The organism is Methylophaga sp. SB9B, assembly GCF_004832235.1.
Classification (GTDB): domain Bacteria; phylum Pseudomonadota; class Gammaproteobacteria; order Nitrosococcales; family Methylophagaceae; genus Methylophaga; species Methylophaga muralis.
In genome coordinates, this window is sequence record NZ_SSXS01000003.1 from 64,426 (window position 1) to 122,096 (window position 57,671).

50 protein-coding genes, 2 tRNA genes and 7 pseudogenes (1 of these 59 running past the window's edge) are annotated in these 57,671 nt (G+C 44.5%); 32 read left to right on the top strand and 27 right to left on the bottom strand.

The annotated features are described in order from the left end of the window. Positions 1 to 145 precede the first annotated feature (145 nt). Complete coding sequence (locus tag E8Q33_RS04265; RefSeq protein WP_136553081.1) at positions 146 to 961, bottom strand: class I SAM-dependent methyltransferase; 816 nt, start codon at positions 959 to 961, stop codon at positions 146 to 148. 224 nt (positions 962 to 1,185) lie between these two features. Here E8Q33_RS04265 and E8Q33_RS04270 point away from each other — a divergent pair. The 4 genes and pseudogenes from E8Q33_RS04270 (at position 1,186) to E8Q33_RS04285 (ending at position 7,094) form a co-directional block, all read left to right on the top strand. Further along, positions 1,186 to 3,346: pseudogene (locus E8Q33_RS04270) on the top strand (HAD-IIB family hydrolase). Continuing rightward, entirely contained in the window at positions 3,347 to 4,204 is an 858-nt protein-coding gene (locus E8Q33_RS04275) for an HAD-IIB family hydrolase (protein WP_136553083.1), read from the top strand. It begins immediately after the preceding pseudogene. Beyond that, positions 4,201 to 5,072, top strand: a pseudogene (locus E8Q33_RS16655) (carbohydrate kinase). The gene E8Q33_RS04275 and the pseudogene E8Q33_RS16655 overlap by 4 nt, the downstream one beginning before the upstream one ends. 67 nt (positions 5,073 to 5,139) lie before the next feature. Then, positions 5,140 to 7,094 (top strand): annotated as a pseudogene (locus E8Q33_RS04285) (amylosucrase). A 6-nt stretch (positions 7,095 to 7,100) separates the two neighbouring features. Here the strand turns inward: E8Q33_RS04285 and E8Q33_RS04290 are convergent. Next, complete coding sequence (locus E8Q33_RS04290; RefSeq protein ID WP_069295306.1) at positions 7,101 to 7,484, bottom strand: thiol-disulfide oxidoreductase DCC family protein; 384 nt, start codon at positions 7,482 to 7,484, stop codon at positions 7,101 to 7,103. A 136-nt stretch (positions 7,485 to 7,620) separates the two neighbouring features. On the opposite strand from E8Q33_RS04290, the gene E8Q33_RS04295 reads away from it, so the two are divergent. The 6 genes and pseudogenes from E8Q33_RS04295 to E8Q33_RS04315 all read left to right on the top strand — a co-directional run bounded on the left by E8Q33_RS04295 (position 7,621) and on the right by E8Q33_RS04315 (position 13,410). After that, positions 7,621 to 8,934, top strand: coding sequence for a DASH family cryptochrome (locus E8Q33_RS04295; protein WP_136553085.1), 1,314 nt, complete (start codon positions 7,621 to 7,623; stop codon positions 8,932 to 8,934). Next, positions 8,934 to 9,863: a deoxyribodipyrimidine photo-lyase gene (locus E8Q33_RS15565; protein ID WP_211116091.1), complete on the top strand. Its 930-nt coding sequence runs from the start codon at positions 8,934 to 8,936 to the stop codon at positions 9,861 to 9,863. Before E8Q33_RS04295 ends, E8Q33_RS15565 begins: the two co-directional genes overlap by 1 nt. Before the next feature lie 12 nt (positions 9,864 to 9,875). After that, positions 9,876 to 10,400, top strand: a pseudogene (locus E8Q33_RS15570) (FAD-binding domain-containing protein); the annotation flags it as partial. Positions 10,401 to 10,479: 79 nt separating this feature from the next. After that, on the top strand, positions 10,480 to 11,448 hold the full coding sequence (locus tag E8Q33_RS04305) for a calcium/sodium antiporter (protein ID WP_069295303.1): 969 nt from the start codon (positions 10,480 to 10,482) through the stop codon (positions 11,446 to 11,448). A 14-nt stretch (positions 11,449 to 11,462) separates the two neighbouring features. Then, a complete protein-coding gene (locus E8Q33_RS04310; protein WP_069295302.1) occupies positions 11,463 to 12,347 on the top strand; it encodes a mechanosensitive ion channel family protein in 885 nt (294 codons plus the stop codon). A 76-nt stretch (positions 12,348 to 12,423) separates the two neighbouring features. Then, entirely contained in the window at positions 12,424 to 13,410 is a 987-nt protein-coding gene (locus E8Q33_RS04315) for a sensor domain-containing diguanylate cyclase (RefSeq protein ID WP_069295301.1), read from the top strand. Here E8Q33_RS04315 and rimO read toward each other — a convergent pair. Further along, the gene (gene rimO, locus E8Q33_RS04320) at positions 13,407 to 14,717 is read right to left on the bottom strand and encodes a 30S ribosomal protein S12 methylthiotransferase RimO (protein ID WP_069295300.1); all 1,311 of its coding nucleotides are present in this window, start codon (positions 14,715 to 14,717) and stop codon (positions 13,407 to 13,409) included. The genes E8Q33_RS04315 and rimO overlap by 4 nt on opposite strands. Before the next feature lie 223 nt (positions 14,718 to 14,940). Between rimO and E8Q33_RS04325 the strand changes: the two genes are divergently transcribed. Continuing rightward, positions 14,941 to 15,723: a TIGR01458 family HAD-type hydrolase gene (locus tag E8Q33_RS04325; RefSeq protein ID WP_247869920.1), complete on the top strand. Its 783-nt coding sequence runs from the start codon at positions 14,941 to 14,943 to the stop codon at positions 15,721 to 15,723. Here E8Q33_RS04325 and amrB read toward each other — a convergent pair. The 3 genes from amrB to E8Q33_RS04340 all read right to left on the bottom strand — a co-directional run bounded on the left by amrB (position 15,708) and on the right by E8Q33_RS04340 (position 18,342). Beyond that, positions 15,708 to 16,496, bottom strand: a complete 789-nt coding sequence (amrB, locus tag E8Q33_RS04330; RefSeq protein WP_069295298.1) for an AmmeMemoRadiSam system protein B — start codon at positions 16,494 to 16,496, stop codon at positions 15,708 to 15,710. The genes E8Q33_RS04325 and amrB overlap by 16 nt on opposite strands. A gap of 204 nt (positions 16,497 to 16,700) precedes the next feature. Beyond that, on the bottom strand, positions 16,701 to 17,357 hold the full coding sequence (locus tag E8Q33_RS04335) for a pyridoxamine 5'-phosphate oxidase family protein (protein WP_136553087.1): 657 nt from the start codon (positions 17,355 to 17,357) through the stop codon (positions 16,701 to 16,703). A gap of 79 nt (positions 17,358 to 17,436) precedes the next feature. Then, complete coding sequence (locus E8Q33_RS04340; RefSeq protein WP_136553089.1) at positions 17,437 to 18,342, bottom strand: LysR family transcriptional regulator; 906 nt, start codon at positions 18,340 to 18,342, stop codon at positions 17,437 to 17,439. Between the two features lie 114 nt (positions 18,343 to 18,456). Here E8Q33_RS04340 and E8Q33_RS04345 point away from each other — a divergent pair, with 114 nt between their 5' ends. From E8Q33_RS04345 to E8Q33_RS04360, 4 genes are all read left to right on the top strand, one after another. Further along, positions 18,457 to 18,846, top strand: coding sequence for a DoxX family protein (locus tag E8Q33_RS04345; RefSeq protein ID WP_168800146.1), 390 nt, complete (start codon positions 18,457 to 18,459; stop codon positions 18,844 to 18,846). A gap of 8 nt (positions 18,847 to 18,854) precedes the next feature. After that, positions 18,855 to 19,439, top strand: coding sequence for an FMN-dependent NADH-azoreductase (locus tag E8Q33_RS04350; RefSeq protein ID WP_247869922.1), 585 nt, complete (start codon positions 18,855 to 18,857; stop codon positions 19,437 to 19,439). A gap of 10 nt (positions 19,440 to 19,449) precedes the next feature. Then, a complete protein-coding gene (locus tag E8Q33_RS04355; protein ID WP_136553093.1) occupies positions 19,450 to 20,295 on the top strand; it encodes a pirin family protein in 846 nt (281 codons plus the stop codon). Positions 20,296 to 20,426: 131 nt separating this feature from the next. Then, positions 20,427 to 20,921, top strand: coding sequence for an SgcJ/EcaC family oxidoreductase (locus tag E8Q33_RS04360; protein ID WP_247869923.1), 495 nt, complete (start codon positions 20,427 to 20,429; stop codon positions 20,919 to 20,921). A 40-nt stretch (positions 20,922 to 20,961) separates the two neighbouring features. Here the strand turns inward: E8Q33_RS04360 and E8Q33_RS04365 are convergent, their stop codons facing one another. Further along, positions 20,962 to 21,636: a response regulator transcription factor gene (locus E8Q33_RS04365; protein ID WP_136553095.1), complete on the bottom strand. Its 675-nt coding sequence runs from the start codon at positions 21,634 to 21,636 to the stop codon at positions 20,962 to 20,964. Between the two features lie 6 nt (positions 21,637 to 21,642). Further along, positions 21,643 to 23,223, bottom strand: a complete 1,581-nt coding sequence (locus tag E8Q33_RS04370) for a cell wall metabolism sensor histidine kinase WalK (RefSeq protein WP_136553097.1) — start codon at positions 23,221 to 23,223, stop codon at positions 21,643 to 21,645. 237 nt (positions 23,224 to 23,460) lie between these two features. On the opposite strand from E8Q33_RS04370, the gene E8Q33_RS04375 reads away from it, so the two are divergent. Then, complete coding sequence (locus E8Q33_RS04375; RefSeq protein ID WP_136553098.1) at positions 23,461 to 24,105, top strand: MarC family protein; 645 nt, start codon at positions 23,461 to 23,463, stop codon at positions 24,103 to 24,105. Here E8Q33_RS04375 and E8Q33_RS04380 read toward each other — a convergent pair whose 3' ends face one another. From E8Q33_RS04380 to E8Q33_RS04390, 3 genes are all read right to left on the bottom strand, one after another. Further along, positions 24,106 to 25,812 carry a potassium/proton antiporter gene (locus tag E8Q33_RS04380; protein ID WP_136553100.1) on the bottom strand — a complete coding sequence of 569 codons (1,707 nt, stop codon included), beginning with the start codon at positions 25,810 to 25,812 and terminating at the stop codon, positions 24,106 to 24,108. Positions 25,813 to 25,954: 142 nt separating this feature from the next. Then, on the bottom strand, positions 25,955 to 27,052 hold the full coding sequence (locus E8Q33_RS04385) for an alkene reductase (RefSeq protein WP_136553102.1): 1,098 nt from the start codon (positions 27,050 to 27,052) through the stop codon (positions 25,955 to 25,957). Between the two features lie 185 nt (positions 27,053 to 27,237). Next, positions 27,238 to 27,648 carry a hypothetical protein gene (locus tag E8Q33_RS04390; RefSeq protein WP_069295287.1) on the bottom strand — a complete coding sequence of 137 codons (411 nt, stop codon included), beginning with the start codon at positions 27,646 to 27,648 and terminating at the stop codon, positions 27,238 to 27,240. A gap of 140 nt (positions 27,649 to 27,788) precedes the next feature. Between E8Q33_RS04390 and E8Q33_RS04395 the strand changes: the two genes are divergently transcribed. Both E8Q33_RS04395 and alkB read left to right on the top strand, forming a co-directional pair. After that, positions 27,789 to 28,352 (top strand): methylated-DNA--[protein]-cysteine S-methyltransferase, encoded by a 564-nt coding sequence (locus E8Q33_RS04395; protein ID WP_247869924.1) that lies wholly within the window; start codon positions 27,789 to 27,791, stop codon positions 28,350 to 28,352. Further along, positions 28,349 to 28,999, top strand: coding sequence for a DNA oxidative demethylase AlkB (gene alkB, locus E8Q33_RS04400; protein WP_136553104.1), 651 nt, complete (start codon positions 28,349 to 28,351; stop codon positions 28,997 to 28,999). The genes E8Q33_RS04395 and alkB overlap by 4 nt, the downstream gene beginning before the upstream one ends. 1 nt (position 29,000) lies before the next feature. Here the strand turns inward: alkB and E8Q33_RS04405 are convergent, their stop codons facing one another. The 5 genes and pseudogenes from E8Q33_RS04405 to E8Q33_RS04425 form a co-directional block, all read right to left on the bottom strand. Further along, positions 29,001 to 30,002 (bottom strand): ArsJ-associated glyceraldehyde-3-phosphate dehydrogenase, encoded by a 1,002-nt coding sequence (locus E8Q33_RS04405; RefSeq protein ID WP_136553106.1) that lies wholly within the window; start codon positions 30,000 to 30,002, stop codon positions 29,001 to 29,003. Further along, positions 29,999 to 31,032 (bottom strand): annotated as a pseudogene (gene arsB / locus E8Q33_RS04410) (ACR3 family arsenite efflux transporter). Before arsB ends, E8Q33_RS04405 begins: the two are co-directional and overlap by 4 nt. Continuing rightward, a complete protein-coding gene (locus E8Q33_RS04415) occupies positions 31,032 to 31,517 on the bottom strand; it encodes an arsenate reductase ArsC (protein ID WP_136553108.1) in 486 nt (161 codons plus the stop codon). Before E8Q33_RS04415 ends, arsB begins: the two are co-directional and overlap by 1 nt. Before the next feature lie 36 nt (positions 31,518 to 31,553). Beyond that, positions 31,554 to 31,876, bottom strand: a pseudogene (locus E8Q33_RS04420) (metalloregulator ArsR/SmtB family transcription factor). A gap of 60 nt (positions 31,877 to 31,936) precedes the next feature. Then, positions 31,937 to 32,158, bottom strand: coding sequence for an RNA-binding S4 domain-containing protein (locus E8Q33_RS04425; RefSeq protein ID WP_069295281.1), 222 nt, complete (start codon positions 32,156 to 32,158; stop codon positions 31,937 to 31,939). Positions 32,159 to 32,267: 109 nt separating this feature from the next. Here E8Q33_RS04425 and E8Q33_RS04430 point away from each other — a divergent pair, with 109 nt between their 5' ends. Beyond that, entirely contained in the window at positions 32,268 to 32,597 is a 330-nt protein-coding gene (locus tag E8Q33_RS04430; RefSeq protein ID WP_136553109.1) for a hypothetical protein, read from the top strand. A 27-nt stretch (positions 32,598 to 32,624) separates the two neighbouring features. Here the strand turns inward: E8Q33_RS04430 and E8Q33_RS04435 are convergent, their stop codons facing one another. From E8Q33_RS04435 to E8Q33_RS04445, 3 genes are read right to left on the bottom strand one after another with little or no spacing between them, the layout of a single operon-like run. Further along, entirely contained in the window at positions 32,625 to 33,758 is a 1,134-nt protein-coding gene (locus E8Q33_RS04435) for a sodium ion-translocating decarboxylase subunit beta (RefSeq protein ID WP_069295279.1), read from the bottom strand. A gap of 11 nt (positions 33,759 to 33,769) precedes the next feature. Further along, on the bottom strand, positions 33,770 to 35,566 hold the full coding sequence (oadA, locus tag E8Q33_RS04440; protein WP_136553111.1) for a sodium-extruding oxaloacetate decarboxylase subunit alpha: 1,797 nt from the start codon (positions 35,564 to 35,566) through the stop codon (positions 33,770 to 33,772). A 43-nt stretch (positions 35,567 to 35,609) separates the two neighbouring features. Continuing rightward, positions 35,610 to 35,903, bottom strand: a complete 294-nt coding sequence (locus E8Q33_RS04445) for an OadG family protein (RefSeq protein ID WP_069295277.1) — start codon at positions 35,901 to 35,903, stop codon at positions 35,610 to 35,612. A gap of 267 nt (positions 35,904 to 36,170) precedes the next feature. Between E8Q33_RS04445 and ybaL the strand changes: the two genes are divergently transcribed. Then, positions 36,171 to 37,874, top strand: coding sequence for a YbaL family putative K(+) efflux transporter (ybaL, locus tag E8Q33_RS04450; RefSeq protein WP_136553112.1), 1,704 nt, complete (start codon positions 36,171 to 36,173; stop codon positions 37,872 to 37,874). A gap of 33 nt (positions 37,875 to 37,907) precedes the next feature. Further along, positions 37,908 to 39,284: a ribonuclease J gene (locus tag E8Q33_RS04455; RefSeq protein ID WP_136553114.1), complete on the top strand. Its 1,377-nt coding sequence runs from the start codon at positions 37,908 to 37,910 to the stop codon at positions 39,282 to 39,284. Between the two features lie 2 nt (positions 39,285 to 39,286). Here E8Q33_RS04455 and E8Q33_RS04460 read toward each other — a convergent pair whose 3' ends face one another. Next, positions 39,287 to 39,499 (bottom strand): hypothetical protein, encoded by a 213-nt coding sequence (locus E8Q33_RS04460; protein ID WP_136553116.1) that lies wholly within the window; start codon positions 39,497 to 39,499, stop codon positions 39,287 to 39,289. Between the two features lie 112 nt (positions 39,500 to 39,611). Between E8Q33_RS04460 and E8Q33_RS04465 the strand changes: the two genes are divergently transcribed. From E8Q33_RS04465 to E8Q33_RS04515, 11 genes are all read left to right on the top strand, one after another. Continuing rightward, the gene (locus tag E8Q33_RS04465) at positions 39,612 to 40,538 is read left to right on the top strand and encodes a patatin-like phospholipase family protein (protein WP_136553118.1); all 927 of its coding nucleotides are present in this window, start codon (positions 39,612 to 39,614) and stop codon (positions 40,536 to 40,538) included. A 173-nt stretch (positions 40,539 to 40,711) separates the two neighbouring features. Continuing rightward, positions 40,712 to 42,592: a peptide-binding protein gene (locus tag E8Q33_RS04470; protein ID WP_211116093.1), complete on the top strand. Its 1,881-nt coding sequence runs from the start codon at positions 40,712 to 40,714 to the stop codon at positions 42,590 to 42,592. A gap of 6 nt (positions 42,593 to 42,598) precedes the next feature. After that, a complete protein-coding gene (locus E8Q33_RS04475) occupies positions 42,599 to 43,981 on the top strand; it encodes an ABC transporter permease (protein ID WP_136553120.1) in 1,383 nt (460 codons plus the stop codon). Beyond that, on the top strand, positions 43,974 to 45,170 hold the full coding sequence (locus tag E8Q33_RS04480; protein WP_136553121.1) for an ABC transporter permease: 1,197 nt from the start codon (positions 43,974 to 43,976) through the stop codon (positions 45,168 to 45,170). The genes E8Q33_RS04475 and E8Q33_RS04480 overlap by 8 nt, the downstream gene beginning before the upstream one ends. Next, the gene (locus E8Q33_RS04485) at positions 45,167 to 46,819 is read left to right on the top strand and encodes an ABC transporter ATP-binding protein (RefSeq protein ID WP_136553123.1); all 1,653 of its coding nucleotides are present in this window, start codon (positions 45,167 to 45,169) and stop codon (positions 46,817 to 46,819) included. Before E8Q33_RS04480 ends, E8Q33_RS04485 begins: the two co-directional genes overlap by 4 nt. Positions 46,820 to 46,939: 120 nt before the next feature. Further along, positions 46,940 to 47,476: a glutathione peroxidase gene (locus tag E8Q33_RS04490; RefSeq protein ID WP_136553125.1), complete on the top strand. Its 537-nt coding sequence runs from the start codon at positions 46,940 to 46,942 to the stop codon at positions 47,474 to 47,476. Positions 47,477 to 47,629: 153 nt separating this feature from the next. After that, entirely contained in the window at positions 47,630 to 49,105 is a 1,476-nt protein-coding gene (locus E8Q33_RS04495; RefSeq protein ID WP_136553127.1) for a radical SAM protein, read from the top strand. A gap of 196 nt (positions 49,106 to 49,301) precedes the next feature. Further along, on the top strand, positions 49,302 to 50,135 hold the full coding sequence (locus E8Q33_RS04500; protein WP_136553129.1) for a cache domain-containing protein: 834 nt from the start codon (positions 49,302 to 49,304) through the stop codon (positions 50,133 to 50,135). A 20-nt stretch (positions 50,136 to 50,155) separates the two neighbouring features. Next, positions 50,156 to 51,091: a sensor domain-containing diguanylate cyclase gene (locus E8Q33_RS04505; RefSeq protein WP_168800147.1), complete on the top strand. Its 936-nt coding sequence runs from the start codon at positions 50,156 to 50,158 to the stop codon at positions 51,089 to 51,091. Positions 51,092 to 51,264: 173 nt separating this feature from the next. Beyond that, positions 51,265 to 51,468 (top strand): hypothetical protein, encoded by a 204-nt coding sequence (locus tag E8Q33_RS04510; protein WP_136553132.1) that lies wholly within the window; start codon positions 51,265 to 51,267, stop codon positions 51,466 to 51,468. Between the two features lie 8 nt (positions 51,469 to 51,476). Next, positions 51,477 to 51,668, top strand: coding sequence for a hypothetical protein (locus E8Q33_RS04515; RefSeq protein ID WP_136553133.1), 192 nt, complete (start codon positions 51,477 to 51,479; stop codon positions 51,666 to 51,668). 96 nt (positions 51,669 to 51,764) lie between these two features. Here E8Q33_RS04515 and E8Q33_RS04520 read toward each other — a convergent pair. From E8Q33_RS04520 to recA, 7 genes and pseudogenes are all read right to left on the bottom strand, one after another. Beyond that, positions 51,765 to 51,841 (bottom strand) — tRNA-Arg (locus E8Q33_RS04520). A gap of 60 nt (positions 51,842 to 51,901) precedes the next feature. After that, positions 51,902 to 51,990: transfer RNA gene (locus E8Q33_RS04525), tRNA-Ser, on the bottom strand. A gap of 54 nt (positions 51,991 to 52,044) precedes the next feature. Continuing rightward, complete coding sequence (gene csrA / locus E8Q33_RS04530; protein WP_014706856.1) at positions 52,045 to 52,230, bottom strand: carbon storage regulator CsrA; 186 nt, start codon at positions 52,228 to 52,230, stop codon at positions 52,045 to 52,047. Positions 52,231 to 52,455: 225 nt separating this feature from the next. Then, the gene (locus E8Q33_RS04535; RefSeq protein WP_069295266.1) at positions 52,456 to 53,676 is read right to left on the bottom strand and encodes an aspartate kinase; all 1,221 of its coding nucleotides are present in this window, start codon (positions 53,674 to 53,676) and stop codon (positions 52,456 to 52,458) included. A 3-nt stretch (positions 53,677 to 53,679) separates the two neighbouring features. After that, positions 53,680 to 56,282 (bottom strand): annotated as a pseudogene (alaS, locus tag E8Q33_RS04540) (alanine--tRNA ligase). Beyond that, entirely contained in the window at positions 56,282 to 56,725 is a 444-nt protein-coding gene (gene recX, locus E8Q33_RS04545) for a recombination regulator RecX (protein WP_136553135.1), read from the bottom strand. The pseudogene alaS and the gene recX overlap by 1 nt, the downstream one beginning before the upstream one ends. Continuing rightward, on the bottom strand, positions 56,722 to 57,671 hold the 3' portion of the coding sequence (recA, locus tag E8Q33_RS04550; RefSeq protein ID WP_136553137.1) for a recombinase RecA. Its footprint extends 91 nt past the window's final position; the window shows 950 of its 1,041 coding nt (coding positions 92–1,041); its start codon lies beyond the right edge, outside the window — the gene reads right to left on this strand; it ends in the stop codon at positions 56,722 to 56,724. Before recA ends, recX begins: the two co-directional genes overlap by 4 nt.

Below are 57,671 nucleotides of genomic sequence, written 5' to 3' on the forward strand. Positions count from 1 at the left end.
CCGCGGTAGATGATGAGGTTATGGATAAAGTTAAACAGGAAATAGAACGACGTTTGCAGCAGCCGGTTGTATTGGAAATTGCTGTCAGGGTGATTCGATAAACAACAGCTCAGACCCAGAGAAACAGGGTCTGAGCGGTCAATTATTAAGGCTTGCGAAAACGTAAGGTCATCCGGTCACTTTCACCAATTGCCTGATATTTAGCTCTATCAGATTCATTTTCAACTCGTAGATTAGGCGGTAGTGTCCATACACCATTTGGATGATCAGCTGTGTCAGCAGGGTTGGCATTGATTTCAGATTTTTCTTCCAAAACAAAACCTGCTTTTTCTGCCAGCGAAATCACATATTCTTCGGTGAGATAGCCGCTTTTTTTCATTATGGCAATTGATGTGTCTGGTTTAGCCCGATGGTCGGTTACACCGAGAATACCACCGGATTTCAGTACGTCGAATATGGCTGAAAAAGCTTGATCAGCAAATTCTCCCTGTACCCAGTTATGTACATTTCTGAAAGTCAGCACGGCATCTACGCTGGCAGGTTCGGCAAACTGCCAGTTGGTTTCAGGACCAAACTCAGTAATCACTACTTCATCGTAAAGTTCAGGAGAAGCCTCAAGCCAGGCGTTATATTCCTGGCGAATGGTTTGCCGGTAGGCTGAGCTTGTGTCAGCCGCAAATCCCGCAGCAATTAACTCGCCATCACCTTGTTTTAACCAAGGCGCAAGGATTTCGGTGTACCAGCCGCGTCCGGGCCAGATTTCGACGATTCGCATATTTTCTGTCACACCGAAAAAATTCAACGTCTCAGCAGGATGACGATATGCATCACGCTGTTTATTGCTTTCGGCACGATGAGGACTTTCAATCGTAGTCTGTAACAAATCATTTGCAAATGATGAATGGCTAAGTGGAAGCAGTGAAAAAAGCAAAATCTGGGAATAAATACGTGGTAAGGCCATAAAATTTTTCCTATTTAAACCAATGTTAATTCTGTATTAACTGACTGCATGATACGCTCAAGGTTGCCGGAAACTTTCAACACCTTTGGTCGTAAATTTGTCTTCTGAGTACTTAGCGGGTAGTTTTAAAGGCTATACCCCAATGTAGCAGACTGAGATTCTATATCTGCCTGTCGCAAGTGTGCCCAGAAAAAAACTCATTGTGATGAAGATATTAAACAGATATGACAGATAACAGCGAAAAACTCAAAATTGCCTTGTTAAATATTCATGGACTGATTCGAGGACATGATCTTGAGCTCGGGCGAGACGCAGATACAGGTGGACAGACACTTTATGTACTTGAATTAGCTCAGGCTTTATCTGAGCAGGAAAGGGTTGGTGAAGTCTTACTGATTACCCGTCGAGTAGTGGATGAAGAAATATCCCCGGATTATTCGCGTCCGATTGAGCAACTCAACGATAAGTTACGAATTATCAGGATTGAGGCGGGTCCTGAACAATATCTGGCAAAAGAACAGATTTGGGAACACCTTGATACCTTTGCCGATAATCTGGTGGATTTTTTCCGTGAACAGGAGTTTTTACCGGATATTCTGCACAGTCACTATGCCGATGCCGGTCTGGTGGCATCACATATAGCTAATCAACTGGGTATTCCCCTTATTCATACCGGTCACTCGTTAGGACGCGTCAAACGCCGAAGGTTGCTGGCCAGTGGCGTCGATATCGAGCAACTGGAACAGCAGTACAAGATGAATCAGCGCATTGAGGCTGAAGAAATTACCTTGGCGACAGCAGAGCGGGTAATAACCAGTACTCATCAGGAAATTCAAGAGCAGTACGAGTTATATGATCATTATCAACCCGCACAAATGCGTATTGTGCCGCCAGGCACCAATGTGCAGCAATTTACTCCGCCAAAAGGCGACGAGCTGCAAAGCGAATTATTCAACCGTATTACTCAGCATCTGGATGAACCTGAAAAGCCGATGATTCTGGCGTTGTCACGCCCTCCCTGATAAACGTAAAAATATTGTCAGCCTGATTGAAGCCTATGGTCAATCCGAAATATTGCAGCAACATGCCAATGTATTGATTATCGCCGGTAACCGGGATGATATTGATGATTTGGAACGTGGTGCGCAGGAAGTGTTCCATGAACTTCTGGTCGCGATTGATCGTTATGATCTTTATGGCAAAGTCACCATTCCCAAACATCATCGTCGTGATGAAGTGCCACTGATTTACCGTATTGCTGCTGCTACCAGGGGTGTCTTTGTGAATCCTGCCCTGACTGAGCCTTTCGGTCTTACGCTGATTGAGGCGGCTGCCAGCGGCTTACCGATTGTTGCCACTGAAGACGGTGGACCCAGAGATATTATGGCCAATTGTTTAAATGGTGAGTTGATTGATCCTCTTGAAGTTTCCAGCATCAGTTCAGCGATTGAAAAGTTGATTCTAGATGAGGTTTATTGGCAACAGTGTCAGCAAAATGGATTAAAGGGCGTGACGCAACATTATTCCTGGCATGCCCATGCCAAACGTTATCTGGAAATCATTGAACCGATAGCCGCCCGTACTGAAAAACTGTTACGCCTTCCGGTTGAGCGTCGTGAATCCGGACGCGATGAGAGGGCACTGGTCACCGATCTGGATTTGAATCTGGTCGGGGATGATGAATCTTTGCAGGCATTGGTAAATTTGCTTCGTGAACATCGTAAAAGTACCAAGTTTGTGATTGCCACCGGACGACGTTTGGATCAGGCCTTAAAACTGATGAAAAAACATCGTATTCCCGAACCGGATATTCTGATCACCAGTAGCGGCAGTGAAATCTATTACGCCCCCAAACTGACACCGGATACCGCCTGGACGAAACATATTGATCATTTATGGTTGCCTCACCGGGTCAGTAAACTGCTGGATGAGATTCCGGGACTGGAGCGACAGCCAAAGTCGGAACAGAGTCAGTTCAAGCTCAGCTATTACATTGATCGGGATCAGGTTGATATCGAAGACATTAAATCGTTATTACATCGCGAGGAATTATCGGTTCATGTGCAGCTGGCATTTGGTCAGTATCTGGATATTCTGCCGCTCAGAGCGTCAAAAGGTATGGCATTAAGATTTGTCGCTAATCGCTGGCAGATGCCGCTAGAACGTATTTGTGTTGCCGGTGGCAGCGGTGCAGATGAAGATATGATGCGCGGTAATACATTGGCAGTGGTGGTGGCAAACAGACACCACGAGGAACTGTCACAGCTGGAAGATTTCTCACATATTTATTTTGCCCATAAACCCTTTGCCGCAGGGATTATGGAAGCTATTGAATATTATGATTTTTTTGAAATCACTTCTGAACAAGCAACAGGTTCACGTTAAATGAGTGCAAAACTTTTACTCTGTACCGATATGGATCGCACAGTGATACCCAATGGAATGCAAGCCGAACATCCTGATGCACGGCGACGATTCCGCAAGTTCTGCCAAGCAGATAATGTCTGTCTGGTTTATGTGACAGGGCGACATCGGCAATTGGTAGAAAAAGCGATACGAACCTATAGTTTGCCGACACCGGATTACATCATCAGTGATGTTGGCACCAAGATTTTTCAGTTCAAGGATCAGCATTGGCAAGAAGTGCAGAGTTGGTGTGATGAGATTGATCAGGATTGGAATGGAAATTCTCATAGCGATCTTAAAGCCTTATTGAGCGATATTAAGGATCTGCAATTGCAGGAGTTCAGCAAACAAAACACTCACAAACTGAGTTTTTATCTGCCCTTATATCTGGATAAAGATGCTGTAATTGACGCCGTTCAGCAGCGTTTGGCTGCCAAACAGATTCAGGCCTCAGTCATGTGGAGTATTGATGAACTAACTAATGTTGGTTTATTGGATGTGTTGCCAAAACATGCAACCAAATTACATGCCATTGAATTTCTACAAAATCGACTGGGTTACGATGACAGTGAAGTAATTTTCGCTGGTGACAGTGGTAACGATATGCCTGTATTGGCCAGCCCGATACTATCCGTAGTGGTGAACAATGCTTCAGCTGAAATTAAAGCCATGGCGCAGCAACTTGTAACAGAAAATGGCCATCCACAATCACTCTATATCGCAGGCGATCCTGGAGCATTAGGCATGAATGGAAATTACAGTGCAGGTGTTTTACAAGGCGTCTGGCATTATGCCGAAGCGTTTAGAAACCAACTTGAAACGGGAGACAATCCATGAGTCCGCAGTCAGCCTTAGCCATTTTCGGCGAAGTTTTATTTGATTGTTTTCCGGATGGTGAGAAGAAACTAGGCGGTGCTCCGTTCAATGTAGCCTGGCATCTGCAGGCTTTTGGTGATAACCCTTTATTTATCTCCAGTGTCGGAGAGGATGAGTCGGGAGAGCAAATTCGCCATGCGATGCAACAATGGCAACTCTCAGCAGAAGGTTTACAAACCGATAAAAGTCATCAAACAGGTGAGGTTAAAGTCAGTTTGCAGGGAGGGGAACCCTCTTATGACATCATGATTGAACGGGCTTATGACTTTATTCAAACGTCCCATTTGCCCAACCTGAGAAATGATGCGGTGGTGTATCACGGCTCATTAGCACTTAGAAATGCGGTTTCTCAAAGTGCGCTCGAGTTTCTGACCAGACCTAAATCTGTTTCTGTGTTTATGGATGTTAATTTACGCAGCCCTGGTGGACGAAGGAAGGCATATATACGTGTCTGGAACGGGCAAAATGGTGCAAGCTCAATCAACATGAATTAGCTGAATTGGGTTTTAATTCTGCTGATTTGCAACAGGATATGACGCGCATGCAAAGTCATTTTCAGTTAGAGCAACTGATTGTGACACGAGGAGAAGAGGGCGCTATCGTGCGTTGCAATGATGGCGCATTTTATGAACAAAAATGTGTGGCTGCTGACAAATTAGTGGATTCGGTCGGGGCTGGTGATGCCTTCACTGCTATGTATATTCACGGTCTGTTGGCGGGATGGCCGGTACAGAAAATTTTATTGAAAGCTCAGCAGTTTGCCAGCAAGGTGATAGGATTACGCGGAGCGGTCAGCGAAGATCCTGCTTTTTATTCTGAATTCAGCTAGGGACTTAAAGATCAACAGACCCTAAAGTCATCACAGAAATATCTGCCTCTATTAATCAGGAAATTACATGTACGAACAGCAATCGCATTCGCTTTTGAATGCCATCCTGAATCAGATTGAGCCCGAATTTGCCAAACATGATCTGCGTTATTTCTACACGCGTCTGGGGGCTAACTTTTATGCGATTCATTCCTTGTTCGAGCGCCTATATGGCAAACGCCCGGATTTTGCTGAACAGGCACAACGTCTGGTAGAGACCCTCGCTCGGCAATATATCGATCGGTCCGACGTACTACGGGCCAAAGATATGGAACGGGAGCAGGATTACAACTGGTTTCTCAGTCAGAAATGGGTTGGCATGGCATTGTATTGCAACGGGTTTGCCAAGAATCTGCAAGGCATGCGTGAGCATCTGCATTATTTCCAGGATTTAGGGATTAATCTGGTTCATGTGATGCCAATTATGAAATGCCCGGAAGGTAAAAGTGATGGCGGCTATGCGGTCAGCAATTTCCGTGAAATTGATCCGCGGGCCGGTGATTTAAACGATTTGCGAGCATTGGCAGATGATTTACGCCAACGCGATATGCTGTTGGTAATGGACGTGGTGTTAAACCACACCTCCGATCAACATGAATGGGCGCAAAAAGCCCGTGATGGTTATTCACCATACCGTGACTACTATTACACCTTCGAAAACCGTCATGTGCCGGATATGTTTGAACAAAGCATGCCCGAAGTGTTCCGGAAACGGCTCCAGGTAATTTCACCTGGAACGAAGAAATGCAGCGCTGGGTAATGACGGTATTTAATGAATATCAATGGGATTTGAACTATAGCAATCCCACCGTCTTTATTGAAATGCTGGATATTATTTTGTTCTGGGCCAATCAAGGTGCCGACATAGTTCGTCTTGATGCCGTGGCTTTTTTATGGAAAAAAATCGGCAGTACCTGCCAGAACGAACGTGAAGCCCATTTGATTTTGCAGTTAATGAAAGACTGCTGTCAGGTAACGGCTCCAGGCGTATTGTTTATTGCTGAAGCCATTGTCGCGCCGGTAGAAGTCACCAAGTATTTTGGTGAGGATGCGGTGATCGCCAAAGAATGCGAAATCGCCTATAACGCCACATTTATGGCTTTGTTATGGGATGCCGTGGCCACAAAAAATGCCCGGCTATTAAACCAAGGTATTAAAAGCCTGCCGGTAAAACTCGAACGCGCCACCTGGCTGAACTATATCCGCTGCCATGATGATATCGGTTTAGGTTTTGATGACAAAGATATTGAACTTGCCGGTTATGAGCCGCGTGATCATCGACGGTTTTTGATCGACTATTTCACAGGTAAGTTTGCCGATTCCCATGCCCGAGGTGTGCCTTTCGGTCAGAACGATAAAACCGGTGATGCACGTATTTCCGGCTCTTTGGCCTCATTGGTGGGTCTGCAACATGCAATTGATATCGGCGATGAAAAGGCGATAGATGATGCCGTGCGTATTATTGTGTTGCTACATAGTTTGATTCTGTCATTTGGCGGGTTGCCACTGTTGTATTACGGTGATGAAATCGGCACTACCAATGATGAAAGCTATCGCAATGATCCGGTCAAAATGGATGATTCACGCTGGGTACATCGACCTTTCATCGATTGGCAGAAAGCAGAAAAACGTAATGTGCCTGGCACGATTGAATATCTGATATTTAATCAGTTGAAAACGCTGATTGCTGTGCATAAAGAATTGGATGCGTTTGCTGATTTTAATAACCGCGATCTGGTCGATGTAGATAATCCGCATCTGTTTGTTTTTGAGCGATATCACCTGCAAAAACCGGCAGACAGAGTCTTGGTCGTCGCAAATTTTGATCGAAAATCACAACGATTGGATTTGGATCAATTACCTAGATGGTCGCAATCTCATCATGGTTATCTGGTCGATGCAATAACCGGACAAAGCCCTGAAAAATTCGGTAATACGGTGGTGGTCCCGCGTTTCGGTTGTTACTGGTTAACCGAAAAGTAATCGTTTTCAGAATTTACATTGATCATCACACGTTTTCCCACCAACTAAACGGGCAATGGGATGACGAAAACGGGCAAAAACCAGATAGGCTAAATCTGCAAACCAGCGAATCACCGGCCAACGCAGGATTTGTAGCCATTTATGATGGCCTACAAGACCCCATGCTTTGGCTGTAACATCTAACCCTGTAATGATTTGGCCATTCGCCAATTGACCATGCAATCGTTTATCAGCGCTAACCACATCAATGTAGGGATAACGATAAACAAAATCGATGGCATGAATATCTTCAAAATGCAGCTTTTTCCGGGTATCTAATTGCTTAAGCAAAGCAATTTCTTTTGTACACAAAGGGCAGTGCCCATCAAAAAATACTGTCAACTGATGCATGGTTTTTGCTCTACTGTAAAGTGTGCCAATCAGACGTTATTTTTCTGACTTAGTTCTACTTTGAACCGAACCTATATCCCTCAAGACAGTCTGTGAACTGACTGCATTTAACACCATCACCGGAGTGTCAAAACCTATGACCACAGGATTATTCTGGTTTACCAACGATCTGCGACTGCATGACCAACCCGCATTATGGAAAATGCAGTCGGTCGATAAACTGATCTGTGTATTTTGTATTGATCCACAATGGTTCAGACCTAATGGTTTAAATGCCAAAGCGATGGGAGAAAGACGCTTACAGTTTTTATATGAATCTCTGGCAGATCTTCAGCAGCAATTACAACAATTTGGGCAACAGTTGATCATCAAACAACAAACACCGCATAAAGCTCTGACAGAATTAATTGAGTTTTATAACGTTGATATTATCGTTCGCAGTCAGCATGCAGGTGTTTACGAAAACAGGCATTGGCATTTGCTGCAGCAACAATTTCCACAGCGAAAATTTATTACCGAAGTGAGTCATAACCTTTTTGCTGCAGAGGATTTGCCGTTTGCTATCGGTGACTTACCAGACAGTTTTACCCAGTTTCGCAAACTGGTAGAGGACTTAGCATTGCCCAGGCCCATGTCTGCACCACAGCAGTTACCACCGCCACCAGGGCCGATTGCGATAGACAAGCTATCAACACCAATACACAAACCGTCTCCATTTCATGGTGGCGAAACCGCGGCGCTAGAACATATTAGTGAGTATTTTTCTGCGGATCTGCCAGCAAATTACAAACAAGTCAGAAATGAACTGGATGGCTGGCAACATTCGACCAAATTTTCCCCCTGGTTGGCTCTGGGCTGCCTGTCTGTTCGCCATCTGGTGAGTAAACTTAGAACCTATGAACAGAATAAAACCAGCAATGATTCAACTTACTGGATTTATTTTGAATTGCTGTGGCGAGAGTATTTTCAATGGTATGCCATGCGGCATGGCGCCAAATTATTTCGTTTTGACGGCATAAAAAACACCAAAAGCCGGCGTTGTTATTATCCTGAGCGTTATCAAAAATGGTGCAATGGCAATACGCCATATCCGCTAGTCAATGCCTGTATGAAACAGCTCAATGCAACGGGTTATATGTCAAACCGTGGCAGACAAATTGTTGCCAGTTGCTTTGTTTATGATTTGAATCTGGACTGGCGTTTCGGCGCAGCGTATTTCGAACAACAGTTGATTGATTATGATGTCGCCGCCAATTGGGGTAACTGGCAGTATATTGCCGGGGTAGGGGCTGATCCACGCGGTGGACGACATTTCAATATAGAAAAGCAGACCCAGCAGTATGATCCAAATGGTGAGTTTATCCGTCGTTGGGAAGGAGGGATTGATATTGTCCCACTGGATTCAGTCGATGCCGCAGACTGGCCTATTATGCCGCCACCCAAACAATAATGACCCGTCAACACATCAATATCGTCTGGTTCAAACGTGATTTAAGGCTTGCCGATAACGCAGCTTTTCACGCAGCCTGTGAACAGGATTTACCCATTTTATTATTGTATGTAGTTGAACCTTCACTGCTGGCAGATCCGCATTACAGCCTGCGGCATTGGCGATTTGTCTGGCAATCATTGCAACAACTTAATCAACAATTAGCTGCTGATAAAACCAAGGTCGTGGTTATTGAAGACGAAGCATTAGGGGTGTTTCAAGAGCTCCAACAATATTTTCAAATAAACACGGTTTTCAGTCATCAGGAAATTGGTCTCAATATCACTTTTGACCGGGATAAAACCCTGAAACAGTATTTCAGCCAGCAGCAGATAAGCTGGCATGAGTTTGCTCAAGGCGCTGTAATTCGTGCAGCCTCGACGCGAGATGATTGGGATAAACATTGGCAACAGGTAATGCGGACACCATTGCTGGAAGCTCGGTGGCAGCGGGCGCAATTTATTATTGATTTACCACTAGTCGAATTCAGTTCTCCAGCAGAGTGGCAACAAGCTGATGTCTCATTTCAATATGGAGGTGAATTAACCGCGTTGAGTGTGCTCGCCGATTTTTTTGCTGAACGTGGTAGACACTATCACAAGCATATTTCCAGCCCGGATCTAAGTCGTCAAACCTGCTCCAGAATGTCGCCGTATCTTGCCTGGGGCAATATCAGCCTTCGGCAGGTTTATCAACAATTACTGCAGCACTGGAATGATCCTGGCTGGCGCAGACCCTTGACTGCATTTGCCTCAAGGCTGCACTGGCATTGTCATTTTATGCAGAAATTTGAGAGCGAAACGGCGATGGAATATCGCCCGGTAAATCGTGGTTATCAAAACTATCCCTGGCGAGAAGATAAACAGTCGGAAGTCGAATTATTAGCCTAGCAACGCGGTAAAACCGGTTTTCCATTGGTGGATGCCAGCATGCGCTGTTTGATAGCTACTGGGTATATCAATTTTCGAATGCGCGCGATGTTAGTGAGTTTTTTATGTCATCAACTGCATATCGATTGGCAACGCGGGAGTTATCATTTAGCTCAGATCTTTCTGGATTTTGAACCAGGTATTCACTATCCACAGCTACAAATGCAGGCAGGCGTGACTGGCACCAACACGATTCGAATTTACAATCCAACCAAGCAAGCCGAAGAGCAGGATCCCGAAGGCAAGTTTATTCGTGAATGGTTACCCGAGCTGAGCGAATTGCCCAATGAGATTATTCATCGACCATGGGAAGTCACGCCAATGGAGTCGATGATGTTAAATTTTGAGTTAGGGCGAGATTACCCATTTCCCATTGTTGATATTAAAGCTACCTCAAAACAAAGCCGGGATAGTTTATGGGCCTGGCGTAAACGAGAAGATGTTCAGCAGGAAAATCAGCGCATATTACGTCGTCATGTGCGCTTAAGCTCTCGTTAACCACTACGAATTGCCATTCAGTTAGTCAAGCACTGATAATATGGCTTGAACACCCTTAATTTTATTTTCCGGAGAATATATGACACTAGCCTTTGCTGCGGTGGTGGTTGGTCTAGCCTTGTTAGTTTGGAGTGCAGATCGATTTATTGATGGTGCCGCCGTGTCCGCTCGATATTTTGGTATGCCACCTTTGTTAATCGGCATGGTAATTGTGGGGTTTGGTACTTCGGCTCCGGAAATGGTGGTATCAGCAATAGCGGCAACGCAAGGAAATCCGGGATTGGCGCTGGGCAATGCATATGGTTCAAACATCACTAATATCGCATTGATCTTGGGTTTGACAGCGGTATTAAGTCCTATTGCTGTGCATTCTCAGGTTTTACGCAAAGAATTACCAATTCTGATTGGCGTTACAGCATTAGCCGCATGGCAATTAGCCGATGGAACGTTATCCAGATTTGATGCTGGTATTTTGATATTGGTATTTTTTATCTTGATGGGCTGGACCATTTATCAGGGCATGAGGAAGTCGCCGGATGCGTTTGGTACAGAAATGGAAGCCGAATTCAACACTGAAACCATGAGCCTGAAAAAAGCCTTGATATGGTTATTTATCGGTCTGGTTTTATTGATTATCAGTTCACGAATTTTAGTATGGGGCGCTGTTGAAATTGCCGTCGCTTTTGGAGTTAGTGACCTGATTATTGGTTTAACGGTGGTGGCTATCGGTACCTCATTACCAGAGTTAGCTTCATCGTTAATTGCAGTGAAAAAAGGCGAACACGATATCGCGCTGGGCAATGTAATTGGCTCAAATTTGTTTAACACATTGGCTGTGGTCGGTATTGCCGGATTGATTCACCCGTTTGCGGTGCCAGCTGAAGTACTTTCGCGTGATGTCGTCGTGATGGCTGGATTGACTATTCTATTGTTTATCTTTGGCTTTGGGATCGGCAGACAAGGACGAATCAATCGACTTGAAGGGGGCTTTTTCATGCTGGTGTTTGTTGCTTATACCGCTTATCTAATCAGTACTATCGTGACCTGAACCCGGAGCTTGGCATGATGCAGTGGTTATTACAGTTTTGGGAGCAGAACTCAGCATTAATTCTAGCTATTGGTTATAAGCTGGTGATGACGGTGGTGGTATTGATAGCGGCTACCGTCATCTCTCGTTTGATACGACGGGTATTTACCAATACCAATTTCAAGTTAAAGAGTATCGATCCTGCTGTCATCAAGTTATTCAGCTCAACTATGGCCTACCTGGTCTATGCCGTCGCTGTATTAATTATTCTCGATATGTTCGGTTTTAATACTGCAAGTATTATTGCCTTATTGGGTGCTGCTGGTCTTGCGGTGGGCTTGGCTTTACGGGAAACGCTAAGCAATATTGCTGCTGGCATCATGCTATTGTTTTTAAAGCCTTTCAAACTTGATGATTTTATTCAGTGTGGAGAGCTGGTGGGTGGGGTTCGTGAAATCGGTTTATTTACCACTATTCTCGAAACACCTGATGGGTTGTATATTTCGGTGCCCAACAGTCGCTTATGGGGCGCACCGATTACCAACTTTACCCGCAACAGTAAGCGGCGACTGGAAGTGATTGTTGGCATTTCCTATAGCGATCCAATTGATGTGGCATTGGAGGTGCTTCATAACGTTGTGGAAAGTCATCCAGCCTTGTTGGAAACCCCGGCACCGCAGATCTTTGTTTCCTCAATGGGAGAGAGTTCCATCCAATTACATATGCGAGCCTGGACAACGATAGATGTATTCTGGAAAACCTATTGGGAGTTAAACAAAATTGTTAAAGAGCAAATCGAAGCAGCCGGTTTAACGATTCCATTCCCTCAGCGGGTATTAACGCTGGCGGATAATTTAACGATTTCAAAAAAACAAAATGAAGTGGAAGCAGAAGCGAATTCAAAATTAAGTCAGCACTGAAATATATGTGACTTGCATCACATAAATTTTTGTAAGATACTCCCGCTCTTAAGTGTTTGATTACTAAGGATTGGGTATGAAGACGGGGTTGGGTGATGTCGATAATGAATGTCTGCAGGTCGTATTAGACATTATCAGCGATGGTGTATGGGATTGGCACGCGAATACCGGCTATGTTTATCGCAGTCCGGGTTGGGGTCGTATGTTGGGTTATCCTGCAGACGCCATCCCTTCTACTATAGCGTTTTGGGAAGGATCCTTGCATCCAGAAGATCGCGAACGTGTACTCAAACACTTTGACGATTACATCCATAATCACACCAGCATTTATCATCTTGAATATCGCTTCCGCAAAGCCGACAACACCTACTTATGGTTAGAAGACCGCGCCAAAATCATTGAGTGGAATGAAGATGGATCGGTCGCCAGAATGATTGGCGCCCATCGTGATATTAATGAGCGCAAAATGAATCTGGAGCGACTTGCAGAGCAAAATCATTCGCTTGAAGATTTAGTTGAAGAACGCACCCATCAGTTGATTCAAACTAATGCTGAATTAGAAAATAAAATTGCCGAAGTTCAGCGATTGGCAGAAACCGATACGCTTACTGGCGTGGCTAATCGTTACCGGCTGGAGAAAACCCTGGAGCACGAAGTAGAGCGTGCTGAACGTTTTCATCAGCCCTTATCCGTGATTGCGCTGGATATTGATGATTTTAAGATAGTTAATGATGAGTTCGGTCATGCCAATGGTGACATGGTGCTGGTGCAAATGAGTCGACTGTTGAAAAAGAACATTCGCGAAATTGATTTACTGGCGCGTTGGGGCGGTGATGAGTTTATGATTCTGTTACCTAATACCGGGCTTGAAGCTGCTGCGCATACCGCTGAAAAATTACGTCAACTTATTGTTGATGCCAAACTGGATAAGCGCGCCACAATCACTACAAGTTTTGGTGTTGCTCAGTTGCGTCAGGGCGAGTCAGCTATGCGTTTATCTATTCGTGCTGACAACGCCCTTTATCAATCAAAAGAATCTGGAAAAAACCGTATCAGTTCTTAAACTAGTCTTGCCCAGAGGTCGTGTTCATCGGCTTCTTCGAATTCAACTTCGACGATATCGCCAACTTTTAAATGGGTTGCGTGATCGATAAATACCTGACCATCTATTTCCGGTGCATCTGCCCGGCTACGGCCCACAGCACCTTCTTCAACGACTTCATCAATAATGACAAAATCGCGCTTGCCCACTTTTTGTTGCAAACGCTGAGCACTGATCTCGGCTTGCTTAGCCATAAAGCGGGCCAGACGTTGTTCTTTAACTTCTTCCGGTACTGGATCGGGCAATTCATTTGCTACAGCTCCATCTACTGGTGAATATTTAAATGCACCCGCTTTATCCAATTGAGCTTGATCCAGAAAATCCAATAATTCTTCAAATTCGGCTTCGGTTTCACCAGGAAAACCCACAATAAAGGTACTGCGTAAGGTGATTTCAGGACAAATCGCCCGCCATGCACGGATTCGTTCAAGATTGTTCTGTGAAGAAGCGGGACGTTTCATTAGTTTCAGAATACGTGGGCTGGCATGCTGAAATGGAATATCCAGATAAGGCAGAATCTTGCCTTCGGCCATTAACGGAATCACATCATCAACATGCGGGTACGGGTAAACATAATGCATCCGTACCCAAATGCCGAGTTCACCCAGTGCTTTGGCCATGGCAGTAAAGCGAGTGGCAATTTTTTCACCCTGCCATTCGTATTCGGCATATTTCAAATCCACACCGTAGGCACTGGTATCTTGAGATATAACGAGAATTTCTTTTACGCCAGCGTCGGCTAAACGTTTTGCTTCAGCGATGACCTGATTGACAGGACGGCTGACTAAGTCACCACGCATTGACGGAATAATGCAGAAGGTACAGCGATGATTACAGCCCTCGGAAATTTTCAGGTACGCATAATGGCGAGGAGTCAGTTTGATGCCTTCAGGTGGTACCAGACTGATAAACGGATCATGGGGTTGTGGTAAGTGTTTGTGTACAGCACCAACTACTTCTTCCAGCGCATGAGCACCGGTAATTTCCAGCACCTGCGGATGTCTTTCACGAATCGTATTATCACGGCTACCCAGACAACCGGTGACAATAACTTTGCCATTATGGGCGATGGCTTCACCGATACTCTCCAGCGATTCTTCAACAGCAGAATCAATAAACCCACAGGTATTAACTACAACAAGATCAGCATCATCGTAATTTGCTGAAATCTCATAACCTTCGGAACGTAGCTTGGTGATAATGCGTTCGCTGTCGACCAGTGCTTTGGGGCAACCTAGACTGACAAAACCGACCTGTGGAGCTTTCATAAGCGTAACCTGTAACTGGGAGAGCGTAAAAGGCGGCTATTCTATCTTGTTTACTATACCGCTGGTAATCTTTCATAGCCGTCTCTATCGAAAAAGTGGATGAAAAACTGCTGCCATATTGATTACGATTTCAGTGACTTATAATCATTCAGATGTAGGCGAGTAATTGTTTGTCTCGGTATATCCGAGCATAATTTACCGTGTCAGAACACCCGAGGTGATTATGATGATAAAAGCAATTTTATTTGATATCAGTGGTGTATTGCATGTTGATAAGTTACCAGTTGCTGGTGCTATTGAAGCCATTCAGCGGGCCCGAGACGAGCAAAAGATTGTCCGGTTTGTAACCAATACCTCTCGCAGTACCAGCACGGACATGTTGCAATCTTTATTACAAATGGGTTTTGACCTAAGTGTAGACGAAGTATTTACTGCTCCGGTGGCGCTAAGACAAGTGCTGCAGCAACGCAAATTACGTCCGTATTGTCTGGTTCACAAAAATTTGCTGCCGGAATTTGCCGATCTGGATCAGAATTCTCCCAATGCTGTGGTAGTTGCGGATGCCGCTGATGGTTTTAGTTATGAGAGCATGAACCGAGCATTTCAGTTGATTATGCAAGGTGCTCCCTTATTGGGAGTTGGTTTGAATCGCTATTTTAGACAAAACAATCAGTTATTGTTGGATGCCGGGCCTTTTATTGCCGCACTTGAATTTGCTTGTGATGTAGAAGCTGAGATTTTGGGGAAACCGGCGAAAGCATTTTTTCAAACGGCAGTGGAATCGACAGGTTTTAAAGCTGAAGAAGTACTAATGATTGGTGATGATATGTTTGCTGATGTGGAAGGGGCGTTGGCTGCAGGATTAAGAGCCTGTCTGGTGCAAACTGGAAAATATACACCAGGAGACGAAGAGAAGATTCGTCATCCCGGTGCATGGCTTTGTCCTAATGTGGTCGATGCGATAAATCGGGTGATTAAACCATCCTATGATTATTCGAACAGATAGGCGCCATACCCGACAACACTGTCTTTTTTGCCAACCACATCACCTGAATTACTTAAGGCCATTATTTGCCCTGACATATTTTCATTACGGGCAAACTCGAGAAAGCCACGAATGGCATCACAGCCGCAAGCATGAAATTTATCAATATCATGATTATCCATACTGATGATCGCTTGAGAAGTATATTGGTCAATTTTGCGAGCGGTTTCGTAATCGAGATAGTGGCTCAGATCAGAACTGATCACGATTAATGACTTAGCATCTTTGGTTGCAGTGCCCAATACATCGGCAATTAATGCAGAACTGGCTTTACCGGTCAGCAACGGCACAATTTCAAATTGGTTAAGCGAATATTGTAAAAAAGGTAATTGGACTTCCAGGCAATGTTCGCTGTCGTGTGGGCTTTCGTATGTTTCCACCCCTTTAATGCGGCTTAACTGCGGATAGATTTTTTTGTCTACCGCCACACTGCCCATCGGGGTGGCAAAGTAATCTGCCTCACTCATCGCTACGCCTTTAAAGTCCGTTCGATGGGAGGGGCCAATTAATACGACACGTTCAATATCATCAGCAATTTCTATTAAAGACTGATAAGCCTTGGCGGCAACCTGGCCGGAATAAAAAAAACCACCATGCGGCACAATCAAGGCTTTTGCACGATGGTGGATATGATCTGAGGGGTTATCAAATTGTTTGGTGAGCAGGTCTTCCAGCTCGGTCGATCGGGCGGGATAATACAAACCTGCAACTGCGCTTGGGCGAATCGAAATCATTGTTTTTATCCTCAACTCTAAGGCCTTGGATGATTGAGTATTCGCTTCGCAATATGGATTTTCAAGCAAGGATTTAGCCGTAAAAATGATCAACACCCGAAATCCTGATTTTCCGGGCGTTGATCACTTACATGAAATTTTCCCTAAATATCAATGTGGTAGCGATGAGACATAGTGGTGCGCAAACCACTGAAATTTAATGAATTATGCTTCGCCTTTAAGCAGTAAGGCTTCATATTCTTCCATGGTAATAATGCCGCCTTCCAAAGCCACTTTGGCTTTTTCGGCATCGTCAATGACATCCTGAACCGCATCCAGACGCTTCCAGACCGGAAGTGGTGTCTCACATTCAGTTTTAGGGACATAACGGGATTCGCTGATGCGTTTGTAACGATGTATATAACGCGGACAGTTTTGAAACATATCCTCAATGGTCACTTTTACCACCAGTTCAGCTTCATGGAATAAAGCCAGGTCTGCAGGATCACGGCTCAATTCGGCAGTGCCATGCACTCGTACCCGATGCGGGGTTTCAAAATCGATAAACAGCATGCCAATTTTTTTATTAGCATCAATATTCCCCATCGACAGATACATGCCATTGCCATCCAGGCTTGGGAAGGCAAGCGTTTTGTCATCAAGGATTTTGACAAAGCCAACATCGCCGCCCTTATGGGAACAAGTTGGAAAACCTCGATGATCAACTGTCGATAGAAAAAAGAAATCGCGGCTGGCGATAAAGCTGCGGTGCTGGTCAGTTATGTAATCGGTGATGATGGCTTCGCCAACCCGATCGGCGAGCTTTTCTTTATTAAATTCCTGTTGTAATTGCCGGTGCTGTGAACCATAGATTTCAGTCATATATTTCTCTCTGTAATGATAGTGAAGCTTATTGTTATGGCCGACAGTTGAGCATTGTCTCCAAGGCCTGTCAAATGGCTCAGCAATCCAGCCAAGGTGCATTACGGGAAAAATAATTTTGCAAATAAGCAATCAAGATCTGACTGCGTCTTGGTAAATAACGTGTTTGTGGGTACACCGCGTAAATGCCAAGCTCACTGTCGTGCATGTAGTCACGCAATATGACCTGCAGTTGACCAGACTGTACAGCTTGATAACAGATGAAATCAGGCGAAGTGATAATGCCTTGTCCTGCGATGGCAACATCACATAGAAAATTGCCATTATTGGCAGAAATTTTTCCTTTCAAATGCAGACTTATCGGGCTGCCATCCTGTTGAAACTGCCAACTTTCAGAGGTATTTCGATAATGCAAAATGGCATGACCATTAGTGAGATCGGTAGGGATGACGGGAGTGCCATGGTAGGCAAGATATTCAGGACTGGCACACACTACCAGCCTGGTGGACGATAGTTTTTTGGCAATTAATGTTGAGTCATCCAGTCTGGCGATGCGTATCGCCAAATCAAAACCGTCGGCAATCAAATCAACCAGCCGATCATTAAAATCAATCGACATTTCAATCAATGGATGTATCTGTTGAAACTCCTGCAAAGCAGGGCCCAGATGCATTAAACCAAATGAGACTGGGGCAGAAATTCGCAGTTTGCCACTGAGTTCGGCCTCAATATCTGATATCTGCGCTTCCGCTTCAGCAATATCATCCAGTAAACGCAAACAATGCTGATAATAACGATGTCCGGCCTCGGTTAGCGTTTGGCGTCGGGTGGTGCGTTGCAACAAGGTCACATTCAAGCGCTTTTCCAATTCTTTTAACCGCTTACTCACCGCCGATTTAACAGTATCAAGCTGTTCGGCAGCAAGGCTGATACTGCCGGCTTCGACAATACGTTTAAAAGTTTGCATATCTTCAATTTGATTCACCAACATATCCTCTTATTGTTCTTTATTTATCAACAATAATTTCTTTATAGCATTCTTTATCTAAATTTCAAGAACTATAAAATGGCACCGTACTTACTTAACAAGGAAATAAAAATGTTTAGCAATATTACCGACCTGACAGGACGAATTTTACTTTCAGTACTGTTTCTCAGTGCAGGTTTAAGCAAGCTTGGTGCTGGCTATGAAGGAACAGCTCAATACATGGCTGCTATGGGGATTTCGCCGGCTCTTTTACCGCTGGTGATTGCCACAGAAATATTGGGTGCGATCGCGATTATTGTTGGTTTTCAAACCCGTATCACAGCTTTTTTGCTGGCGGGATTTTCAATTTTATCGGCAGTGTTTTTTCACCTTGATTTTGCCGATCAAATTCAAAGTATTTTGTTTATGAAAAATATCGCAATAGCCGGTGGTTTTTTGGTGTTGATGAGCCATGGTGCAAAACGCTTTTCAATTGATGCAGCGCTGGCTGCGCGTACATAAGGAATTAAATGATGCAAAAATTAAATGTATTACATATTAATGCCAGTGGTCGTTATGACGGATCATTAACCCGCACTGTCTCGACCCAGTTAACCGAGATATTGGCTAATCAACATGATGTAACCTTGCAGCAACGCGATGTGGCTTCAGGTTTGCCATTTATCAACGAAGAATGGATTAATTCTAACTTTACCGATCCGGCAGATAGAAGTGAGGCACAAAAAAATGTATTGGCCTTGTCTGATCAGCTGATTAATGAAGTCAAGGCTGCGGATGTAATGGTTCTGGCAGTACCGATTTATAACTTTGGTATACCGGCAGTACTCAAAGCCTGGATTGATCTGGTGGCTAGAGCGCGTGAAACCTTTCGTTATACCGAAAATGGTCCTGTCGGCTTACTGGAAAACAAAAAGGTCTATCTGGTAATGGCTTCAGGTGGCGTGCCACTGGAAAGTGAAGTGGATTTTGCCAGTCAGTATCTGAAATTTTTTATGCAGTTTATTGGCATTAGCGATGTCACATTGGTTAATGCCAACCAATATTTTGAACAGCCGGACAGCAGCGAGAAATTGGCTGCAGTGATTGCGGCGTAAGGAGGCCATCATGGCACAACAACGAGAAGTGAAAAAATGGATTCGGGGTCAGATGACTTCGGATGGGGCGGGTGTATCGTTAAGACGGTTAATTGCCTCGCATGAAATAGATATGTTGGATCCGTTTTTACTGTTCGATGCGTTTGGTAGCGATAAACCAGAAGAATATATTGCCGGTTTTCCACCTCATCCGCATCGTGGTTTTGAAACGGTAACCTATATGTTGGCTGGTAAGATGCGTCATGAGGACAGTGCCGGTAATGCGGGAGTCATTGAAACTGGCGGCGTGCAATGGATGACAGCGGGACGCGGCATTATTCACTCAGAAAAGCCGGAGCAGGAAGCAGGTTTGTTAGCGGGTTTCCAGTTGTGGGTGAATCTGCCCGCTGAACAGAAAATGATGGCACCACGGTATCAGGAAAAATCTGCCAGCGAGATTGCAATAGAGACGCGCGAAGCAGGTTTAACGGTAAAAGTAGTTGCCGGTGAAACGGTCAACGGGACTAAAGGTGTTATTGATAACAGTTTTGTTGAACCGCTTTATTTTGTGATTGATGCGCCTGCTGGCAGTGTGTTTGAAGACAATATACCGGCTACCCATAATGCCTTTGTTTACGTGGCAGCAGGGCGAGTCAGTATCGGCGATAAACCGACTTCAATCGGTGCTTCACAGCTGGCGGTATTAAAAGAAGGCGATGCGGTGAAAGTGTTGGCTGAACAGGACAGTACTTTTATCGTTGTAGCCGGAAAACCGATTAACGAACCGGTGGAACGGGCAGGGCCATTTGTAATGAACACCCGCGCCGAGTTGGAACAAGCTTTTGCTGATTATCGCAGTGGTCAATTTGTAGCTTAATCCTAGCCTTCAAAGCTAAATGCTTTGGAGGCTATTTTTATCTGGATAATTAAAATTCTGTTCATCAGATGTTAATGTTCAGAGCAGTTTGTGTTCATTTTCTCTCAAGTTTAGGTTCATGGAGCATCGCTATGATGGAACTCCCTAAACAGCAAACTGAGGAAAAAATGCTTAATAAAACAGCTATGTTTTTAATTGCTTCTGTCACCCTGGGCTTGGCAGGCACGGCACAGGCTGAGGTCGCTAAATCCTGTGTATTGCCAACAGACGATGAGGTGGCAGGGTTATTTGAACGCTGGAATTCATCATTGGCAACGGGCGAGCCGGCACAAGTGGCAGCCAATTATCTGGATAATGCCGTATTGCTGCCTACCGTCTCAAATGAAATGCGGACTGATACTGCAAGTATCGAAGCCTATTTCGTTGATTTCTTAGCCAAGAAGCCGGTTGGTGAAATTAATCAGCGCGTTATTACCACCAGTTGCAATCAGGCTTCGGATGTCGGGATTTATACCTTTAGTTTTGACGACGGACAACAGGTTCAGGCCCGTTATAGCTATTTCTACGATTATGTTGATGAACAATGGTTGATTCGTCACCATCACTCTTCAGCTATGCCTGAATAAGCTGAACAAGATTGCCGGGCAGATGCCAAATCTGTCCGGCCTAATTTTGTGACAGACAATAGCCTACACCACGCAGGGTTTTGATATATTTCGTGTCAAACGGTTCATCAATTTTACGGCGCAAACGGCGAATATAAACATCCACCACATTGGTAAGCGGATCTTCATTGGCATCCCAGACATTGGTCAGGATCCGCTCACGGCTGAACACCTTTTCCGGCGAGGCCATTAATAATTCCAGCAGACGAAATTCTTTAGCCGTCAGTTCTAAGCTCACACCTTTACATCTCACCTGCATGGTATCCAAATCCATTTCAAGATCGGCATATTGCAGTAGACGTGATTGCATATCACTGTTTGCCCGATTTGCCAGAGCTTCAATACGTGCCAGTAGTTCTTCAAAGGCAAATGGCTTGGTAAGGTAATCATCCGCACCATTCCGTAAGCCTTCAATACGATGGTTCACCTCACCCATGGCCGATAGCATCAGAATTTTGACCGGTAATTTTTGTGCTCGAATTAACTGGCAAATTTCCAGCCCGGTTTTATTCGGCAGCATCCGATCTAAAATCATCACCCGTGGCTGGTATTCCATGACGGCATGTAAAACATGATCTCCATCGTGGACCATAGAAACAAAATAACCCTCGGCTTTAAGACCTCGATACAGAAAATCAGCGACTTTTCGATCATCTTCTACAATTAGAATATTCATCAGGGATCAGCTTTCCATAAGCTGTAATTCAATGGTCGCCGATGTGCCAACATTTCGTTCACTTTCCAGATGAATAGACCCATGATGCGCCTCGACGATAAAACGACATAAACTCAAACCGATCCCCAGGCCGTCAGGTCGCATTTGCCTGGCGTTTTCAGCACGGAAATAACGATCAAAAATAAACCCAAGGTCGGTCTCAGCGATACCGATGCCTCTATCGTGAATATGGATGGTCAGCTGTTCATCCAGGATAAATTCCAACTTAATCGTTGAGCCAGCGGGGGAATATTTCATGGCGTTATCTAACAGAATCATCACCGCTTGCTGCATTTTATCGATATCGATATACAGTTTCGCATCGGCATTGATATTTTCCGGGTTGAAATGTGTCAGCAGTTTTTTTGAATACCCCGAAAGCAATGGATCAGCTGAATTTTTTAGTTTTAACCAAAAGTCGTTAATGCTCACCGTTTTTAAGCGTAATTGTAATTGTTGTTCACCACGTACCAGCATCAACAAATCATCAATTCGATTGGATAAATCATTGGCAGTGTCGACAATACGCACCAGGCTTTCTTTGTATATCTGGGCTTCTTTGTCTTGTCCGCGCAAGCAGATCTCTGCTTCTCCCCGAATAGCAGTGGCGGGTGTTCTCAGTTCATGGCTGACATCGGCCAGAAAACGTTTTTGTTGCTGTTCTGCTTGCTGAAGTTGTTCGAGTGCATGTTGTAACTGTCTGGTACGTTCAGCGACTTCTTGTTCAACCAGTTTGGAGTGGTTTTCTTCCTTTTGGATGGCTTGTTCAAGCCCAGCCGCCATTTGATTAAAACTTCGGGATAACATGGTGAACTCAGAATGTCCCTGTTCAGGAAGCCTATAATGCAGATTTCCCTCCGCCAGTGCCGAGGTACCATTTAATAATTGCTGAATGGGTTGGTATAACGATCGTGATAACACTAAAGCCAAGACGATGGCCGTGATACTGCCAAAAATCAACATGACTACTACCAGAAACTTGACATGTTTCAAGGCTTCAGCGGCCGCATATTCAGCGGTGGAGGAGCGTTCACGTTGCAAATTGATGGCATTGGCAATCACATGTTTCAGGTCCAATCCTTCAAGATTATCAAAGGTTTCAATCAACAACCGCCATAACTCGGCTTCGGCCAGTGGTTGGGTTTCTTTCTCTTCCAGATTACGCTGCAATGCTTGCACATTGGTTTCGAGAATCGATAGTGTTTTCATCTGCTGACTAATCGCATCGAAATCATCAGCTGTTTGCGCGAGTTTCTGATCCTGTAATAACAAGGTATTGATGTTTGCCAGATGGTCATACATCTGCTGTAAATAATTATCCCGTTGATCAATGGGGGACTCTTTGGTTAGCAGCGCCTGAGCCAGCCAGACTTTCAATCGCTGTTTATCAGCGCCTAAAGCAATAAATTCATTGAGCATTTGATTGGCAACACGACCACGTTCAAGATGGTAACTCGCCACACCCGAAACCCACACAGCAAGACTGGCCTGTAACAGGGTAATAATCAGCAAAAGAAAAAAGGCCAGATAAAGTCGATTGCGAAACAAAAAGGTCACTCCTGATAAAGTGATTGTGATTGGTTGTTTTCTAGTCTACCCGTTGGGTATACCACACCACAATTTAAGATGATTACTCCACGATCAGTACGAGGATTGGTTAAGCTTTAAAGGCAGAAGATTGTTGGTTTGCGACCATGTTACAACAGGATTGAAATTCACCATCTATCGTACTTGACTCAAAAATTATGAGAGGATATGGGCTTTTAAGTTTTCAGGTGATGAGAAATGAACGTAAGCGTGCTTTTTGATTATTGGGTCATCACCATTGCGGCATTGTTTGTCATCGTCAATCCACTGACCACAGCATTTATGTTTGTGTCACTTCTGCCACGTACCACTGAAGCAACACGTAAAGCTGTTGCAAAACGTTCCAGTTTGATTGCGACAGCGGTATTTTTTGTGTTTGCCTTACTAGGCGGTCTGATATTTAAAATCTTTGGTATTACCATTGAGGCATTTCGCATTGCTGGCGGTTTGATTTTATTTGGGATTGCCATGAGTATGATTCGCAAAGGGTTGGATGAAGGTGAAACCAGCAATGCCTCTGAACCCGGAAATGATGGCAAGATTGCCAGAGATATTTCGGTGATTCCGCTGGCCATTCCCTTTATGAGTGGCCCCGGGGCGATTGCCACAGTGATGATTTTGACCAGTGAGGCACCAACAACAGGACATTTGATATTAGTGTTTCTAGCCATCATTCTAACTACCGGATCGTGTTATCTGGCGATGGTTTATTCACATTTTCTGGTGCGTTACCTTGGCGAAACCGGTAAGGAGATTATCACCCGTATTTTTGGCATCATTCTGTCAGTAATAGCCGTGCAGTTTGTCATTAACGGTGTGTTGGATATCTACACCGCATTGTAATTAATACAATCTGAGTCCGACTTTGATGATCTTATCGCCATCAACTTCGTTCACTACCCAATGAATGCCATGCCAATCTACATCATCACCTACCACCGGGTGTCCACCAACTCGGCGAGAAATAAAATCACTTACAGTCATGCCAGATTGGGCAGAGCTGATAACCAGACCATAGGCTTTAGCGACATCTTCTAGTAATGCATCACCGCGAATGTTGAATGAGCCGAAAAAGGCCTCTTTTTGCTTAAGCTTGGAATGACCGCTAAAGATTTGATTCAACGCATCCAAATCTTCATTTCGGCTAATCACACAAATAGTGTCGTTAAGTTTGAGTTCGGTACTGCCTTTGGGATGCAACATCACATGATTACGAAATAACGCTGAAATCAACGTACCTGATGGAAAACGTATTAATCGAATTGGCTGACCATCTAATTGTTCGTTTTCAATACGATACACAAATAACTCATAATCATTTTCCGGCAATATTCCTAATGCGCCGCGATGGTTTGGTGTAATGCCAACAGGAATTTCAACTCGCATCCAACGCGCCATCAACGACAGTGTGCTGCCCTGAATCAACAATGAAAGCAGTACCACTACAAAGGCGACATTGAAATACAACGATGCATTTTCAACGCCGCCAATCACCGGGAAAATGGCCAACACAATCGGGACGGCGCCACGCAGTCCAACCCAGGATATAAAACCGATTTCGCGCCAGCGAAAGCGAAAAAAGGGTTTGACCGATAGAACTACCGCTACTGGTCTGGCAACAAAAATTAAGGCTAATGCAATAACCAGAGCGGGCAGGGCATATTCAATTAATTCACTGGGATTAACTAATAACCCCAATATCAGAAACAAGCCGATTTGACTGAGCCAGGCCAGACCATCGTGTACCGGTAGAATAAAGTTCAAATGACGTCCGGGACGATTGCCAATCATCAAGCCACAAAGGTAAATAGCCAAAAAGCCACTGCCGCCAACTGCGCCGGTCAGGCCAAATACACTGAAACCAAGCGCTAATGCCAACATGGCATAAAGTCCGGGGGCTAAATCCAACCAACTGAGTAATCGGGCAATTAACCAGCCGCCGCCAATACCGATAATCAAGCCAAAGCCAAATTGCTGTAGTAAAAATAAAACAGTATCTAATGGTCCGCCAATTTCGCCAACCAGCACTTCAACTAACATAATGGTCAGGAAAATCGCCATTGGATCGTTGGTGCCCGATTCAATTTCCAGCGTAGCACCAACACGTTCATTGAGGTTAATGCCGCGGCCGCTGAGCATAGAAAATACGGCTGCCGCATCGGTTGACCCGATAATGGCACCAATCAATAAGCCTTCAAACAAACTGAGATCGAATACCCACATAGCCAGCAAACCGACACTGCCACTGGTGAGCAGAACGCCTAAAGTCGCGAGGGAGAGGGCGGGTTTGAACCCGGCCCTGAAGGTTTTCAGCCTGGTTCGCAGTCCACCATCCAGCAGAATCATGGCTAGGGCAAGATGACCAATCAGAAATGCCATTGAGTAATCATCAAACTCGATGCCCAAAATACCTTCTTCACCGGCAAGCATGCCGAGCACCAAGAAGATGATCAGTAATGGAAGGCCAAATTTTGATGAGAGTCGGCTACCAAGAATGCTTAGCGTGATAAGCAGGCCGCCGAGAAGAAAAAGTGTATTAATAAAATCCATATTAAACCTTGAACAAAAGCAATTAAGATTATTACACACCCTATAAGCCCATTGTCTGCTGATTGGCGTTTAATCTTTCGTGTAACAAAATCTTCAGACATAAAAAAACCGGCTAAGCCGTTTTTTTATCGAAATTTTAAATTTATGCAGGTTTGAGAAATGGATAATCAATATAGCCTTTTTCATCACCACCATAAAAACTGTTGGAATCTGCTTCGTTGAGCATGGCATTAGTGGCAAATCGTTCGGGTAGATCCGGATTGGCAATAAATAATTTTCCAAACGAAATCAGGTCGGCTTTACCTTCTTTTAGGGCTTTATTCCCTGATGCCTGGTCATAATTGCTGTTGGTCATGTAGATACCATCCCATAATTCACGTAATGCGCTGATATCAAATGCCGGGCCAGCTATTCCAGGAGTCTCTGCGCCCATCTCGGTGATATGCAAATAGCCCAGCCCGAATTTATTAAGTGCCTTGACTATATAGCTAAAAGTGGCCTCGGGATTGGAATCATGCAAGTCATTGAAAGGTTGTAAAGGTGATAAGCGAATGCCTACTTTTTTCGGGTCCCAAATTTCGCAGACTGCAGCAGTCACTTCCATAATTAAGCGAGCGCGGTTCTCTAGGCTGCCGCCATATTGATCTTCACGTTTGTTGGTACCATCGCGTAAAAATTGATCAAGTAAATAGCCATTGGCCGCATGAATTTCGACCCCATCAAAACCTGCTTCAACTGCACAACAGGCGGCGTGACGGTATTGTTCAACAATTCGTGGAATATCTGCGGTTTCTATGGCTTGGGGTGTTTCATAGGGTTGCATACCTTGGTAGGTATAAACTTCTCCTGCAGGTTTAATGGCTGAGGGGGCAAGCGGTTTCATGCCATTTGGTAGCATAGAGCTATGTGAAACCCGGCCGCAATGCCACAACTGGACAAAAATCAGACCATCTTCTTTATGCACGGCATCAGTTACTTTCCGCCATCCGATTATCTGTTCTTCTGTGTGAATGCCGGGCGTCAATGGGTAACCTAAGGCATCATCCGCTATTTGTGTACCTTCGCTGATAATCAGGCCAGCAGATGCCCGCTGTTGATAATAGATCACATTCATGTCAGTGGGCACTAAGCCTTCACCCGCTCTGTTCCGCGTTAATGGTGCCATGACCATTCGATTTCTAAATGTCTGGTCACCAATTTTGATAGGTGATAACAGAGTAATATCTTGCGATTGGTTCATCAAAGACCTCTGGGATGAAAGAAAAAAGAAGAAACATTAAAACGTTGGAAAAAGTACTTATCACTATGCTTAAAGCTTAACTAAGCAACATCGTTGATAATCATTAATCACTGTTTTAAAAGTAAAAATTAACGAGAGTAAATATCTGACATCTCAAAAATGTAAACGTCTGGATGGGCGTGAAATTATTGCTGCTCAGATTTAGCTTTTTGTTTTGCTTCGAGCTGCGATTTAATGAACTGCAGTTTTTCCGGCACGGCGTCGCAACTATCGGCCGGACTGCCGCAACGTGAACAATTTAATGCGAACCATGCCGCATCAATTACTTCACTGCGGATTTCTTCTTCAACTTGATTGGCAGTACCCACCATGGATCGTGCACGTGTTTGAATATATCCATGTTGATTTTTGCACTGCATCACATCAATCGGCTGCTTGAAGTCGTATTGTTGATGCAATTCCAGACCTACCTGATATTGGTAAAGCATTTCCTGATAAACCAGTTTTAGCGGATCGCCGGTTCCGAGTTGAGAAACAGCACCAGCATTTGCTAACAGTGGCGCAGCTAATAACAGTAAAATTAATTTCAATTTCATAGTAGTGTCCAGGAATAATTCCCATATCAATCACAGCTTAATCCAATTTTAAACTGTGTGCATCGGCAAATTCCCTACTGTTAAACTGACAAGGGAATACGATTTAGAATGTAAACTAACAACAGTAAGGTGAACGCAACGTGAACAGAGGACAGTCAATGATGGCCAGTGAATTGAAAGTCGTTGCGCCAGTAACTGAAAAAATCCATTTTGCTATTGGTATCAGCCATGTAGGGCATGTACTGACAGCAGAATCTTCAAGCGGAATTTGTGCCGTGTATTTGGGTAAATCTCCCAAGGATATGATGGCCAGTCTGCAACAGCAGTTTTCTGCTGCAACCTGTGTTGATGGTGGCAAGGGTGTGAAAAGCACTCTCTCAAAAGTAATTGATCAGATCCACAATCCGCAAAAGCGTTTTGATTTCCGGTTGGATCAACGAGGTACACTGTTCCAGCAACAAGTCTGGCAAGCCTTGTGTGATATTCCCTCTGGTTCAACTGTTAGCTATAGCGATATTGCTGAAAAACTGCAGAATCCGGGCGCGGTGAGAGCCATTGCCAGTGCATGCGGAGCGAATAATATTGCGGTGATTGTTCCATGCCATCGAGTGATTCGTAAGGATGGTTCACTGTCCGGTTATCGCTGGGGTGTAGAGATTAAGCAGGCTTTGTTGCGTCGTGAGCGCATGACACTGACAAAATGATCACAGCGGATTTATTTGCTGAGGCAAATCAGCGTCAATGTGAACAAATCCTGCCGGAAGTTTTTTTGTTAAGAAGCTTTGCTTTGCAAATGGCGCCCCAATTGTTAAATCAGCTTGACGCTCTCTCGGCAGAATCGCCTTTTCGCAGGATGCAGACACCGGGCGGTTTTTATATGTCTACCGCGATTACCAATTGCGGTGACGTGGGATGGCATAGTGACAGACAGGGTTACCGTTACAGTGAAATTGACCCGCAAACTCAACAGGCTTGGCCAGCAATGCCGGAAAGTTTTCGCGAACTTGCTGAAACAGCGGCACAACAATCCGGTTTTAGCCGATTTTCACCTGATGTATGTCTGATAAACCGCTATGAAGTCGGTGCCAAAATGGGCCTGCATCAGGACAAGGATGAAAAGGATTTTTCTCAGCCGATAGTTTCTGTTTCCCTGGGATTGCCAATCCTGTTTCAGTTCGGCGGGCCAAAGCGAAATGATCCTGTACAGCGGATACCATTACAGCACGGTGATGTAATTGTCTGGGGTGGGGCGGCAAGGCGTTATTACCATGGTGTATTAACGTTAAAGCCCGGTCAGCATCCATTGACCGGGTCGTATCGATATAACCTGACCTTTCGTCAGGCCAGATAAATCAGCTTAAGCCTACTTTACGAACCAGTTCCATCGTACGCATGCTGTAGCCCCATTCATTGTCATACCAGGCGTAGATTTTCACCTGTGTCTGATTGGTGACCATGGTGGATAGGGCGTCAATAATGCTTGAACGTGGATCGCCCCGATAATCACTCGATACCAAGGGTTTTTCTTCATAGCCCAGGATTCCGTTTAATTCATTTTCTGCAGCGGTCTTTAATAACGCGTTGACTTCCTCAACCGAGGTAGCGCGTTCAACTTCAAACACACAATCCGTTAATGAAGCATTAGCTAGGGGGACGCGAACCGCGTGGCCATTTAAGCGGCCTTTGAGTTCAGGGAAAATTTCAGTAATAGCGGTGGCACTGCCGGTTGTGGTGGGAATCAAATTGGTACCTGACATACGCGCCCGGCGTAAATCTTTGTGCGGGGTATCCATAATTGACTGAGTATTGGTTAAATCATGGATGGTGGTGATCATGCCGTGTTTGATGCCCAGCTTTTCATGAATAACTTTGACGACGGGGGCCAGACAGTTTGTGGTGCAAGAGGCGGCGGTCACAATTTTATGCGCATCCGCATCGTACAGATCATCGTTCACACCCATTACCACATTTAAGATACCAGCCTGTTTGACCGGGGCTGTCACCACCACACGTTTTACACCTTGATCCAAATACGCTTGCAACATTGTGCTATCACGCATTTTGCCGGATGCTTCAATAACCACATCACAGTCTGACCAGTCGGTGTCATCAATGGCTTTATTCGCGGTTACCGCAAGGGTTTTATCACCAACGCTAATATTACTGCCATTGGCTTCAGCGTGACGCTCCCAACGGCCATGTACCGAATCAAAATTTAACAGATGAGCATGAGTTTCAGCATCACCTGCCGGATCATTCAGTTGCACAAACTCAATTTCCGGCCATTCCCACCCAGCGCGTAAACACAGGCGTCCAATACGACCAAAACCGTTAATACCTACTTTGATTGTCATGATAAATTCTCTTGTTTAGGAAACCAGTGTCGGGTGCGATTGGCAAAATAGACCAATGTCAGCATGACTGGTACTTCCACCAATACACCGACCACGGTTGCCAGAGCAGCACCTGAATGCAGACCGAATAATGAAATGGCAACAGCAACGGCCATTTCGAAAAAGTTTGAGGTGCCAATTAAACAGGCAGGAGCAGCGACATCGTGTTGCAGACGCATTTTGATGGCTGCAAAGTATCCCAAAGCAAAAATCCCGTAAGTTTGAATCAACAAGGGAATAGCAATCAGCACAATAATAAAAGGTTGTTGCAAAATGGTTCAGCCTGAAAACCAAACAGCAAAATCACAGTGGCCAATAAACCCATGATTGACCAGGGTTTGATATGGCTTAAAAAGCTGTTGAGAGCGGGTAAGCCTTTGCTTTTAATGATGTGTTGCCGGGTAAAAAAGCCTGCAATAAGAGGTAATAAAACATATAACACGACTGAGATCAGCAAGGTTTCCCAGGGCACAGTTAAGTCAGTGATGCCAAGTAAAAATGCGGCAATCGGCGCAAAAGCGAAAATCATGATGATATCGTTGAGTGAGACTTGCACCAGAGTGTAATTGGCATCGCCTTTAACCAGTTGGCTCCAGATAAATACCATCGCCGTACAGGGTGCAACGCCCAGTAAAATCATGCCGGCAATATATTCATCAGCTGATTGCGGATCGACCCAACCGGCGAAAAACACTTTAAAAAACAACCAACCTAAAGCAGCCATAGTGAAAGGTTTGATCAGCCAGTTGATGACCAAAGTCAGCCAAATTCCCTGCGGCCTTTTGCCAACATCTTTAATGGCGGTGAAATCCACCTGTACCATCATTGGATAAATCATCAACCAGATAAATATCGCAATCAGCAGATTTACATGAGCGTATTCCAGGCTGGCGATTAGATCGAATATGGACGGAAACAGATTACCTAAAAATAATCCTGCCAGAATGCTCAGCCCGACCCATACCGATAAATAACGTTCAAAAATACCCATCAGTTATTGGCTCCAATTCGTTTTAATTCAGTGCTGATTTCCGTTGCAGAAAGCTCTGCCAACGGTAATTCCAACAAAGCAGTAAAGCGTGTTTCAAGCAGTTGAATCAAACCATCAAAACATTGATCCCGTTCGTTTGAGTCATTGATTTTGGAAGCATCAGGCAATCCCCAATGGCCTTTGACGGCTTTGCCGAACCAGATAGGGCAGCTCTCACCGGCGGCCTGATCGCAGACGGTGATCACGATATCAGGATGATAGTCACTCAAAGCTTCCCAGGATTTACTGGACAATCCATCAATGTTGTAACCGTGTTCAGTTAGTTTGTTTAAGGTTTGGGGAAACACTTTTCCGGCTGGCTGGCTACCCGCGCTGGCAACGATAAATTTATCACCAGCTAACTGTCGACAAATGGCTTCAGCCAGGATGCTGCGACAGGCATTATGGGTGCAAAGGAACAACAGTTTGAGAGGAGTGGTTGTCATAACATATGTTTATCCATATATTTCAGGCTAAAATTTTTAGCAGCAATTACCTAAGCGCTGTAACTTCACTAAATCATCTCTAAAAAAGTTCGGTTTGCTTTGATAAGCAGCATCAATGGATTGTGTCGCCCAAGCGGGCAGATCAGGTTTAGACGGTAATACACCCATTGACCTTGGCGTCGATCCAGCAAAAGACCACTTTGTCTGAGTAACGCCAGGTGACGTGATATTTTTGGCTGACTGATTTGCAGGGCTGAAATCAATTCACAGACACATAATTCGTCTTGATCGACTATTAGCAGGACTAAACGCAAACGCGTTTCGTCGGCCAGACATTTGTGAAAACTCAGTAAATCCATAATGCTGTTATATTTGGAAATTCATATATATGAAAAATCATATATTAATTTATTTGAATGTCAATCTACTAATTGCCAGCTATCGTCACCGATCTGAAAAATATCGCCAGCTACCATCTGTTTACGTTTACGTGTTTCCACCACACCGTTGACCTTAACATGGCCTTCAGCAATGATATTTTTCGCTTCAGCGCCGCTGTCGGCGATGCCTTCAAATTTGAGAATTTTGAACAATTCGACCGGGCTTTTAGTGATATGCACGGTGGTGATTTCGTTTGTCATTTAATGATCCTGTTATTTATGGGAAAACAATCTGTACATCACGTTTTAGTAAAGTCATACCCACTACAATCAGCAAACTCAATATGGCTTGATGAAAGGAAACTTAGCCATGAAATATCAGCTGATCTTAGTAAAGTTGCTACAGTTTTCAATTGTGCTGGTGATGTTATACCCGCTCTATTACGTGTGGGAAACCGAAAAGATTAAAACTGCTTGTCAGCAAATCAAACCGGGAATGACGTATAACGATATTGTCATTGAACTGCAGAGCAGAGGACTTACCTTTAGCAGAATGAGTGGTGCTCAAGCTCCGGGTGAGAAATGGTTGGGACTGGTTGAATCACAAGCATCATTTAGCGGCTATGGCTGTGAAATAAGAGGCTTTGGTAATCAAATCGCGGGCGTCAGAATAGTGAAGGGTAAACAAATTGCTCCCTGAAACAGGCTGTTTCAGGGAGCAAAAAGATTAGCTTGCGACGTAATTGATCAAAATACCCGCAGCCACTGCTGAACCGATAACCCCGGCCACATTCGGACCCATGGCATGCATCAACAGGAAGTTATGTTTATCAGCTTCAAGTCCCAGTTTATTTGAAACTCGTGCCGCCATAGGCACAGCTGATACACCTGCAGAACCAATCAATGGATTAATAGGCTCTTTGGTTACTTTATTCAGAATCTTCGCCATGATGACACCGGATGCGGTACCGATAGAAAATGCGACCATACCAAGCACTAAAATACCCAGAGTCATATGATTCAAAAAGCTATCAGCACTTAAACGTGAACCAACAGCCAAGCCTAGGAAGATGGTCACGGTATTGATTAATGAGTTCTGCGTAGTGTTGCTTAGACGATCCACCACCGCACATTCTTTCATCAAATTACCAAAACAGAACATACCCAGTAATGGAGCAGCATCCGGCAGGAAAAGCGCAACAAGAATCAACAATACCAACGGGAAGACAATTTTTTCACGTTGTGACACATGTCTTTGCTGATGCATACGGATTTTGCGTTCTTTTTCGTTAGTCAGCGCACGCATGATAGGGGGTTGGATCAATGGAACCAAGGCCATATAAGAATACGATGCCACAGCAATTGCACCCAATAACTCCGGTGCCAGTTTACTGGCAACATATATCGACGTCGGACCATCAGCACCACCAATAATGCCGATTGCCGCGGCATCTGCCAGAGTGAAATCAAAAATTCCGAAAGTAGAAAGTAAAACTGCCCCCATCAGCGTGGCAAAAATACCGAACTGTGCTGCTGCGCCCAGAAATAAGGTTTTGGGATTCGCCAACAACGGACCGAAATCGGTCATTGCACCCACACCCATAAATATAATCAGTGGGAAAGCCCCACTCGCAATACCGATGGTATAAAACAAATCCAAAATACCACCGGCTTCGGCTAAGCCTGCTCCTGGAATATTGGCCAATACACCACCAAATCCAATGGGTACCAGCAATAATGGCTCAAAGTTTTTCTTGATAGCCAGATATAACAACAACATACCGATCAGAATCATCACAGCCTGACCGAGCTGCATTTGATAGAAACCAGTGGCTTCCCATAGATGTAATAACTTATCCATTCGACTAGCCCTTAAGCGATTGAAACCAGTGCGTCGCCAACTTTGACGGTATCACCGGGTTTTACATTGATAGCAGTCACAGTACCGGCATGTTCTGCCACGATCTGTGTTTCCATTTTCATCGCTTCAAGGATGAGTATCACATCACCTTCATTAACGGCTTGTCCTTGAGCTACCATGATTTTCCAGATATTTCCGGATAAAGGCGCCTTGACGACGGCACCTTCGCTGACTGGCTGTTGGGGAGCCGTTTGAACTGCTTGAGGTGCTTGTGAACTGTCAATCTGACTGATATCACCGCCTTCATTGACCTCAACCACATATTGTTGGCCATTGACGGTAATAGTGTAAGTTTCTGGTGCGCCAGCTTGTTTAGCAGGAGCAGTTGATGAATGAGTTGCTTCAGCCGTGGGTAATGGCTCAAAAGCATCCGGATTACCACGATTTTTGAGGAATTTAATTGCTGTCTGGTTAAACAAGGCAAAGGTCAATACATCATCAATCTGTCTTTCACCTTCTTCCAGTTTGAAGTTGTCCTGGTCTGCCAGTGAAACCAACTCAGCGGTAAGTTTATCCATTTCATCTTCAAGCAGATCCGCTGGTCGGCAAGTAATCACCTCAGCACCATTCAAAACGCGTTTTTGCAGCTCAGTATTGAAGGGAGCAGGCGCTGAACCATACTCTCCACGTAATATACCTTGGGTTTCTTCAGTAATGGATTTATAGCGCTCGCCAGTCAAAACATTAATAACCGCTTGGGTGCCGACAATTTGCGAAGTAGGGGTAACCAATGGGATAAAGCCGAGATCTTCGCGCACTCGCGGAATCTCATGTAAAACTTCATCCATACGATCCAGTGCATTTTGTTCACGCAACTGGCTTTCCATATTGGTCAGCATACCGCCTGGAACCTGTGCCACAAGGATTCGTGAATCAACTCCACGTAAGCTGCCCTCAAACTTGGCATATTTTTTCCGAATTTCGCGAAAATAAGCGGCAATTTCTTCGAGTAATTCGATATTTAAACCGGTGTCGCGATCAGTATCTTCAAAGATGGAAACCACCGATTCAGTCGCAGAATGGCCATAGGTCATCGACATGGAAGAGATTGCGGTATCTACATTATCTATACCGGCCTCAACGCATTTCATAATGGTTGCTGTCGACAAGCCAGTCGTAGCATGAGATTGCATATGTATTGGGATATCAATGGTTTGCTTAAGACTTTTAACAAGTTCATAAGCTTTGTAAGGCTTAAGCAAACCAGCCATATCTTTAATACATAAAGAATGTGCGCCCATATCTTCGATGCGTTTTGCCATGTCTAGCCACATCTGTAAATCATGTACCGGGCTGATGGTATAGGCCATGGTGCCCTGAGCATGTTTATCATTTTCTAGAACGGCTTTAATAGCCACTTCAAGGTTGCGAGGATCATTCATCGCATCAAAGACGCGAAATACATCAACGCCGTTAATACAGGCTCTTTCCACAAATTTACGTACAACATCATCAGCATAATGACGATAACCGAGCAAATTCTGGCCACGCAACAGCATTTGTTGTGGTGTATTCGGCATAGCCGCTTTCAAGCTGCGAATACGGTGCCAGGGATCTTCACCAAGATAACGAATACAGGCGTCAAAAGTTGCGCCGCCCCAGCTTTCCACTGACCAGAAGCCGACTTGATCGAGTTTGTCGGCAATCGGCAGCATGTCATCTAAACGCAGTCGAGTCGCAAATAATGATTGATGGGCATCACGGAGAACAACATCGGTGATGCCAAGAGTTTTTTTTGCTTCGGTCATATTCTGGCCTTGTGATTAAACTTAGTTGTATGGTGACTTGGCGTCACTTGTTTTTTTTATTTCGGTATTTATGTACGGCGCTTGATAAAACCGTAAGGAGTGCGTGATCTTGGGAGGGCTGAGATGAATTTTTGGTGTTTGATGCTGGTTGTCCGAGAACCGCTGTTGGAGCAGGTATGCCATCAGCGGGAAGGGCGCCGACACTCTTCTCATAGCGGGTAATTATCCACGACATCAGTGTGGTCACAAGCACTAATACGGTCAGAAATACAAATACAAAACCCATGCCGGTCAGCATGAGCGTGAATCCTTCTGACATAAGGGTGGTGTCTTCCATCAGTTTGCCTCTAATTGATTTAGGTCGTTAAAAGCTTGGAGCGTATTCAACTGTAAACAGCCGCGTAGTATAGCATTGTTGATTTAACTCACATATTTCCTTTACGCATAAGGCCTTATTTGACCTAGATTAACAGGGCAAAAGCCATATTGAAAACAGCTTGTGTTTTAAGAATTTGAGCGGTAAAACACTGTAAAAGGATGGCCTGTAAACCGCTGTGGGTGTACAGAGTTTAACCAGTGTATTTATGGAAAAAGGCTGAGACTTATGGAGCACCACGTCCCCCTTATCAGCACAATTGCTGCCGGCTTTGCTCTGGCACTGGTGTTGGGCTTTATTGCTGAAAAAATTAATATCCCGGCTTTGGTGGGGTATTTGCTGGCCGGTATTATTATCGGTCCCAGCACCCCCGGTTTTCATGCTGATGTCGATATCGCCATTCAATTATCAGAAATTGGTGTGATGTTGTTGATGTTCGGCGTGGGTTTGCATTTCTCGCTCAAGGACTTGATGGCCGTTAAGCGTATTGCACTTCCGGGTGCCATTGTGCAAATGTCTATTGCCACTTTACTTGGCACCATGCTTGCCATGAGTTGGGGATGGACCTTTGGTGAGGGATTGGTGCTGGGGCTGTCATTATCCTGTGCCAGTACGGTGGTGTTGTTAAAAGCTCTGGAGTCCCAAGGCTTACTGGAAACAATAAACGGGCGTATTGCGGTTGGTTGGCTGATTGTCGAAGACTTAGCCACAGTTTTAATGTTGGTATTACTTCCGGCATTGGCAGGGATTTTAGGCTCCAGCGAAACAGGCGTTTCAGATGCGCCACTGTGGCAAACGATCAGTCAAATACTGTTACAGGTCACAGCATTTGTCGCGGTGATGTTAATTGTCGGTCGTCGACTTTTTCCATGGATCCTTTGGCAGGTAGCAGGAACCGGCTCTCGTGAATTATTTACTTTGGCAACTATCACCGCCGCCATCAGCATCGCTTACGGTGCGGCTTTACTATTCAGCGTGTCGTTTGCCTTAGGCGCTTTTTTTGCTGGCATGATGATGCGTGAGTCGGAATTCAGTCATCGGGCAGCGCAGGAGTCATTACCATTACGTGATGCATTCTCGGTTTTGTTTTTTGTGGCTGTCGGTATGTTGTTTGACCCGACGATTCTGATTGATGAACCACTGCATGTTTTGGCGGTAGTCGGCATTATCATCATCGGTAAATCCATGGCAGCAATGGCGATAACCCTGGCGTTTCGTTATCCGCTAAATACAGCATTAACGGTGGCAGCCAGTCTGGCACAAATTGGTGAGTTCTCTTTTATTCTTGCCGGTTTAGGACTGACTCTTGGGTTATTACCTCAAGAGGGAATGAACCTGGTTTTGGCCGGGGCTATTATTTCGATAGCATTGAATCCATTGTTATTCTCGGTGGTGAATCCACTGCGTAAATGGATATTGATGCGTTCATTTCTGGCCCGCAGGCTCGAACGTCGACAGGAGCCATTTGCGGAATTGCCGATGTCTACGGAGAGTAAATTTCTTAAAGGACAAGTGGTACTGGTCGGATTTGGTCGGGTTGGCAGTCGGGTAGCAGAAGCACTGAAGGCTCGGGATATTCCATTTGTTGTTGCAGAACAAAACCGCGAACAGGTCAAAGCATTACGTAAACAAGGTATAGCCGCGGTTGCCGGTAATGCAGCCGAACCTGCAGTATTAATTCAGGCACATATTGCCAATGCTGCCATGCTGGTTATCGCGACACCTGATCCAGTTGATGTAAGACAAATGGCCGATACCGCGCGCAAATTAAATCCGGGTATCGAAATTGTATTGCGAACCTACAACGCAGCCGAAGCACAATTGCTGACTAAAGATGGTATTGGTAAAGTTTTTTTCAGTGAAGATGAACTGGCGAAAAGTATTACCAGTCACATTACAACACGTTTTGCTCCGAAAAATAATGAACACTGACTCCTATACTGGAGCCTGAATTAAGAGGTCTGGATGACACCTGGAAAAGATGATTTTTGGTTCCTACCGCTGGGAGGCTGCGGTGAAATCGGTATGAACCTGAATGTATATGGACATAACGGGCGCTGGTTAATCGTTGATTGTGGAGTTACTTTTCAAGCGGAAGTCGATGAGTTTGGTGAACCGATTAATAGCCAAAACCCACCGATTCAGATGGCCGATCCGCAATTTCTGATTGACCGTCGTCAACAGTTAGATGGTCTTATTATTACTCACGCTCACGAAGATCATATCGGCGCCGTGCCCTATCTTTGGGAATATTTCCGCTGTCCGGTGTATACCACCGCATTTACCGCCGAAATGCTACGCCGTAAATTGGTCGAGCAGGGTATTGCTGACAAAGTACCGGTAATCATCGTCGAGGCGGATGCCAAACGACAGATCGGCGTATTTCATGTTGAATGGCTACGCCTGACACATTCTATTCCAGAACCTTATGCATTATTAATCAGCACGCCGGTTGCTAAGGTATTTCATACCGCAGACTGGAAGCTTGATAAAGCCCCTGTGGTTGGTAAGACCTACGATGCCAGCGCGTTTCAAAAGCTGGCTGAATATCAGGTTGATGCGATGGTTTGTGATTCCACCAATGCCAATGTTCAGGGCTGGTCAGAATCAGAAGCCAATCTATACAAAGGCCTGAAATTTCATGTTGAACATGCCAAGGGCAGAGTGGTGGTCGCCTGTTTTGGCAGTAACATCGCCCGTTTGCATACCTTGGCGAGAATTGCTGAAGAAACCGGGCGACACTTGGGTTTACTCGGTCGATCGTTAATCAATACGGTATCGGCAGCCAAAAATGTAGGTTTGTGGACCAGTGTGAAAACCTCTGTAGATTCAGCACACTTGGGTTACCTGCCAGCACACACTGTTCTATTGGTAGCAACTGGTAGCCAGGGCGAGCCTCGTACGGCATTAAATCGCCTGAGCCAGAACAGTTTCCGCGATTTGCAATTGTCACCTGGTGATACCGTTATTTTCAGTTCTAAAGTGATTCCCGGTAATGAATTAGCAATAGCCACATTGATTGAACGGCTTAAAGCCATGCAAGTCGATGTGATTGATATTGATAATAGTGCTTTACCGATACACGCCTCGGGACATCCCGCCAGTGAAGAGTTGAAAACCATGTATCAATGGGTACAACCACAATGCGCTATCCCGGTTCATGGTGAATTGATGCATATGAAAGCGAATGCCAAAATTGCTAAGGCGAGTGGTGTCAGACAGCAGTTATTGGGGCAGAACGGTGATTTATTTTATATTGCCCCGGTAAACGGTATTCGGCGTGGAGCAGTTAAAACCGGAAGGTGGGGACTGTTTGATCGAAAGCTGCTGAAAAAATTATGAAGTCAGGCTTTCGCATCAAATGCGGGGCCACGACGTTCTGAAGAAACCCGTCTTTCAATCAACGTTTTTTGTTTACGTTTACGACGTTCACGACGTTGCCGCCGTTCTTCCTGAATAGACGGCTGGGTTTTATCCGCAGTCGGTTGTCCAGGATTGACTGGTTGAGTGCTGTATGTGATCAAAAAATTGTTATGATAAATTCGTGATATATCCATTGTGTCGACCTAGCTTTACACGAGCTCACAAAACATATCGGCTAATTTGTTTATAACTTTAATTCTTTCATTAAGTTAACGTTGATATTAACTTTACGGATATAGAAAATAAATGAAAGATTCCCTAAAAATTGGTTTGGCTTTGGGTAGTGGTGCTGCGCGTGGCTGGGCACATATAGGCGTGATAAATTCACTGGTAAACGCTGGAATTAAGCCCGATGTGGTGGTAGGGACATCGATCGGTGCCTTAGTTGGCGCAGCTCATGTCAGTCATAAATTACCGGAATTGCAGCAGCGCTTACTTAAACTGACCAAACTTGAAACGGCACGTTTTTTTAAAATTGGTTTTCCATTCAATGGTGTGGTCAACAAAGATAAACTGCATGAGTTTTTAAATCTGTATGTTGCAGAAGAAACATTATTAATTGAATCGTTAGCTCAGCGTTATGCCAGTGTGGCAACAGATCTTCATTCAGGTCAGGAGGTTTGGAATACTGAAGGAAAATTGCTGGAAGCTGTCTGGTCATCTATCTCTCTGCCAGGGCTGTTTCCGGCGATAAAACATCATAATCGCTGGTTAATTGATGGCGGGCTGGTCAATCCGGTACCAGTTTCAGTCTGTCGTGCATTAGGTGCGGATATTGTGATTGCGGTCAATTTAAATGGCGATATTTTAGGCAAACACTTACATCAGAATCCTCCCATAGCTAAAAACGATCAAAGCTCCAGCTTGCTTGGCAATCGCATCAGTGAATTTATTACTAACTACGCTGGGAATTTTTTTGCTGAAGATAAAACAGTTAAAGAAGATGTGCCCGATATGTTTGCGGCAATCGCTGCATCGGTCAATATAACTCAGGATAGAATTACCCGCAGCCGTATGGCCGGAGATCCGCCAGATGTCGTATTGCAGCCACGTTTATCACAGATAGGTTTATTGGAGTTTTTCCGTGCAGCTGAAGCAATAGAGGCGGGCACACAAAGCGTAGAGAGAAACTTGGCAGAAATTCACTATGTGCTTCGCAACATGAAAGGCTGATTCATTTACATAGAATTTTAGCGGCGATAAAGAACCAACCTACATTTGCAACTGTCATGTCGTGAAGCTAAATTTGAGTAGAAATCTACTGACAGCAATTACATAAGCTGTCAGTCTGAGCAAAACAATAAACAAAAATAACGCACATCTACAGAGATATAGGCAAATAACGCATGAAAAATGGAAACGTGGGTATCAGTAAGCTCTGGTTCTGGCTAGGATTAAGTTTGTTTGTGGTGATGTTTCTTTTATTGATGATCCAGATAGACAGACAATGGACCAAAATGAATGAAATGACACGCGTCATGGAGGAACAGGCAAAAGATATTCGTGCAACTCGAGGGTTATTGCGTAATCTTGAGCAAACCATTCGTACAACTGACTTTAGCAGTAACGCAAATAACCAACCAAGTAGTCTCAACAATGTGAAAGGCACTGACGCGTTTGAACGAGCACGTTTAGCTGCAGATAAAGAAGATTATGCTCAGGGTGACTGGTTGATGATGGCATTTGCCAGCAACATCAGAACGTTAACTCCGCTGGTTTCTGCTGATGCCTATTCAAGTGAGGTTCAGCAATATGTGCTCGAATCTTTACTGTCACGTGATCCTGACACGCTGGAATGGAACGGTCTGCTTGCAGAAGACTGGACCACCTCATCGGATGGTCTGACGATTACTTTCACCTTACGCCGTGATATTACCTTTTCTGATGGTGAACCTTTAACCGCTAAAGACGTGGAATTCACCTTTAACTTCATCATGAATGAAGCCATTGCCGCACCACGCAGCCGTGCCTATTTATCCAGAATGGAACGGGTAACGGCGCTGGATGATTACCATGTTGAGTTTGTTTTCAACGAACCCTATTTCAACAGTCTGCAACTGGCTGGCAGCCTAGATATTTTGCCTGAACATTTCTATGGTCGGTTTCTTGATGATCCAAAAACATTTAACGAAAGTCGTGGTTTGTTGATGGGGTCTGGACCGTTTCGTTTGAGTAACCCGGAGGGTTGGACACCTGATACGGGTGTAGTGGAATTAGTGCGTAATCCTCGCTATTGGGGACCGGTTAGTGCGTCTTTTGATCGGATTGTCTGGCGCATTATTGAAAATGATAGTGCTCGACTGACTACCTTCCGTAACGGCGATATTGATGTTTACAGCGCCCGTCCGCGTGAGTATCAGAATCTGCTTGATGATAAAGATATCACCGAACGTAGCCAGAATTTTGAGTATATGAGTCCAACGGCTGGCTATAGCTTTATTGCCTGGAATCAGGAACGCGGTGGCGAGAAAACTATTTTTGCCGATAAACGGGTACGAATGGCCATGTCCATGTTGACGAATGTGGATAGGGTATTGGAAGAAATTTTCCTCGGCTATGGACAACCTGCTGCCAGCCCCTTTATGCCCGGGTCTGCCCAGCATGATGAAGCCAATGAAGCAATTGCCTATAACATCGACAAAGCCCGGGAGTTATTGCTGGAAGCGGGATTTCAAGACAGTAATAACGATGGCATTTTAGAGACACCTGATGGTGATAGATTTGAGTTTTCTCTGACCTACTTTCAGGACAGCGATGACACGCGACGTATGGTGCTGTTCCTGAGAGATTTATATGCCCGTTCCGGCATTATCATGAAACCGAATCCTACTGAATGGTCGGTGATGGTGGAAAACATCCAGCAGAAAAACTTTGATGCGATCACCTTGGCCTGGACCTCGGGCATTGAGATCGATATTTATCAAATGTTCCATTCCAGCCAAACCGTAGAAGGCGGTGATAATTTTATCAATTATCGAAACCCTGAACTTGATGCAATTATCGACGCTGCCAGATCAGAGGTAGATGAAGACAAACGAATGGAGTTGTGGCATCAGGCAGAGAAAATTCTGGTAGAAGATCAACCCTATACCTTCCTGTTCCGTCGCAATACCATGGCGTTTATTGATCGCCGAATTCATAATCTGGAAAAAACCAGTCTAGGCCTGAATCTGATGAGTGTACCGGTGGAGATATATGTGCCGGCTGAACTGCAGAACAGACGTTAGACAGTTATGCTGAATTATCTATTACGACGCATCTTTTTGATGATCCCGACGCTGCTCGGGATCACCATTGTGGTATTCACAGTAATGGCAGCAGCTCCTGGTGGAATCAGTGCTCAATCTCTGGTCGATGGCATGGAGCTGGAACCACAAAGCCGTCAGGCGCTGGAAGATTATTACAACAAACTATATGGGTTGGATAAACCGGCTCCGGTGCAATATGTTCGCTGGTTGAATAATATTTCACCGATCGGTTTTAAACGGCTGCCAGATGGCACATTTGGCGAGTTTTCGCTTTGGAAAGGCACCGATTTAGGGACCAGTTTCCGTTATGGTCGACCGGTCACCGATATGATTGCAGAACGCTTACCAATCACGCTGTTACTCAATCTGATTTCAATACCGCTGATTTATGCACTGGCTATTGGCATTGGTGTGCAAGCCGCTCGGCAACGTGGCGGTAGATTTGACGTAACCTCAAATATTTTCCTGCTTGGCCTGTGGTCTGTGCCGAGTATGTTGGCCGGTGTTTTGTTTATAGGCTTTTTTGCCTCGGAACAATATTGGCGTTGGTTCCCTACCGGTGGCTTGATGCGAAGAGAAACTGCGGATCAGACATTCCTGCCGCTGATGGCAAGCATGAGTGATGTGTTTATTACCTTTATATGTGTCGCTTTGCTCACTGTCGCACTTATCAGCGCTGTGGTGACCTTTTCATTGAAGATACGACAGTTTGCCGGGCTTATTATCGGCGCTGTGTTGGGCTATGCGATGGCCTTTAATTTGAACGGTGATCTGTTCGGTTTGCTGCATATATTGCTGATTCCTTCAATGGCTATGTTAGTGAGACTCTTCGCGGGTCTGGGCAATATTGCACTGCGAATTGTCATTACCGGCGGATTCGCAGTTGGCTTTGGTTTAGCGTTATCAAACTTGCTGGGGGCTCAAGTTATACAGAGTGGTTATTTACTAGATCGGATGTGGCATCTTGTGTTGCCGGTTATCGCGCTTTCCTATGGTGGATTGGCATTTTTAGCCAAGCTGACGCGATCTTCGCTGCTGGAAAATCTGGCAGCCGATTATGCACGAACTGCCCGGGCGAAAGGCGTTGATGAAGAAACCGTTTTATGGCGCCATGTGTTTCGTAATTCGCTTTTACCATTAATAACTGTTTCAGCAACCTTACTGCCGAGCTTATTGGCGGGTTCGGTGATTGTGGAAAGCATCTTCAGTATTGATGGCATGGGAAAACTTGCTGTTGAAGCAGTACAAACCCGTGATCGGGAGCTGGTTTTATCTGTGACATTAATTTCCGGCCTGCTGACATTAGTTGGCTATTTACTGGCTGATATTGCTTATGCGATTGTCGATCCGAGGGTCAGTTATGACTGAACAAGTCGTTGAAATTCCAGTCAAGCAACCATCCAAATCCTGGGCACAACAGGTTGTTTCGTCATTACTAAAACGAACCAGCGCCAAGATTGGTTTGGCATGGATTGGCTTACTGGTGATGATTGCAACTTTTTCGCCGTTTCTGGCGAGTAGTCATCCGATTTATCTGGTGATTGATGGACAGGCCAGCAGCCCATTACTCAAACATATGCAAGCACTGGACTGGATCTGGTTGAGCGGGTTTTTTATCACCTTAGTTATTTCAGTGTTGCCGTTAGTGGCGTGGAAAAAGATTTTATTATGGCTGGCAAGTATCGCGGTGGTTTCAGTTATTGCGTATGCAACAGTTTCACCACCTATTCTGGTTGTTTATGAGCATTATCGTGAGCTGGAAGCGGAAGGCAAAGTAGAAAAAATCATTCGCGCCCCGATCCCCTATTCGGCAAAAGATTATCTGCGTGATTATGCCGATACTGGAATTGAATCACCGTTATCCGCACAGAACCGGATCCATTTGATGGGTACCGATGAAAATGGGGCTGATGTCGCTTCGCGGATGATTCATGCATCACGAATTGCGTTGGGTATCGGCTTTATTGCGACTGGAATCGCCTTAGTCATTGGCACTATTATCGGTGGCCTGATGGGCTATTTTTCCGGCATCGTCGATATTATCGGTATGCGCTTGGTGGAAATTTTTGAAGCGATACCGACTCTATTTCTGTTGTTATCATTTGTCGCTTTTTTTGGTCGTTCGATTTACATGATGATGGTGATTATCGGCATAACAGCCTGGTCCGGCTATGCCCGTTATGTCCGAGCAGAGTTTCTTAAACTTCGACAGCAGGATTTTGTGCAGGCCGCCGTTGCCAGTGGTTTGCCGTTACGATCAATCTTATTCCGACACATGTTACCCAACGGCCTTGCACCACTATTAGTTGCGACCAGTTTTGGCGTCGCATCAGCGATTTTAGCTGAAGCAACATTAAGTTTTCTTGGTCTGGGATTAGTTGACGATCCTTCTTGGGGACAATTACTCAATCAGGCAGTGCAATCGTCTACATTTAATTGGTGGCTGGCCGTGTTTCCCGGCGGGGCGATTTTCATGACGGTATTTGCTTATAACCTGTTAGGCGAATCGTTACGCGATGCCGTTGATCCGCATACTAGTCGAGGTATGCAATCATGAAGTTACTGGAAGTTGAAAATCTGGTCACAGAACTGGGCGAAGGGGAAACCTGGCTGCGTGCAGTGAACAACATCAGTCTAGCGGTGGAATCTGGACAAACCTATTGTTTAGTGGGTGAATCTGGCAGTGGCAAATCCGTAACAGCTTTATCTATTATGGGACTGTTACCTCAAGATCATTTCCGTCATCCGGCGGGTAAGATTCGTTTATCGGATCCGCAAGGAGAACTGGCGGATGTCGAGCTGCTTAATGCCGATACTGAAACGCTACGAAAAGTACGTGGTAGTCGTATTGCAATGATTTTTCAGGAGCCGATGACTTCACTTAATCCGGTGCAAACGATTGGTGAACAACTGGATGAAGTGTTACAGATTCATCAGCCAGAACTCAGTGAAGAAGCCCGTAAACAAAGAGTTTTAGCTGCGCTTGAAGAAGTACGTATTCCTGAACCTGCCAGCCGAATACGTGAGTTTCCTCATCGTTTATCTGGCGGACAGCGCCAACGTGTCATGATTGCGATGGCGTTGATTTGCGAACCAGCATTGTTAATTGCTGATGAACCAACCACCGCGCTTGATGTGACAGTACAGGCAGAAATACTTAAGTTGATGCGTGAACTGCAAACCAAGCGTGGAATGGGCATGTTATTCATTACCCATGATTTTGGCGTAGTGGCTCAGATTGCTGATGTGGTTGGTGTCATGCGTAAGGGCATTTTAGTTGAGAGTGGCACCACTGCTGAAGTGCTGCGTAATCCACAACATGAATATACACAAAGTTTGATTGCCGCATTACCTGAGCGTCTACCCAGACCGGCTCGACCAGCAAAATCCGATAAGGTGTTGTTGGAAGTGAAAGATGTGTCAGTATATTTTCCGGTCCGTCGTGGATTGATGCGTCGTGTCGTTGATCAATTTCGAGCGGTAGATAACGTTTCATTACAGGTTAATGCTGGTGAAATTGTCGCCTTGGTGGGCGAGTCGGGTTGTGGCAAAACCACATTAGGACGAGCCTTATTAAGACTTCAGGATGTCACTGCAGGCAGCATTATTCTTGAAGGACAGGATATTACTCAGATATCTGCCAAGGCCATGCGCCCACTTCGACGTCGCATGCAGGTAGTGTTTCAGGATCCGGGTTCTAGCTTGAATCCACGCCTACCGATTCACACGACATTAATAGAACCGATGCGAGTGCATGGTATCGGTCAAACTGATGCTGAACGCATTCAAATTGCAGCCCGGTTTTTAGATCGAGTTGAAATGCCAACCGATAGCTTATGGCGTTATCCCCATGAATTCTCCGGCGGCCAACGTCAACGTCTAGCGATTGCCAGAGCTTTAGTTTTGGAACCGCGGTTTATTCTATGTGATGAAATCACCTCAGCGCTGGATGTCTCAGTACAAGCCGGTATCTTAAAGTTATTAAGACAGCTGGTGGATGAAGAGGGCATTGGCATGTTGTTTATCACGCACAACATGGGTGTGGTGGATTATCTGGCGGATCGGATGGTAGTGATGCACAAAGCGCAATTAGTTGAATCAGGTAATACGCAGCAAATCATGAAATCGCCTCAGAATGCACATACCCGAAATCTGCTGGATGCCGTACCGCGGCTGGATGATAAATATCTGGCCACTGCGATTTAATACATTTATCCAAGCACTAAATAATACTTACTCAACTTTTGTTGTTTTATCTGGTCTGCTTGATTAGGTTTCGAAGCTTTAGATAGCTTCTGTTGCTTAATACTTTAAAGGATATTGATTATGCGTCTGCTACTGCTATTCATTTCGAGCTTAATGTTGTCTTTTTCCGTGCAGGCAGAATCATCTTGTCCTGATTTTTTGAATTATGAATTACCCAAACTACATTCCAATGAAACAGTAAACCTCTGTGAAGTCGCCGACGGTAAACCAATATTGGTCGTTAACACGGCCAGTCATTGTGGTTATACCCGTCAGTTTGAAGGTCTGGAAGCCTTACATCAGAAATATCAGCAAAGCGGCTTGATGGTAGTTGGCTTTGCCAGCAATGACTTTAATCAGGAAGCCAAAGACGAAGCCGAAACGGAACGTGTTTGCCGCGAGAATTTTGGTGTCACATTCACCATGATCGCACCGAGTTTCGTGACAGGTCAGAAAGCGAACCCGGTGTTTCAGGAAATTAACCGCCAGAGTGAACAGCCCGGATGGAATTTCAGTAAATATCTGATCAACAAAGACGGCAAAGTTGTCGCCGCTTTTCCAAGCAAAGTTGAACCGAGTGACAAAAAGCTCACTGATGCGATTGAATCTTTGTTGTAACAGTCAACTACTACTGATCTAAAGCGATTCAAACAAGGCTAATTAAAAATGTGAAGTTTGCACTGTTAATTAGCCTGATTTTTATATAGCAAAATTAAATTTTCGTTGTAGGATGTAGTAAAGCTGTGCCACTCATCACTACAAGGAAGCGATATGCGTGCGCTGGTCATCGACTTAAACAATTTCTCACGCTACCCCACGTTATCAGTGGGTTACCTGACAAGCGTGCTGCGAACAAATCAGATTGATGTAGATATTCTCTCACCATTTGCTAAGGGTGTAGCAGGCTATCCACGACTGACCCAAGCCAGGCGAAGGGAGCTTTATCTCAATTTCCTGAAACACTGGACTGCAGTTACTCCAAACAAGACGCTCAAACGTATTCGTAAAATTATTCAGCAAATATTTCATCCCGGTGGCTCAGAAGATAAAAAAGTCATATTGGAATATTTAGACGAGTTGTTAAATAACACGCCGGACGTGGTGCTCATTTCTGCTTACACCATGTATTACGACATAAGCTATGCAATCGGTGAAATCTGTCAGCAGCGAGGGATTCCGGTCATTATCGGTGGCAGTGCTTTTGTCCATCCTGAAGTTGCGGCGTTATGGCATAACATCCCAGGTGTTTCAGCGGTTTATGCTGGAGAACCAGAACCGCATTTAATTTCGTTAATTAACGATGTGCTGGCTGGTAAAGATATTTCTGCGTATCGTGGTTTATACAAACCGACACAGCAGATGGTCGACGTAGCACCGCCGTTAGTGGCATTGGATCAACTCCCTTTCCCTGATTTTTCAGATTTTCCATGGCACGCCTATCCCAATAAAGTTATACCCTTGATGACCGGACGTGGTTGTGAATGGGATATTTGTACTTTTTGTTCGGATGTTAGCAGCGCCTCCGGCAGAACTTTTCGTAGCCGATCCATTGAAAATGTTATAGATGAAATGCGTTTCCAAAGTGCTCAATTTGCTACGAAATTATTTGTATTTCTCGATTTGAAACTTAATTCAGATTTATTTTTGTGGCGTGAATTGATCGAGCGCATCCCCAAAGAATTTCCCAATGCACTGTGGACGGCTTCGATTCATGTCGATTCACGGATGGACAACGGTTTATCAAAAGCTGATTTACAAAAAGCCGCTAAAGCCGGTCTAGTCAGAATTACCTGTGGTCTGGAATCGGGCAGTGCTCGAATGCTTAAGCAAATGGCAAAAGGTATAAAGCTAGATAGATTATCCCGTTTTTTACAAGATGCTCATGAAGCGGGAATAAGTGTTCGGATGACAGCCATAATTGGTTACCCGGGCGAGGAGGTAGCTGATGTAGACTTAACTACAGAGTTTATTGCCAAGCATACTCCGTATATTGAACGCATCATGCTAAACCGCTTTACATTAATGCCAAAAACGCCGATATCCCAACAGTTGGCCAATAATAGTGATAAATACCCTGAGTTTAGTATCAAACAGTTTGATGTCAATTCGGCAACCATTTCTCATAGCAATACTAAGCTTTCAACCAGATCGTATTATTGGGCAGCATTTCGATTAATGAAGGCGGTGCATGGTATAAACAAAAAACCTTTAAAACCTTCTGCAAGAGAATTTGAAGGTGTTATGTAAAAGCATTGCCTGTCTAAAAAATAATTGAATTCATCACATTCGATTAATCTAGTTTATTCAGCCAATTAAGTATTTCAGTATTCGACCGATAATACTCAATATTGCTTAACAGGTGTTTTATCAAAAATGTGCGCAACCATCCGAATTTTAAAGTGTTTTTAGTGCGGTTTTATTAACATCGCGCTACTCTGAACATATGAGCAAACACGTTGAAAAATGGTTTTTTAATCGCACTTTTATTGTGTTTGTGATGGTGTGCTTATGGTTTATCGGTGCGTTAAGTTTGCGCTTTTTCTACCATCAACAAGTTTCTGGCTATCAAAGCTCGATTCATTCCCAGATATCTCAGCGTGTCAGCATGTCATCGGCTTTGCAAGCAGAGCTGATTGATAAAGAGTTTTCTTTTTTGGCGGCAAATCTTAAACAGCTCGGGTCGTTATCGGTTGAATCCCCAGAGCAAGTATCAGCATTTGCTATGAGGTTAAAAAATTTAAACCCGTCCATATGGCATATCACTATTGCTGATAGTAAGGGTGAGGTTACGTTTTCTACTAGAGTAGGCTATCAACCGCCAATTTCCTTACGGGATTACTTTGCAGAGCATTTAAAAAGTAATCAAATAAATTTTTTTATTTCCTCACCCAGACAATCCGTTATTCAGGAAAGTGCTTTATATATTGCGATGAGTTATCCCATTCGAAACCCAGAAGGCGAATTCTTGGGGGTGGCAGTTACCACATTAACAAGTGAAGCTCTGACTGCTCAGCTTGGAAAAATTACCAATAATAAAAATATTTCAGCTGTACTAACCGATCAGTTTGGCAAACTTATCTGGTCTTCCAATCTTGCTGATGGTCTGCAAAAAGGTGATGTTTACAGTCTATGCAAGGACAATAAATATCAGACATCGACTGATCTTGGCATCTATCGTATTAAATTGGATGACAATGCGCAGTGTGATTTTCAGTTTCTCGACAAATGGGGAATGTATTCCATAGTTGCGGAAAACTTACCCCATCTAACCAGTTGATTCAGCGTTATCAAAACCAGATGGTCAAACGAAATATCATCATCTTGCTGGCTTTCTCGCTGTTACTGATGATTTTAGGTTATCAACTACTCAAACAGATCGAATCCAGACAGCTGTTGGCTGTTCTCAATCAACGCAATAAAGCCATTATTGATGCCATGCCTGATCTGCTGCTCACAATGCGAATAGACGGTACTATTATTGATTACGAAGTTGAAGAAAGTTTTCCTTTGCTCATGTCGGCAGATAAGTTAAATGGATTGAATATCAGCGAAGTATTAGAGCCTGAATTGGTTGAGAAAAAATTAGCTTTGATGGCCAGTACGGTGCTTACTGGTGAACCGGCAACACTTGAATATCCATTGATGGTAGAAGGCAAAGAATATTACTTTCTGGAACGCTTAACTGCATTGGATGATAAACATGTATTAGCGTTTATTATTGATATCACCAGCAGACGTGAGGCCGAAAGCAAACTGGAATGGCAGGCTTATCACGATGGTTTAACCGGACTAGCAAATCGTCTGATGTTTTTTGAGTTTATCAATAAACTCATTCAGGATTATCGTCGAAACAAACGCGAATTTACCATTCTGTTCATCGACTTAAATGGATTTAAAGCGATTAATGACAACTACGGCCACCATGCGGGAGATGAGATCCTCAAGCATACGGCGAATCATCTACTTAGTATCCTGCGGCAGACAGATACATTAGCAAGATTGGGTGGCGACGAATTTGCAGTTTTGTTACCAGAAACCTCACCAGCCCAAGCACAGCGTGTTATAGAAACCATCGCTGATGCAATTCAAAAACCGCTTGTTTATCTGGGTAACAGACTTTGTGTCACAGCCAGTATCGGAATGGCTTCATGCCCTCAAGATGCAACATCAGCAGATGAGTTAATAAACACAGCTGATAAACGCATGTATGAAGTCAAATTGACTGATCGTTAACTTGAGCCAATCTTAACTTCTGCTTGCGAACTAGCTATCAATAAGCTCGCAGATCCTACATAACAGAACATGTTATTCACGAAAGCGGAAAGTTATTAATCCGGTATTACGACAGGACAAAAACTAACTACATTTAAAGTTATCAATTACTGACAACTAAAAAGGAATTAAACATGGAAGTTAAGATGCACGCAGATGCTAAGGCACAAAGAAAATGGCAACCTCAAGATAAAAAGCCGAATTTAATTCAATGGCTATTGGTGATTTCTTTTGGTGTATTTATTGGAAATGTTGCAACGATTGGCGTCGAACGCGCCATTAGTTATTGGGAAATTTATCAAATTGCTAAATCCATAGAATCTGAAACCGAAAAATGAAATTGAGAATGGATGCCCAAGGAAAAATTAATCGTGAACAAGTCAGAATTAGAGATATTGAAAACCAAAAGAGACAGGCTGGTTTGAGACAGGCCATTGAAACTTGCGAGTTTTGGCAGGAACAATTAGCTAAATCAAAATTGCCAGAACATAAAATGCACCGTGATAATGCTTGTGAAATGGTTGGTCATTTTAGATAAAGCTGGGAAATATAGAGTTAAATAAGGAATCAATACAGAATAAACAAAAAAGCAGTTATCAAATTAATGATAACCGCTTGATTGTATTTCAATTTTTGGTGCGCCTGGCACGATTCGAACGTGCGACCGCCTGGTTCGTAGCCAGGTACTCTATCCAGCTGAGCTACAGGCGCTTTAAGCGTGAAATTTTACTGTTTTTTACTGATTATCACAAGGATAAATTAATAAAAATTTGGCGGAGAGCGAGGGATTCGAACCCTCGATAGGGTTAACCTATACGCCCTTAGCAGGGGCGCGCCTTCAGCCGCTCGGCCAGCTCTCCATCAAGCCGGCCATTATACCAGCTGTGATGATTTTGGCTAGTCGAATTACTCAATTAACCTGCGTTTGATTGATCTTTTTCTGCTTGAATACGATCGTAAATTTCTTCACGATGAACTGTGACATCTTTTGGTGCATCAACACCGATTCGGACTTGATTACCTTTGACACCAAGAACGTTTACAACGACATCATCACCGATGATGAGAGACTCTCCAACGCGACGTGTAAGTATTAACATGTTTTTCCCCTTGCAGTATAAATTCTGGCACCGAGGGGAGGAGATTTAAGACTCCTTTCTTGAGCTAGGCCTCGTGCCAGTTCCGTTTATTCCATGTGAGAGATCTTTGTCTCCCTTCTTCTATGACAGCACCAAGCAATAAATTATCCGTGTGTCACTACTGCAGAAAAGTATATCAGGATAACTACACCTTATCGATAGGAAAAACTTCCTGATATCAATGGTTTAGTTACCCTGTTCAAGCTGGAATGCCTTGTGTAAAGCTCTTACGCCCAACTCAAGATATTTTTCATCAACTACCACAGAAATCTTAATTTCTGATGTGGAGATCATGCTGATGTTGATATTTTCTTTTGCCAAGGTTTCAAACATGGTGCTGGCGATACCTGCATGTGAACGCATGCCTACACCGACCAGTGAGATTTTTGCAATATGTTCATCACCAGTTACTTCACGAGCCGCTAATGAAACGGATGTTTCTTTAAGTAGTTTTAACGCGGTTTGATAATCATTGCGATGCACGGTGAAAGTGAAATCGGTAGTGGAATCATGCCCGGTGTTCTGGATGATCATATCCACTTCAATATTTTGTTTGGCAATCGGACCCAGAATCTTATGTGCGACACCTGGTTGATCAGGCACGCCTAGAATAGTTAGTTTTGCCTCGTCGCGATTAAAGGCAATACCTGAAATAAGCGCTTGTTCCATTGAGGGTTCCTCAGACGTAATTAATGTGCCGCCACCTTCGGTAAAAGATGAAAGTACGCGTAAAGGCACGTTGTATTTTCCAGCAAATTCGACGGAGCGGATTTGCAAAACTTTTGCGCCCAGGCTGGCCATTTCAAGCATTTCTTCAAAAGTAATGCGATCTAGTCGACGAGCTTCCGGGACAACACGTGGATCGGTGGTATAGACACCATCCACATCAGTATAAATTTGGCATTCATCAGCTTTTAACGCAGCAGCTAATGCAACAGCAGTGGTATCAGAGCCGCCACGACCGAGGGTGGTGATATTGCCTTGCTCATCACAACCTTGAAACCCCGCGACCACGACAACTTTGCCGTCGCTAAGATCTTGACGCATTTTTTCATCATCGATTTGCATAATGCGCGCTTTGTTATGAGCATCATCGGTGAGAATACGTACTTGTGATCCAGTATAGGACTGTGCTGGCATACCCATTTGTTGCAATGTCATGCTGAGCAGCGCGATAGTTACTTGTTCGCCAGTTGACAACAAAACGTCCAGCTCACGGCCACGTGGATCTGGATTAATTTCCTTCGCCAAAGCCAATAAACGATTAGTTTCACCACTCATAGCAGAAACGACAACTACGATATCGTGACCATCATTGCGATATTGAATAACTTTTTTAGCGACTTCTTGAATACGTTCAACAGAACCGACTGAAGTGCCGCCGTATTTTTGTACGATAAGTGCCATGACTTAATTTTCCAGCTTAGATGCCACCCAACTGGTGACGGAGTCGAGTGCAGCAGTTAAATTTTGTGGTTCGGTACCACCGCCTTGTGCCATATCTGGGCGGCCGCCGCCTTTACCACCGACTTGTGCAGCAACATGGGATACCAAATCGCCAGCGCGGATTTTATCGGTAATATCTTTCGATACACCAGCAATTAAGGTGATTTTTTCACCTTCTACTGCAGCCAGCACAATCGCGGCACTACCCAGTTTATTTTTTAGTTGATCAACGGTATCACGCAGGCTTTTAAGATCTGCCCCTTCCAGATTAGCGGCCAATACTTTTACTGAGCCGATTTCTGTCGCTGAAGCAGCCAAGTCGGAACCGGCACTGCTAGCCAATTTTGATTTTAATGCTTCCAGTTCTTTTTCCAACTGACGGGTACGTTGCACCAGTTGTTGGGTTTTTTCTTCAACATTATCCGCATTGGCTTTGACCATTTCTGAAATGCTGTTCAGGCGATTTTCAGACTGTTCAATATAATTTAATGCCGCCTCACCAGTGACAGCTTCGATACGGCGAACACCTGACGCAATACCCGTTTCGTTAGTGATTTTCAGTAAACCGATATCACCAGTGCGGCCAACGTGGGTTCCACCACAAAGTTCAATCGAAAAGTCGCCCATGCTAAGTACACGAACTTCTTCATCATATTTTTCACCGAAAAGTGCCATCGCGCCGCTTTTACGGGCTTTTTCAATCGGCATCAAACGTGTTTCAACGGTATGGTTAACACGGATTTGTTGATTAACCAGACGTTCTATTTCACGTAATTGTTCAGCAGAAACCGGTTCAAAATGTGAAAAATCAAAACGCAGGCGTTGTGAATCTACCAATGAGCCTTTTTGGGTAACATGTTCACCAAGCACCGTGCGTAATGCAGCATGTAACAAGTGAGTAGCAGAATGATTTTGTGCTGTTGCCTGACGATTGTATTCATCGACATGAGCAATAACTGATTGGCCGACTTCAAACGTACCATCTTTACATTCACCAATATGGGTAAAGGCTTTACCTTGTTTACGCGTGTCTTTAACAATGAAGTGGGCACCGGCAGTATTGATTTCACCTTGATCGCCAATCTGTCCACCAGATTCAGCATAAAAAGGTGTGTGATCCAGAACGATAATGCCTTGCTGACCAGCGTGCAGTTTGTCGACATTTTCGCCATCAACCAGCAGGGCAGTGATCACGGCATCATGGCGCACATGATCGTAACCACAGAAAATAGTTTCACCATCAATCACCAGTGTTTCTGACAAACCACCACTGAATTGGCTGGCGCTACGGGCACGAGTGCGTTGGGCTTCCATATGACGTTCAAAGCCAGCAACATCAATCGTTAATCCGCGTTCACGGGCGATATCAGCGGTGAGATCAATTGGAAAGCCATAAGTGTCGTACAACAGGAAAATGGTTTCGCCAGGAATTTCTTTGTCAGCCATTTCATCAATAGCGTGATCCAGAATTTTTAGGCCGTTATCCAACGTATCGGCAAAGCGTTCTTCTTCAATTTTAAGTGCTTGCTCGACAATCGCCTGAGCTTTGGCAAGCTCCGGAAAGGCTTCGCCCATTTCCTCAACCAAAGGTGCAACTAGTTTGTAGAAGAAAGCTTCTTTTAAACCCAGTTTATGTCCATGGCGAATTGCACGACGAATAATGCGGCGCAATACATAACCGCGGCCTTCATTGGAAGGTTGCACACCATCGGTCACCATAAATGCACATGAGCGGATATGATCGGCAATAACTCGAAGTGATGTATTGCTGGAATCGGTAGTTCCGGATAATTGCTGAATCGATTTAATCAGATTCTGGAACAGATCGATATCGTAGTTATTGTGTTGGTGTTGTAATACGGCGGCCAGACGTTCCAGACCCATGCCGGTATCTACTGATGGTTTTGGTAGTGGTGTCAGTGTGCCGTCGGCAGAGCGATTAAACTGCATGAACACCAGATTCCAGATCTCGATATATCGATCACCATCTTCTTCTGGTGTGCCTGGCGGACCGCCAGCTACATCTGGGCCGTGATCAAAAAATATTTCAGAGCAGGGACCACATGGACCGGTATCACCCATTGACCAGAAGTTGTCTTTAGCCCCGATGCGAGAGAAGCGAGTAGCATCAACGCCGATTTCTTTTAACCAGATATCAGCGGCTTCATCGTCTTCTTCGAATACGGTGATCCATAATTTTTCGGCAGGCAGTTGAAGGTTTCGGTCAGAAATTCCCAGGCATATTGAATCGCTTCGCGTTTGAAATAATCACCGAAACTGAAGTTACCCAGCATTTCAAAGAACGTATGGTGACGAGCGGTGTAGCCAACATTTTCCAGATCGTTATGTTTGCCACCAGCACGCACACAACGTTGAGTTGTTGTTGCACGAGTGTATTTTCGCGTTTCCTGACCCAGGAACACTTCTTTGAACTGAACCATTCCAGCATTCGTAAATAATAATGTCGGATCATTGGCCGGTATTAATGGACTGCTGGAAACCACCTCGTGACCTTTGTCAGCGAAGAAGTCCAGAAACAATTTGCGTATATCAGCGCTCGTTTTCATTAGTTCAGTTCAAAACTTTCCGTTATTTGTTCATGAGTAAAGCCCCGATATTGTAAAAACCGCATCTGCTTGGCACGGTCTTTAAAATCATCGGGGCTCTGCTCGCCAAAACGCTTGCATCGTACTTCGATAGCAAGCGCAAACCAATCTGTTTCTGCCTGTTGCATGGTGGAATTAATAAGCTCATCCGCCACGCCTTTTTGTTTCATTTCTTGTCTGATTCGCAACTCTCCATATCCCCGGAGAAGAACGCGAGAACGAATAAACGCTTCGGCAAAACGTTCGTCATTCTGTAAGCCACTTTGTTGTAGCTTTTCTAAAGCGGCATGAATTTTATCCGTTTCATGACCAGCTTGTTGAAGTTTTTGCTGTAATTCGACGGCGCTATGTTCTCGTCTGGCTAAATAGCCAACTGCTTGTTCAGTTGCAGAGCGAGACTTCACGCGTCGATTTCATCATCCACTGGAGTTTCAGCATTTGCCTTGATGTTCTTAGGCAACATAACCGCACGGATTTTAGCTTCGATTTCCTTAGCCATTTCTGGATGTTCTTTCAGATAAATCCGCACATTGTCTTTACCCTGACCAATGCGGTTGCCGTCATAGCTGTACCATGCACCGGATTTTTCAACGATATTCTCATTGACGCCCAGATCGATCAGCTCACCTTCACGGGAAATACCTTCACCGTAAAGAATGTCGAATTCAACTTGTTTGAATGGTGGCGCGACCTTGTTTTTCACCACTTTTACGCGGGTTTCGTTACCAAGGATTTCATCGCCTTTCTTGATAGCGCCAATTCGGCGGATATCCAGACGAACAGAAGCATAGAATTTAAGGGCATTACCACCGGTGGTTGTTTCTGGATTACCGAACATGACGCCGATCTTCATGCGAATTTGATTGATAAAGATAACCAATGTGTTGGAACGTTTGATATTGGCAGTCAGTTTACGTAGCGCTTGCGACATAAGGCGTGCTTGCAAGCCCATATGACTGTCGCCCATATCACCTTCGATTTCGGCTTTAGGGGTCAGTGCAGCTACAGAGTCAACTACCACGATATCCACTGCACCTGAACGTACCAGCATATCGGTGATTTCCAGCGCTTGCTCACCGGTATCAGGTTGTGAGACCAGCAAATCGTCAATGTTGACACCTAATTTTTCAGCATAAAGCGGGTCAAGGGCATGTTCAGCGTCAACAAACGCGGCAGTGCCGCCCAGCTTTTGCATTTCTGCAATAACGTGCAAGGTCAACGTGGTTTTACCTGATGACTCAGGACCGTAGATTTCAACTACACGACCACGTGGTAAACCACCAATACCCAATGCAACGTCAAGTCCAATAGAGCCCGTTGATACCGCATCGATATCACGGTGGGCAGTTC

What these genes read in the sequence shown, in the direction of transcription:
- E8Q33_RS04415 (WP_136553108.1), bottom strand. Translation starts at nt 31,517, where the DNA reads ATGACAACCACTCCTCTCAAACTGTTGTTCCTTTGCACCCATAATGCC.
- E8Q33_RS04365 (WP_136553095.1), bottom strand. Translation starts at nt 21,636, where the DNA reads ATGAATATTCTAATTGTAGAAGATGATCGAAAAGTCGCTGATTTTCTG.
- E8Q33_RS04355 (WP_136553093.1), top strand. Translation starts at nt 19,450, where the DNA reads ATGGCACAACAACGAGAAGTGAAAAAATGGATTCGGGGTCAGATGACT.
- oadA (WP_136553111.1), bottom strand. Translation starts at nt 35,566, where the DNA reads ATGACCGAAGCAAAAAAAACTCTTGGCATCACCGATGTTGTTCTCCGT.
- E8Q33_RS04290 (WP_069295306.1), bottom strand. Translation starts at nt 7,484, where the DNA reads ATGCATCAGTTGACAGTATTTTTTGATGGGCACTGCCCTTTGTGTACA.
- E8Q33_RS04505 (WP_168800147.1), top strand. Translation starts at nt 50,156, where the DNA reads ATGGTCAAACGAAATATCATCATCTTGCTGGCTTTCTCGCTGTTACTG.
- E8Q33_RS04405 (WP_136553106.1), bottom strand. Translation starts at nt 30,002, where the DNA reads ATGACAATCAAAGTAGGTATTAACGGTTTTGGTCGTATTGGACGCCTG.
- E8Q33_RS04455 (WP_136553114.1), top strand. Translation starts at nt 37,908, where the DNA reads ATGACACCTGGAAAAGATGATTTTTGGTTCCTACCGCTGGGAGGCTGC.
- E8Q33_RS04490 (WP_136553125.1), top strand. Translation starts at nt 46,940, where the DNA reads ATGCGTCTGCTACTGCTATTCATTTCGAGCTTAATGTTGTCTTTTTCC.
- E8Q33_RS04305 (WP_069295303.1), top strand. Translation starts at nt 10,480, where the DNA reads ATGACACTAGCCTTTGCTGCGGTGGTGGTTGGTCTAGCCTTGTTAGTT.
- E8Q33_RS04265 (WP_136553081.1), bottom strand. Translation starts at nt 961, where the DNA reads ATGGCCTTACCACGTATTTATTCCCAGATTTTGCTTTTTTCACTGCTT.
- E8Q33_RS04495 (WP_136553127.1), top strand. Translation starts at nt 47,630, where the DNA reads ATGCGTGCGCTGGTCATCGACTTAAACAATTTCTCACGCTACCCCACG.
- E8Q33_RS04510 (WP_136553132.1), top strand. Translation starts at nt 51,265, where the DNA reads ATGGAAGTTAAGATGCACGCAGATGCTAAGGCACAAAGAAAATGGCAA.
- ybaL (WP_136553112.1), top strand. Translation starts at nt 36,171, where the DNA reads ATGGAGCACCACGTCCCCCTTATCAGCACAATTGCTGCCGGCTTTGCT.
- E8Q33_RS04430 (WP_136553109.1), top strand. Translation starts at nt 32,268, where the DNA reads ATGAAATATCAGCTGATCTTAGTAAAGTTGCTACAGTTTTCAATTGTG.
- E8Q33_RS15565 (WP_211116091.1), top strand. Translation starts at nt 8,934, where the DNA reads ATGACCCGTCAACACATCAATATCGTCTGGTTCAAACGTGATTTAAGG.
- E8Q33_RS04385 (WP_136553102.1), bottom strand. Translation starts at nt 27,052, where the DNA reads ATGAACCAATCGCAAGATATTACTCTGTTATCACCTATCAAAATTGGT.
- E8Q33_RS04475 (WP_136553120.1), top strand. Translation starts at nt 42,599, where the DNA reads ATGCTGAATTATCTATTACGACGCATCTTTTTGATGATCCCGACGCTG.
- csrA (WP_014706856.1), bottom strand. Translation starts at nt 52,230, where the DNA reads ATGTTAATACTTACACGTCGCGTTGGAGAGTCTCTCATCATCGGTGAT.
- E8Q33_RS04465 (WP_136553118.1), top strand. Translation starts at nt 39,612, where the DNA reads ATGAAAGATTCCCTAAAAATTGGTTTGGCTTTGGGTAGTGGTGCTGCG.
- E8Q33_RS04310 (WP_069295302.1), top strand. Translation starts at nt 11,463, where the DNA reads ATGATGCAGTGGTTATTACAGTTTTGGGAGCAGAACTCAGCATTAATT.
- E8Q33_RS04500 (WP_136553129.1), top strand. Translation starts at nt 49,302, where the DNA reads ATGAGCAAACACGTTGAAAAATGGTTTTTTAATCGCACTTTTATTGTG.
- rimO (WP_069295300.1), bottom strand. Translation starts at nt 14,717, where the DNA reads ATGAAAGCTCCACAGGTCGGTTTTGTCAGTCTAGGTTGCCCCAAAGCA.
- E8Q33_RS04535 (WP_069295266.1), bottom strand. Translation starts at nt 53,676, where the DNA reads ATGGCACTTATCGTACAAAAATACGGCGGCACTTCAGTCGGTTCTGTT.
- E8Q33_RS04275 (WP_136553083.1), top strand. Translation starts at nt 3,347, where the DNA reads ATGAGTGCAAAACTTTTACTCTGTACCGATATGGATCGCACAGTGATA.
- E8Q33_RS04380 (WP_136553100.1), bottom strand. Translation starts at nt 25,812, where the DNA reads ATGGATTTTATTAATACACTTTTTCTTCTCGGCGGCCTGCTTATCACG.
- E8Q33_RS04345 (WP_168800146.1), top strand. Translation starts at nt 18,457, where the DNA reads ATGTTTAGCAATATTACCGACCTGACAGGACGAATTTTACTTTCAGTA.
- E8Q33_RS04515 (WP_136553133.1), top strand. Translation starts at nt 51,477, where the DNA reads ATGGATGCCCAAGGAAAAATTAATCGTGAACAAGTCAGAATTAGAGAT.
- E8Q33_RS04445 (WP_069295277.1), bottom strand. Translation starts at nt 35,903, where the DNA reads ATGGAAGACACCACCCTTATGTCAGAAGGATTCACGCTCATGCTGACC.
- E8Q33_RS04390 (WP_069295287.1), bottom strand. Translation starts at nt 27,648, where the DNA reads ATGAAATTGAAATTAATTTTACTGTTATTAGCTGCGCCACTGTTAGCA.
- E8Q33_RS04295 (WP_136553085.1), top strand. Translation starts at nt 7,621, where the DNA reads ATGACCACAGGATTATTCTGGTTTACCAACGATCTGCGACTGCATGAC.
- amrB (WP_069295298.1), bottom strand. Translation starts at nt 16,496, where the DNA reads ATGATTTCGATTCGCCCAAGCGCAGTTGCAGGTTTGTATTATCCCGCC.
- E8Q33_RS04480 (WP_136553121.1), top strand. Translation starts at nt 43,974, where the DNA reads ATGACTGAACAAGTCGTTGAAATTCCAGTCAAGCAACCATCCAAATCC.
- E8Q33_RS04335 (WP_136553087.1), bottom strand. Translation starts at nt 17,357, where the DNA reads ATGACTGAAATCTATGGTTCACAGCACCGGCAATTACAACAGGAATTT.
- alkB (WP_136553104.1), top strand. Translation starts at nt 28,349, where the DNA reads ATGATCACAGCGGATTTATTTGCTGAGGCAAATCAGCGTCAATGTGAA.
- E8Q33_RS04470 (WP_211116093.1), top strand. Translation starts at nt 40,712, where the DNA reads ATGAAAAATGGAAACGTGGGTATCAGTAAGCTCTGGTTCTGGCTAGGA.
- E8Q33_RS04325 (WP_247869920.1), top strand. Translation starts at nt 14,941, where the DNA reads ATGATGATAAAAGCAATTTTATTTGATATCAGTGGTGTATTGCATGTT.
- E8Q33_RS04350 (WP_247869922.1), top strand. Translation starts at nt 18,855, where the DNA reads ATGATGCAAAAATTAAATGTATTACATATTAATGCCAGTGGTCGTTAT.
- E8Q33_RS04425 (WP_069295281.1), bottom strand. Translation starts at nt 32,158, where the DNA reads ATGACAAACGAAATCACCACCGTGCATATCACTAAAAGCCCGGTCGAA.
- E8Q33_RS04315 (WP_069295301.1), top strand. Translation starts at nt 12,424, where the DNA reads ATGAAGACGGGGTTGGGTGATGTCGATAATGAATGTCTGCAGGTCGTA.
- E8Q33_RS04375 (WP_136553098.1), top strand. Translation starts at nt 23,461, where the DNA reads ATGAACGTAAGCGTGCTTTTTGATTATTGGGTCATCACCATTGCGGCA.
- E8Q33_RS04360 (WP_247869923.1), top strand. Translation starts at nt 20,427, where the DNA reads ATGATGGAACTCCCTAAACAGCAAACTGAGGAAAAAATGCTTAATAAA.
- E8Q33_RS04485 (WP_136553123.1), top strand. Translation starts at nt 45,167, where the DNA reads ATGAAGTTACTGGAAGTTGAAAATCTGGTCACAGAACTGGGCGAAGGG.
- E8Q33_RS04435 (WP_069295279.1), bottom strand. Translation starts at nt 33,758, where the DNA reads ATGGATAAGTTATTACATCTATGGGAAGCCACTGGTTTCTATCAAATG.
- E8Q33_RS04460 (WP_136553116.1), bottom strand. Translation starts at nt 39,499, where the DNA reads ATGGATATATCACGAATTTATCATAACAATTTTTTGATCACATACAGC.